At 65.8% G+C, this 48,022-nt stretch carries 43 protein-coding genes and 1 tRNA gene; 14 read left to right on the top strand and 30 right to left on the bottom strand.

The annotated features are described in order from the left end of the window. Positions 1-1,261: Stk1 family PASTA domain-containing Ser/Thr kinase (locus AC07YR_RS03365; RefSeq protein WP_494733045.1), on the top strand; the 1,261-nt coding region annotated here is incomplete at its 5' end. A gap of 95 nt (positions 1,262-1,356) precedes the next feature. Here the strand turns inward: AC07YR_RS03365 and AC07YR_RS03360 are convergent. Together AC07YR_RS03360 and AC07YR_RS03355 are read right to left on the bottom strand one after the other, a co-directional pair. After that, positions 1,357-2,751: a class II 3-deoxy-7-phosphoheptulonate synthase gene (locus AC07YR_RS03360; protein ID WP_436057264.1), complete on the bottom strand. Its 1,395-nt coding sequence runs from the start codon at positions 2,749-2,751 to the stop codon at positions 1,357-1,359. A 78-nt stretch (positions 2,752-2,829) separates the two neighbouring features. Further along, positions 2,830-3,600 (bottom strand): lysophospholipid acyltransferase family protein, encoded by a 771-nt coding sequence (locus tag AC07YR_RS03355; protein WP_494733044.1) that lies wholly within the window; start codon positions 3,598-3,600, stop codon positions 2,830-2,832. Between the two features lie 111 nt (positions 3,601-3,711). Between AC07YR_RS03355 and AC07YR_RS03350 the strand changes: the two genes are divergently transcribed. From AC07YR_RS03350 to AC07YR_RS03340, 3 genes are read left to right on the top strand one after another with little or no spacing between them, the layout of a single operon-like run. Beyond that, complete coding sequence (locus AC07YR_RS03350; protein ID WP_494733043.1) at positions 3,712-4,500, top strand: alpha/beta hydrolase; 789 nt, start codon at positions 3,712-3,714, stop codon at positions 4,498-4,500. Beyond that, entirely contained in the window at positions 4,497-5,294 is a 798-nt protein-coding gene (locus AC07YR_RS03345) for an alpha/beta hydrolase (protein WP_436057261.1), read from the top strand. The genes AC07YR_RS03350 and AC07YR_RS03345 overlap by 4 nt, the downstream gene beginning before the upstream one ends. Then, positions 5,291-5,845 (top strand): hypothetical protein, encoded by a 555-nt coding sequence (locus AC07YR_RS03340; RefSeq protein ID WP_494733042.1) that lies wholly within the window; start codon positions 5,291-5,293, stop codon positions 5,843-5,845. Before AC07YR_RS03345 ends, AC07YR_RS03340 begins: the two co-directional genes overlap by 4 nt. A gap of 30 nt (positions 5,846-5,875) precedes the next feature. Here AC07YR_RS03340 and AC07YR_RS03335 read toward each other — a convergent pair whose 3' ends face one another. Continuing rightward, entirely contained in the window at positions 5,876-6,967 is a 1,092-nt protein-coding gene (locus AC07YR_RS03335) for an ROK family glucokinase (RefSeq protein WP_436057259.1), read from the bottom strand. Between the two features lie 214 nt (positions 6,968-7,181). Between AC07YR_RS03335 and AC07YR_RS03330 the strand changes: the two genes are divergently transcribed. Beyond that, positions 7,182-9,020, top strand: a complete 1,839-nt coding sequence (locus AC07YR_RS03330) for an AMP-dependent synthetase/ligase (RefSeq protein ID WP_494733041.1) — start codon at positions 7,182-7,184, stop codon at positions 9,018-9,020. A 73-nt stretch (positions 9,021-9,093) separates the two neighbouring features. Here AC07YR_RS03330 and AC07YR_RS03325 read toward each other — a convergent pair whose 3' ends face one another. Beyond that, positions 9,094-12,489, bottom strand: coding sequence for a pyruvate carboxylase (locus AC07YR_RS03325; RefSeq protein WP_436057257.1), 3,396 nt, complete (start codon positions 12,487-12,489; stop codon positions 9,094-9,096). A gap of 307 nt (positions 12,490-12,796) precedes the next feature. On the opposite strand from AC07YR_RS03325, the gene AC07YR_RS03320 reads away from it, so the two are divergent. Then, the gene (locus tag AC07YR_RS03320; RefSeq protein ID WP_055800182.1) at positions 12,797-13,633 is read left to right on the top strand and encodes a ParA family protein; all 837 of its coding nucleotides are present in this window, start codon (positions 12,797-12,799) and stop codon (positions 13,631-13,633) included. A gap of 129 nt (positions 13,634-13,762) precedes the next feature. Here AC07YR_RS03320 and AC07YR_RS03315 read toward each other — a convergent pair whose 3' ends face one another. From AC07YR_RS03315 to gcvH, 5 genes are all read right to left on the bottom strand, one after another. Then, the gene (locus AC07YR_RS03315) at positions 13,763-14,359 is read right to left on the bottom strand and encodes a MerR family transcriptional regulator (protein WP_028271710.1); all 597 of its coding nucleotides are present in this window, start codon (positions 14,357-14,359) and stop codon (positions 13,763-13,765) included. A gap of 240 nt (positions 14,360-14,599) precedes the next feature. Further along, complete coding sequence (locus AC07YR_RS03310) at positions 14,600-15,103, bottom strand: bifunctional nuclease family protein (protein WP_043480385.1); 504 nt, start codon at positions 15,101-15,103, stop codon at positions 14,600-14,602. Continuing rightward, positions 15,103-15,819, bottom strand: coding sequence for a transcriptional regulator FtsR (gene ftsR, locus AC07YR_RS03305; RefSeq protein ID WP_055800262.1), 717 nt, complete (start codon positions 15,817-15,819; stop codon positions 15,103-15,105). The genes AC07YR_RS03310 and ftsR overlap by 1 nt, the downstream gene beginning before the upstream one ends. Positions 15,820-15,842: 23 nt before the next feature. Then, positions 15,843-16,319, bottom strand: a complete 477-nt coding sequence (locus tag AC07YR_RS03300) for an FHA domain-containing protein (protein WP_055800185.1) — start codon at positions 16,317-16,319, stop codon at positions 15,843-15,845. A gap of 135 nt (positions 16,320-16,454) precedes the next feature. Beyond that, positions 16,455-16,841 carry a glycine cleavage system protein GcvH gene (gene gcvH, locus AC07YR_RS03295; protein ID WP_494733040.1) on the bottom strand — a complete coding sequence of 129 codons (387 nt, stop codon included), beginning with the start codon at positions 16,839-16,841 and terminating at the stop codon, positions 16,455-16,457. Between the two features lie 147 nt (positions 16,842-16,988). Between gcvH and AC07YR_RS03290 the strand changes: the two genes are divergently transcribed. Continuing rightward, complete coding sequence (locus AC07YR_RS03290; protein ID WP_436057254.1) at positions 16,989-17,873, top strand: Fpg/Nei family DNA glycosylase; 885 nt, start codon at positions 16,989-16,991, stop codon at positions 17,871-17,873. A 99-nt stretch (positions 17,874-17,972) separates the two neighbouring features. Here the strand turns inward: AC07YR_RS03290 and AC07YR_RS03285 are convergent. The 10 genes from AC07YR_RS03285 to AC07YR_RS03240 form a co-directional block, all read right to left on the bottom strand. Then, positions 17,973-18,049 (bottom strand) — tRNA-Pro (locus tag AC07YR_RS03285). A 150-nt stretch (positions 18,050-18,199) separates the two neighbouring features. Then, positions 18,200-19,750, bottom strand: coding sequence for a ribosome biogenesis GTPase Der (gene der, locus AC07YR_RS03280; protein ID WP_494733039.1), 1,551 nt, complete (start codon positions 19,748-19,750; stop codon positions 18,200-18,202). 10 nt (positions 19,751-19,760) lie between these two features. Then, positions 19,761-20,444 carry a lysophospholipid acyltransferase family protein gene (locus tag AC07YR_RS03275; protein WP_436059293.1) on the bottom strand — a complete coding sequence of 228 codons (684 nt, stop codon included), beginning with the start codon at positions 20,442-20,444 and terminating at the stop codon, positions 19,761-19,763. A 64-nt stretch (positions 20,445-20,508) separates the two neighbouring features. After that, a complete protein-coding gene (gene cmk / locus AC07YR_RS03270; protein WP_028271702.1) occupies positions 20,509-21,222 on the bottom strand; it encodes a (d)CMP kinase in 714 nt (237 codons plus the stop codon). Then, entirely contained in the window at positions 21,222-22,331 is a 1,110-nt protein-coding gene (locus AC07YR_RS03265; RefSeq protein WP_436057253.1) for a prephenate dehydrogenase, read from the bottom strand. Before AC07YR_RS03265 ends, cmk begins: the two co-directional genes overlap by 1 nt. Positions 22,332-22,334: 3 nt before the next feature. After that, on the bottom strand, positions 22,335-23,534 hold the full coding sequence (locus tag AC07YR_RS03260; protein ID WP_055800197.1) for a pseudouridine synthase: 1,200 nt from the start codon (positions 23,532-23,534) through the stop codon (positions 22,335-22,337). 109 nt (positions 23,535-23,643) lie between these two features. Next, the gene (scpB, locus tag AC07YR_RS03255; RefSeq protein WP_494733038.1) at positions 23,644-24,327 is read right to left on the bottom strand and encodes an SMC-Scp complex subunit ScpB; all 684 of its coding nucleotides are present in this window, start codon (positions 24,325-24,327) and stop codon (positions 23,644-23,646) included. Further along, positions 24,324-25,175: a segregation and condensation protein A gene (locus tag AC07YR_RS03250; protein ID WP_055800205.1), complete on the bottom strand. Its 852-nt coding sequence runs from the start codon at positions 25,173-25,175 to the stop codon at positions 24,324-24,326. The genes scpB and AC07YR_RS03250 overlap by 4 nt, the downstream gene beginning before the upstream one ends. A gap of 8 nt (positions 25,176-25,183) precedes the next feature. After that, positions 25,184-26,083 carry a ParA family protein gene (locus AC07YR_RS03245; protein ID WP_043480364.1) on the bottom strand — a complete coding sequence of 300 codons (900 nt, stop codon included), beginning with the start codon at positions 26,081-26,083 and terminating at the stop codon, positions 25,184-25,186. 246 nt (positions 26,084-26,329) lie between these two features. Then, the gene (locus tag AC07YR_RS03240; RefSeq protein WP_055800208.1) at positions 26,330-27,667 is read right to left on the bottom strand and encodes a cation:dicarboxylate symporter family transporter; all 1,338 of its coding nucleotides are present in this window, start codon (positions 27,665-27,667) and stop codon (positions 26,330-26,332) included. Between the two features lie 140 nt (positions 27,668-27,807). Here AC07YR_RS03240 and AC07YR_RS03235 point away from each other — a divergent pair, with 140 nt between their 5' ends. Further along, positions 27,808-29,439, top strand: a complete 1,632-nt coding sequence (locus AC07YR_RS03235; protein ID WP_494733037.1) for a sensor histidine kinase — start codon at positions 27,808-27,810, stop codon at positions 29,437-29,439. Next, the gene (locus AC07YR_RS03230) at positions 29,436-30,146 is read left to right on the top strand and encodes a response regulator (protein ID WP_055800212.1); all 711 of its coding nucleotides are present in this window, start codon (positions 29,436-29,438) and stop codon (positions 30,144-30,146) included. Before AC07YR_RS03235 ends, AC07YR_RS03230 begins: the two co-directional genes overlap by 4 nt. Before the next feature lie 3 nt (positions 30,147-30,149). Here the strand turns inward: AC07YR_RS03230 and AC07YR_RS03225 are convergent, their stop codons facing one another. After that, positions 30,150-32,048 carry an AMP-binding protein gene (locus AC07YR_RS03225; protein WP_494733036.1) on the bottom strand — a complete coding sequence of 633 codons (1,899 nt, stop codon included), beginning with the start codon at positions 32,046-32,048 and terminating at the stop codon, positions 30,150-30,152. A 175-nt stretch (positions 32,049-32,223) separates the two neighbouring features. On the opposite strand from AC07YR_RS03225, the gene AC07YR_RS03220 reads away from it, so the two are divergent. The 4 genes from AC07YR_RS03220 to AC07YR_RS03205 all read left to right on the top strand — a co-directional run bounded on the left by AC07YR_RS03220 (position 32,224) and on the right by AC07YR_RS03205 (position 36,506). Continuing rightward, on the top strand, positions 32,224-32,865 hold the full coding sequence (locus AC07YR_RS03220; RefSeq protein ID WP_055800214.1) for a GntR family transcriptional regulator: 642 nt from the start codon (positions 32,224-32,226) through the stop codon (positions 32,863-32,865). Positions 32,866-32,875: 10 nt separating this feature from the next. Continuing rightward, positions 32,876-34,396 carry an MmgE/PrpD family protein gene (locus tag AC07YR_RS03215; RefSeq protein WP_494733035.1) on the top strand — a complete coding sequence of 507 codons (1,521 nt, stop codon included), beginning with the start codon at positions 32,876-32,878 and terminating at the stop codon, positions 34,394-34,396. Continuing rightward, a complete protein-coding gene (gene prpB / locus AC07YR_RS03210) occupies positions 34,396-35,301 on the top strand; it encodes a methylisocitrate lyase (protein ID WP_436057247.1) in 906 nt (301 codons plus the stop codon). Before AC07YR_RS03215 ends, prpB begins: the two co-directional genes overlap by 1 nt. A 65-nt stretch (positions 35,302-35,366) precedes the next feature. Next, positions 35,367-36,506, top strand: coding sequence for a bifunctional 2-methylcitrate synthase/citrate synthase (locus AC07YR_RS03205; RefSeq protein ID WP_494733034.1), 1,140 nt, complete (start codon positions 35,367-35,369; stop codon positions 36,504-36,506). 88 nt (positions 36,507-36,594) lie between these two features. Here the strand turns inward: AC07YR_RS03205 and AC07YR_RS03200 are convergent, their stop codons facing one another. The 10 genes from AC07YR_RS03200 to AC07YR_RS03155 form a co-directional block, all read right to left on the bottom strand. Beyond that, entirely contained in the window at positions 36,595-37,086 is a 492-nt protein-coding gene (locus tag AC07YR_RS03200; protein WP_055800227.1) for an 8-oxo-dGTP diphosphatase, read from the bottom strand. A gap of 31 nt (positions 37,087-37,117) precedes the next feature. Further along, the gene (gene xerD / locus AC07YR_RS03195; RefSeq protein WP_494733033.1) at positions 37,118-38,140 is read right to left on the bottom strand and encodes a site-specific tyrosine recombinase XerD; all 1,023 of its coding nucleotides are present in this window, start codon (positions 38,138-38,140) and stop codon (positions 37,118-37,120) included. Further along, on the bottom strand, positions 38,140-38,802 hold the full coding sequence (locus AC07YR_RS03190) for an NUDIX domain-containing protein (protein WP_055800232.1): 663 nt from the start codon (positions 38,800-38,802) through the stop codon (positions 38,140-38,142). Before AC07YR_RS03190 ends, xerD begins: the two co-directional genes overlap by 1 nt. A 27-nt stretch (positions 38,803-38,829) precedes the next feature. Next, positions 38,830-40,638, bottom strand: a complete 1,809-nt coding sequence (gene pyrG / locus AC07YR_RS03185) for a CTP synthase (protein WP_494733032.1) — start codon at positions 40,636-40,638, stop codon at positions 38,830-38,832. A 145-nt stretch (positions 40,639-40,783) separates the two neighbouring features. Beyond that, positions 40,784-42,523 carry a DNA repair protein RecN gene (recN, locus tag AC07YR_RS03180; protein WP_494733031.1) on the bottom strand — a complete coding sequence of 580 codons (1,740 nt, stop codon included), beginning with the start codon at positions 42,521-42,523 and terminating at the stop codon, positions 40,784-40,786. Positions 42,524-42,526: 3 nt separating this feature from the next. Then, positions 42,527-43,549, bottom strand: coding sequence for an NAD kinase (locus AC07YR_RS03175; RefSeq protein ID WP_055800244.1), 1,023 nt, complete (start codon positions 43,547-43,549; stop codon positions 42,527-42,529). A gap of 13 nt (positions 43,550-43,562) precedes the next feature. Continuing rightward, a complete protein-coding gene (locus AC07YR_RS03170) occupies positions 43,563-44,375 on the bottom strand; it encodes a TlyA family RNA methyltransferase (RefSeq protein ID WP_436057245.1) in 813 nt (270 codons plus the stop codon). Between the two features lie 2 nt (positions 44,376-44,377). Next, the gene (locus AC07YR_RS03165) at positions 44,378-44,578 is read right to left on the bottom strand and encodes a hypothetical protein (RefSeq protein WP_055800251.1); all 201 of its coding nucleotides are present in this window, start codon (positions 44,576-44,578) and stop codon (positions 44,378-44,380) included. A 22-nt stretch (positions 44,579-44,600) separates the two neighbouring features. Further along, the gene (locus AC07YR_RS03160; RefSeq protein ID WP_494733030.1) at positions 44,601-45,593 is read right to left on the bottom strand and encodes an HAD-IIA family hydrolase; all 993 of its coding nucleotides are present in this window, start codon (positions 45,591-45,593) and stop codon (positions 44,601-44,603) included. A gap of 6 nt (positions 45,594-45,599) precedes the next feature. Continuing rightward, complete coding sequence (locus AC07YR_RS03155; RefSeq protein WP_494733029.1) at positions 45,600-46,421, bottom strand: hypothetical protein; 822 nt, start codon at positions 46,419-46,421, stop codon at positions 45,600-45,602. 39 nt (positions 46,422-46,460) lie between these two features. Between AC07YR_RS03155 and AC07YR_RS03150 the strand changes: the two genes are divergently transcribed. Further along, the gene (locus AC07YR_RS03150) at positions 46,461-47,411 is read left to right on the top strand and encodes a hypothetical protein (protein WP_494733028.1); all 951 of its coding nucleotides are present in this window, start codon (positions 46,461-46,463) and stop codon (positions 47,409-47,411) included. The last annotated feature ends 611 nt before the right edge of the window (positions 47,412-48,022 follow it).

The raw sequence follows: 48,022 nt of genomic DNA, 5'->3' as shown, positions 1-48,022 counted from the left end.
CCCCGCCGTCGCCCATTCTCCGGCCGGGCTGCGCCCTCCCGCCTACCCGCCCTCCGGTCGACCCGCCGCGGTCCGGCCCACGGAGCGCCAGGACCACACGGAGGTCCTGTCCGCCGGGCAGCATCCAACGGAAATCATCACCCGCCAAAGCAATCCCACCACGGTACTGTCGGCTTCGCCCGGGCGCACGGGCCAGTTCGGCGCGCTGGCGGCCCCGCCGGACGCGGAATCCGACTTCGGGGAGGCAGACGGGGACGGACCGGACGGCGCCGCTCCCCTGAGTAAGCGGGCGCAGCGCAAGCAGGACCGCGATGCCGCCAAGGCACAGTCGAAGGCGGCGTCAACTCCGGTCCGGTCCCTTCGCGAAGGTAACCCGCGGCGTCGCGGCGTCCTCTGGATCATCATCCTGGTCATCGCTGCATTGCTCGCAACGGGCGCCGGCTGGTTCTTCGGCATGGGACCCGGCTCCCCCGGAACCATTCCGCGGGTATCGAACAAGACCGTGGCCGAGGCCCAGCAGCTGCTTGGCACTGCTGGATTCCAGTCCACCACGAAGGATGTTTTCGACGACGATATCCGGGCCGGGCTCGTCGTCGGCACCGAACCTGAGGCAGGGCGGGAAATCCGCAAGTTCCAGTTGGTGTCGCTTTTCGTGTCCAAAGGCCCCCAACTCTTTCCGCTGCCCGGAATGAGCGGCAAGTCATTGGATGAAGCTAAGACCCAACTCAACGGGGCCGAGATGGCCTTGGGCACTGTCACGGAGACCTACAGCGAGACCGAGCCGGCGGGAACGGTCCTCGCCCAGGATCCGGCGGCGGGAACCCCCGCCCGACGCGGCACACCCGTCAGCCTCACTGTCTCGAAGGGGCCGGAGCCCATTCCCGTTCCGGACGTGCGCGGGCAGGAACAGGGCGCAGCGGTCAAGGCGCTCGAAGCCGCGGGGCTAAAGGCCGTAATCTCCCCCGGAACAGTCAACGACAAGAAGGTCCCCAAGGGCGCCGTCGTGGCCCAGGACCCGTCCTCCGGCACCCTGACCCGGGGCGACACCGTCACCCTTACGGTGTCCAAGGGACCCAAACTCGTGGATGTGCCGAGCTACATCGGCAAGCAAGCCAATGATGCCCGCAAGGCGCTGGAAAAGCTCGGCTTCGAGGTCCGGGTAAACAACATCCTGGGCGGCTTCTTTGGAACGGTACGCGACCAGGATCCGGTGGACACGCAGGTGCCCGAAGGTTCACTCGTCACCCTCACCGTCGTCTGACCGGAACCCTACGCAAAAAAGCTCCGCCCGGCTGGTTCCAGCCGGGCGGAGCTTTGTGGTCAATCATCGCAGCGGATCAGCGCGTCGAACCGGGGTCAGGGGCGCTTGGAAAGGGCTCCTGCGACGAGGAAGGCCATCTCCAGGGACTGCATGTGGTTCAGGCGCGGGTCGCAGACCGATTCGTAGCGGTCCAGGAAAGCTTCCTGGTCGATCGGGTCGGCACCGCCGAGGCACTCCGCGACGTCGTCACCGGTCATCTCAACGTGCAGGCCGCCCGGAATGGTGCCCAGCGAGTGGTGGACTTCGAAGAAGCCGCGCACTTCGTCGATGACGTCGTCGAAGTTCCTCGTCTTGTAGCCGTTGGGCGACGTGACCGTGTTCCCGTGCATGGGATCGGTGACCCAGAGGACCTGCGCGCCGGACGCCGTGACCTTCTCAACGATGGCGGGCAGCTTCTCGCGGATGTTGCCAGCGCCCATCCGGGTGATGAAGGTCAGCCTGCCGGGTTCGCGGTCCGGATCCAGCTTGTCGATGAGCCGCAGGGCGTCGTCGCCGGAGGTCTTGGGCCCCAGCTTGACGCCGATCGGGTTGCGGACCCGGGACAGGAAATCGACGTGGGCGTGGTCCAGTTCGCGGGTGCGTTCGCCGATCCAGAGGAAATGGGCGGACGTGTCGTACGGAAGTCCGGTGCGGGAATCGATGCGGGTCAGTGCGCGCTCGTAGTCGAGCAGCAGCGCCTCGTGGCTCGCGAAGAATTCGACCCGTTTCAGGGCCTCGAAGTCCGCGCCGCAGGAAGCCATGAACTTGATGGCCCGGTCAATGTCGCGTGCCAGCGACTCGTAGCGGGCGTGGGCCGGGTTCTCTGTGAAGCCCTTGTTCCAGTGGTGGACCAGGCGCAGGTCAGCGAAGCCGCCCTGCGTGAATGCCCGGATGAGGTTCAGCGTGGAAGCCGACGTGTGGTAGGCCTTCAGCATCCGGCCGGCATCGTGGCCCCGGGATTCCGGCGTGAAATCGTAGCCGTTGACAATGTCGCCCCGGTACGCCGGGAGGGTGACGCCGTCGCGCGTTTCATCGTTGGAGGATCGCGGCTTGGCGAACTGTCCGGCCATCCGGCCCATTTTGATGACGGGCATGGCCGCGCCATAGGTGAGGACGACCGCCATCTGCAGGATGGTTTTGACCCTTGCGCTGATCTTGTCCGCCGTGGCGGCCTCGAATGTTTCGGCGCAGTCCCCGCCCTGGAGCAGGAACGCCTTGCCCTGCGCGGCAGCGGCCAGTCGTTCGCGGAGGATGTCCACTTCGCCCGCGAAGACGAGCGGCGGAAGGACGGAAAGTTCCTTCACGGATGCGTCAAAGACCTCTTTGTTTTGCCAGCTGGGCTGCTGGGAAACCGGCAGGTCCCGCCAGTGGTCCAGTCCCGGATAGTTGGCGGCGCCGCTCTGGGCGGTACTGGTCAGCAGGGAGGCAGGTTTTGCAGATAGCTCAGTCACACTACAAGACTAGTTCCCGGATCGGGGTTTCCGCACCGCAACCGTCATTCGACCCGATCCGCCGTCACAGAACCGGCGTCACGCTTTGTCGGGTTCCGCGGGACCGGTGCCGCCGCCGGAGCCGTTTGAGCCGTCAGTGCCGTTAGTGCCGTTAGTGCCGTCCGCAGGTTTTCCCGCCAGCCGCAGTTTGACCACTGCCGCGTATTCGTCCACATACTCCTGCCCGGACAGGCGCATGAGTTCGTACATGATTTCGTCGGTCACGGAACGCTGGATCAGGCGGTCCTCCTCCATGCCGTAATAGCGGCTGAAGTCCAGTGGTTCGCCGAAGATCATGCCGATGCGCCTGATGTTCGGCATCCGCTTACCGATCGGCTGGACCTTGTCCGTGCCGATCATGGCGACGGGAATCACGGGAACCCTGGCCTGCAGGGCAAGTTTTGCCACACCGACTTTGCCGCGGTACAGCCGTGAATCCGGGCTGCGGGTTCCCTCGGGATAAATACCCAGCAACGAACCGTGCGAGAGGACGTCCATTCCGGCGTTGAGCGAAGCTGCCGACGCCGCTCCGCCCGAACGGTCCATGGGCAGCTGGTTGGTCAGCCGGAAGAAGAGTGCAGTCAGCCTGCCCTTGAGGCCCGTACCGGTGAAGTATTCCGACTTCGCCAGGAACACCACGGGACGCGGAACCATCAGCGGCATAAAGATGGAGTCGGAAAACGACAGATGGTTGGAAGCCAGGATGGCTGCGCCTTCGGCCGGGACGTTGTCCAGCCCCTTGACCCAGGGCCGGAACAGGAGCTTCAGCACCGGTCCCAGGACGAACGTCTTCATGAACCAATAAAACACGTGGTGTACCTCTCCGGAAGGCGTCTCGCCGCCCCTTCGTCGGGCCCGGCCAGGACTTCAATGCAACCCTACTCTAGTGAGATTTGTGGTGAATGGTGACACGATGGGCACATGAGAGAAAGCAGCAAACCGACTGTGCCTGCCGCTTTCAGCTACCCCGGCCACGGAAGCAATGCCCGGATCGGCGTCGCCATTTGCCACGGCTTCACGGGAAGTCCCCTCAGCGTCATGCCGTGGGCCCTGCACCTGGCCGAGCAGGGGTTCGCCGTCTCCGTCCCGCTCCTGCCCGGCCATGGGACTGACTGGCGCGAGCTGGCCCGCTCGGGCTGGCGGGACTGGGCCGGCGCCTTCGAAGCCGCCTACCTTGAGCTCGCCGGCCGGACCGACACCTGCTACGTCGCCGGGCTGTCCATGGGCGGCGCCGTCGCCCTGCGCACGGCGTCCCGTCATCGCGTTGCCGGCGTGGCCGTGGTCAATCCCGGGCTCAGCTTCTACGACCGTAGAGTCCGGATTATCGGCATCCTGAAGTACTTCCAACGGACCACACTGCCGATTGTGGAGGCCAACCCCACCGCGGCCACCACTGAAGACGGCGACTATTCGCAGACGCCGCTGGCCGCCGTCCACCAACTGAAAAAGCTGTTTGCCGCTGCCCGCCGCGGGCTGCCCCGGGTGACGGCGCCGGTCCTGGTTTTCAAATCGGACACCGACGACGTCGTACCGCCATCGTCCCTTGAGCTGATCCGGCGGCGGCTGGGATCGGCCACGCTTCGCGTGGTCCCTCTGCCCCATAGCGGCCACGTGGCCACCCTGGACAACGACGCCCCCGTGATTTTCCAGAATTCGTCCGCTTTCTTCCATGAGCACGCGCAGCACCACGTACCCTCGGAGACACCATGAGCATCGCCGCCGACCACAGCCCCCTGAGCTCCCCCTTTACCGGAGACGGCCCCTCGATCGGCGTTGCCGTGTCCCACGGCTTCACCGGAAGCCCGCATGGTGTGCGGGCTTGGGCCCAGTCCCTGGCCGACGCCGGCTTTGCCGTGAGGATGCCGCTTCTGCCGGGGCACGGGACCAGCTGGCAGGAACTTGCCAGGACCCGCTGGCAGCAGTGGTATTCCGCCTACGACTCCGCCTACCTGGAGCTTGAGGCCGAATGCGACCACGTGTTCACGGCGGGCCTGTCCATGGGAGGGGCACTCGCCCTGAGAGTGGCGGCGCAGCGTCCGGTGGCGGGTGCCATCGTGGTCAATCCCGGCCTGGTCATTGACGATCCCCGGGCGCCGCTGGCCGGCGTCCTGAAGCTGGTCATGAAAAGCACGCCCGCCATCGCGAACGACATCCTCAAGCCGGACACGGACGAGGGCGCCTACCCGCGGACACCGGTGGCGGCTGCCCACGAACTGAACAAACTGTTCAAGGACACACGGCGGCTGCTGCCCCGCATCACTGCACCGGTTCGGGTGTTCCGTTCCACGGTGGACCACGTCGTGTCGGATTCGAGCATCGTGGCGCTGCGCCGCGGCCTCACCCATGCCACGCTTCAGCTGAGCGCCCTGGGCAACAGCTACCACGTGGCCACACTGGACAACGATGCCGAAGAGATTTTCAGCGGGACCGCGGACTTTATCCGCGCCGTGGTTCCGGGAGACGTGGACTCGTCCCCCGCTAGCCGTGAAGGACATGGCCGATGACCCGATCCGACTCCAATTCCTCTGACCAGAGCGCGAACCAGGACGACGCCGTATGGCTCGACCTGGTCGCCCGGCTCGAGGGCAGCGACACTGCGGCTGCTGACAGCACCGTTGATGCCGGGGAGGGCAACCAACCAGCCAAGCGGCCCTTCCGCGACTTCGATCCGCTGGGGCTGTCCGGCGCCGCGCCGACGGAGCCCTCGGCGTCCGAACGCCAGGCCGCCGTCAGCCAACCGCACCTGGGGGCGGACCACGCCGGTACAGCTGACACGGACGCAACCGGCGGGCCGCGGGATTACGACGCCGACGACGACGAACCGTTCGTACCGGAGGAACCGCCGAGCCTGGCCGGCACGGATCCCCTGACCATGCTCGCCTGGTTGGGTGCCGTGGGCGGTCCCGTCGCCCTGGTGCTGGCCGCCATGTTCTGGCGGTCCGCGCCGCTGATGGCCATTTTGGGAATCGTTGCCGCATTCGTCGTCTCAGTGATCTACCTGATCATGCAGCTGCCGCAGGAAAAGGATGAGCACGACGACGGCGCCCGGGTTTAGTGCCTCAGGCTTAGCCTGCCGATTTCCCGGTTAGCCGTGCATCCTGCTGCTGACCCGTGACAGGTCCGCGGCGCCGATCAGCCCGGCGTTGGGTCCCAGCGCGGCCAGTGCGATTTCCGCTGCCGGCCGGAACCCGCGCCCGGTCAGGTTCCGGGCAAAGGCCTTGCGTGCCGGCGCCACCAGCAGCTCGCCGGCATCGCAGAGGCCTCCGCCGATCACGAACTTCCCGGGGTCAAGCGCGGCAGCCAGGTTGGCGAGCCCCAGTCCCAGCCACTCCCCGACGTCTTCCAGGAGTTCCCTGGACGTAGGGTCGCCCGCCTTGGCCAGCTCCGTCACGATGACTCCGGTGATCCGGTCAACCTCTCCGTCCACGGCCTTGAGGAGTTCCTGCGCTACGGGTGAATTGGCGGCAGCCAGCTCGCGGGCTTCGCGGCCCAGGGCATTTCCGGAGGCGTACTGCTCCCAGCAACCGCGGTTTCCGCACTCGCACCGGTGGCCGCCGGGCATGATGATCTGGTGGCCGAATTCGCCGGCAACGCCGAAGCGTCCGCGTTCCACCCGGCCGTCCATCACCATGGCCCCGCCGATCCCGGTGCCGAGGGTGATGCAGACGAGCCTGTTTTGTCCCTGCCCGGCACCAAAGCGCCATTCGGCCCAGGCCGCGGCATCGGCGTCGTTGGTCAGCAGGACCGGCCGGCGCAGCAGGCGCTGGAGGTTGTCCCGCAGCGGTTCGTTGCGCCAGGCCAGGTGGGGGCTGAACAGCACTGTCCCGCCGTCGAGGTCCATCCAGCCGGCGGCGCCGATTCCCACCGACCAAATGCGGTGGCCGCGGCTTAGCTCTTCGACCAGTTCCACGATCACCTGTTCCACTGCCCGGGGGTCGTTCCCGGGCGTCGAGCGCCTGGCCTGGCTGAGTATCCTGCCGTCGGCATCAACTACGCCGGCTGCAACCTTGGTGCCGCCGATGTCCACGCCGATCGCCAGTCCCTTGCGCCCCAGCCGGAGGTGCTCACGAAATCCCTGGCTTGCGGCCAGCGCGTCCTGCCCGGAGGGCTTCCTGCGCCGCCAGGAGGCCGTCCGCCGATAGGGTCTGGGCGGGTCGCCAGGCGTTGGTGTGTGCATGGTTCCCCATTCTATTGCCCGGGCGGTGTTTTACTGCGTGGCCGGCCACTGAGTGAAACAGTTCCGGACATGCCTCCCGGCGGGCAGATTGGCGGGTTTCAGGCCCTTGACCGTAAAGTTACTCGCCAGTAGGTGAAACAGGACACACCTCCGCAACGGGCGTACTAGTGTTAGCAGTACCCCCTGCGGGTCTATGGATAACAAAGGAGCTATCGTGCGCGAATTCAGTGTTCCGCCCTTGGTGAATGTACCCCCCGAAACCAACATTACCGATCTGGTGCTGCGGCAGGCCGCCAAGGCCTCGAACCCGTCCCTGTATTCGCGGCTCGATGCCGCCGGGCAATGGCAGGACATCGCTGCCACCGATTTCGTCGCCGACGTCCGTGTCCTCGCCAAGGGCCTCATGGCCAGCGGCGTGGCGGCCGGCGACCGTGTGGGCATCATGTCCCGCACCCGGTACGAGTGGGCGCTGGTGGACTTCGCCATCTGGTTCGCGGGCGGCATCTCGGTTCCCATCTACGAAACGTCTTCCCCCAGCCAGGTTGCCTGGAACCTGGGCGACTCGGGTGCCGTCGCCGCGTTTGGCGAGTCCTCGCACCACGAGGACATCATCCGGCAGGCAGCCAACTCGGAAGGACTCTCTTCGCTGGCCCACGTGTGGCAGCTTGACGGCGCCGGGCTGGACGAACTTCGCGCCGCAGGATCTGCCGTCAGCGACGAGGACCTGGAAGCCCGCCGAAGCCTGGCGTCGCTGGCCGACGTCGCAACGATCATCTACACCTCCGGCACCACCGGCAGGCCTAAGGGCTGCGAACTGACACACGGCAACTTCGTGGAATTGTCCGAAAACGCACTGGCCACGTCGCTGTCCGGCATCGTCCACGAGCAGGCACGGACCATCATGTTCCTCCCCCTGGCCCATGTGTTCGCCCGGTTCATTTCCGTCCTGGCCGTGGCCGCCGGAGTCACCGTCGCGCACACCCCGGACATCAAGCACCTCCTGCCGGACCTGCAGAGCTACAAGCCCACGTTCATCCTGGCCGTGCCGCGGGTGTTCGAAAAGGTCTACAACTCGGCACTGACGAAGGCCGAGGACGGCGGCAAAGGCGCCATCTTCCACAAGGCATCCGACACCGCAATCGCCTACTCGAGGGCACGGCAGGCCGGTTCCATCGGCCTGGGCCTCAAGCTCCGCCACGCACTCTTCGACAAACTCGTCTACAGCAAACTGCGCGCAGCAATGGGCGGCCAGGTTGCCCACGCCGTCTCCGGCGGCGGCCCCCTGGGCGAACGCCTGGGTCACTTCTTCCAGGGCATCGGCATGCAGATCCTCGAAGGCTACGGCCTGACCGAGACCACCGCGCCCATCACGGTCAACACCCCGTCGCTGATCAGGATCGGCACCGTGGGCGCCCCCCTGCCGGGGAATGCGGTGAAGATCGCCGACGACGGCGAGATCCTCGCCAAGGGTGTCTGCGTGATGCGCGGCTACTACAAGCGCGACGACCTCGCGGCCGACACGTTCGTGGACGGCTGGTTCCGCACCGGCGACATCGGACAAATGGATGCCGACGGCTTCCTGACCATCACGGGCCGCAAGAAGGAAATCATCGTGACGGCCAGCGGAAAGAACGTCGTCCCTGCCCTGCTGGAGGACCAGATCAGGGCCGACGCCCTCGTTTCCCAGGTGCTCGTAGTGGGCGACAACATGCCGTTCATCGGCGCCCTGGTGACGCTCGACGAGGAAGCACTGCCGGGATGGCTGCACCGGCACGGGCTGCCGGCATCCACCACCCTCGCCGAAGCCGCGGAACATCCCGTGGTCAAGGCGGCCGTCCAGGACCTCATCACCCGCGCCAACCAGTCGGTGTCCCAGGCGGAAGCCATCAAGTCGTTCCGGATTGTGCCGTCCGACTTCACCGAGGCATCCGGCCACCTGACGCCATCGATGAAGGTCAAGCGGGCCCAGGTGATGAAGGACTTCGAATCGGTCATCGGGGAAATGTACGCCGCACCGCGCCCGGCCCGCGCCGAGCCGTCCGGACAGCACTAGCCCAAGACACCAAAACCCGAGACACAAAAAAGGGGCCTCCCGGCGGGAGGCCCCTTTTTTGTGTGTGCGCGGGTTACTCGACGACGAGCAGCAGGTCTCCGCCCTGGACCTGTTCCACGGCGCCGACTGCGAGGCGTCCAACGGTGCCCGCCACCGGCGTCGTGATGGAGGCCTCCATCTTCATGGCCTCGATGGTTGCCACGGTGTCGCCGGCATTCACGGCGTCGCCCACCTTGACCGTGAGCGTCACGGCTCCGGCGAACGGTGCGGCGACGTGGCCCGGCTGGCTGGCATCCGCTTTTTCAGCTGCCTTGACGTTGCTGACCACGGAACGGTCGCGGACCACCACGGGCCTGGACTGGCCGTTGAGCGTGCACATGACGGTGCGCATGCCCTTCTCGTCCGGCTCGGACACGGCTTCGAGGGAGGCGATCAGGCGGACGCCCTTCTCGAGTTCGATCTCGTGCTCCGCTCCGCGCTGGAGCCCGAAGAGGTAGTCGCGGGTGTCCAGGACGGACAGGTTGCCGTACGTCTCCACGCTCTTCAGGTAGTCCTTGGTGGGGCCTTCGAAGAGCAGACGGTTGAGGGTCTGCTGGCGGGTCTTGGAATCACTCTTCAGGGCGGCGCTGTCCTCGGCGCTGAGCTCGGCATCGCGCACCTTGATGCTGCGGCCCTGAAGCGCCTTGGTGCGGAACGGCTCCGGCCAGCCTCCGGGAGGATCGCCAAGTTCGCCGGACAGGAACCCGATGACGGAATCGGGGATGTCGTAGCTCTGCGGGTTTTCGTTGAAGTCCGCGGGATCGGCATTGAGGCCGACGAGGTGCAGGGCCAGGTCGCCCACCACCTTCGAGGATGGAGTGACCTTCACAAGGCGGCCCAGGATGCGGTCGGCCGCGGTGTACATGTCCTCGATGGCTTCGAAGCGTTCGCCGAGGCCCAGGGCCATGGCCTGCTGCCGCAGGTTGGACAGCTGTCCGCCCGGAATCTCGTGCTGGTAGACACGGCCGGTGGGACCCGGCAGGCCCGACTCGAACGGAGCGTACACGCGACGCACTGCCTCCCAGTAGGGTTCCAGCGAGCTCACCTTAGCCAGACCCAGGCCTGTGTCGCGCGGGGTATGGGCCAGTGCGGCAACCAGGGCGGAGGCTGAAGGCTGGCTGGTGGTGCCGGCAAGGGAAGCCGAAGCGACGTCCACTGCGTCCACTCCTGCGTCCACTGCCGCCAGGAGCGTGGCCAGCTGGCCGCCTGCGGTGTCGTGGGTGTGCAGGTGGACCGGAAGGTCAAAGCGTTCACGCAGGGCAGCCACGAGCTTCGCAGCAGCCGCGGGACGCAAGAGCCCTGCCATGTCCTTGATGGCCAGGATGTGGGCGCCGGCGTCGACGATCTTCTGCGCCAGCTCCAGGTAGTAGTCCAGCGTGTAGAGCTTTTCGTCGGGATCGAGCATGTCGCCGGTGTAGCAGAGGGCAACTTCAGCGACGGCGGTGCCGGTGGCCCGGACAGCACGGATGGCCGGAGCCATCTGGTTGACGTCATTGAGGGCATCGAAGATCCGGAAGATGTCGATGCCGGTTGCTGCGGCCTCGTTGACGAATGCCTCGGTGACTTCCTCGGGGTAGGGCGTGTAGCCGACGGTGTTGCGGCCGCGGAGCAGCATCTGCAGGCAGATGTTGGGCAATGCCTTGCGCAGCGCGGCAAGCCGGTCCCAGGGATCCTCGCCGAGGAACCGCAGGGCGACGTCGTACGTGGCACCGCCCCAGGCCTCCACGGAAAGCAATTCGGGAAGCAGCGCGGACACGGCGGGGCCGGCCGCCACGAGGTCGCGGGTGCGGACCCGGGTGGCCAACAGCGACTGGTGGGCGTCCCGGAAAGTGGTGTCGGTGACGGCGACGGCCTGCTGCTCGCGCAGGGCCTTGGCGAAGCCCTCGGGCCCCAGCTCGAGGAGCCGCTGGCGCGAACCTTCGGGAGCAGGGGCGTCCCCGACTGCGGGCAGCTTGGCCGCCGGGTCGGAGTGGACCTTGAGTTCGCCGTTGGGCTTGTTCACGGTGACCTCTGCCAGCCAGGTCAGCAGCTTGGTGCCGCGGTCCGCCGAGACACGGGCCTTGAGCAGCTCCGGGCGCTGGTCGATGAAGTTGGTGGCAACATCGCCGGCGATGAAGTCCGCATCGTCCAGGACGGCCTGCAGGAAGGAAATGTTGGTGGATACTCCGCGGATGCGGAATTCCGCCAAGGCGCGCCGGGCACGCGCGACGGCGGCGGGGTAGTCGCGGCCGCGGCAGGTCAGCTTGACCAGCATGGAGTCGAAGTGCGGGCTGATTTCAGCACCCGAGTAGACGGTGCCGCCGTCGAGCCGTACGCCGGCGCCGCCGGCGGAACGGTAACCGGTGATTTTTCCGACGTCGGGCCTGAATCCGTTGGCCGGATCCTCGGTGGTGATGCGGCACTGCAGTGCGGCGCCCTTTAGCTGGACGGTTTCCTGCGACAGGCCAAGGTCGGCGAGCGTCTCGCCCGAAGCGATGCGCAGCTGCGCCTGGACCAGGTCCACATCGGTGACTTCCTCGGTGACCGTGTGCTCCACCTGGATGCGCGGGTTCATCTCGATGAACACGTGCTGGCCTGCGCGTTCGCCGACGGTGTCCACAAGGAATTCCACCGTGCCGGCGTTGACGTAGTTGAGCGCCTTGGCGAACTTCACGGCGTCCCGGTAGAGCGCCTGGCGGATGCCCTCATCCAGGTTGGGGGCCGGCGCGATTTCGATGACCTTCTGGTGGCGGCGCTGGATGGAGCAATCGCGTTCGAAGAGGTGCATGACGTTACCCTCGGCGTCGGCCAGGATCTGCACCTCGATGTGGCGGGGGCGCAGAACGGCCTGCTCGAGGAACATGGTGGGGTCACCGAACGCGGCGTCAGCCTCGCGCATGGCAGCCTGCAGCGCTTCCGGGAGAGCCTCACGGGTGTCGACGCGGCGCATGCCGCGTCCTCCGCCGCCGGCCACGGCCTTGGCGAAAATGGGGAAGCCGATGACGTCTGCGGCGGCGATCAGCTCATCCAGGTCCTTGGAGGGCTGGCTCGACTTGAGGACGGGAACACCGGCGGCGCGTGCGGCTTCGAGGGCAGCCACCTTGTTTCCTGCCAGTTCAAGGACCTCGGCCGGCGGGCCGACAAAGGTGATGCCGGCCTCTTTAGCCGCCCGGGCCAGGCGCGGGTTCTCCGAAAGGAAGCCGTACCCGGGGTATATGGCGTCGGCGCCGGCCTCCTTGGCCACGCGAACCACTTCGTCCACATCGAGATAGGCCCGGACGGGGTGGCCCTCTTCGCCGATCAGGTACGCTTCATCAGCCTTCTGGCGGTGGATGGAGTTACGGTCCTCATTGGGGAACACAGCTACAGTCTTGGCACCCAGCTCGTAGCCGGCACGGAAGGCGCGGATCGCGATTTCGCCGCGGTTAGCCACCAGAATCTTGGAAAACATACTTCTCCTGCATCATCGCGGGTGTATCGGTAAGTGGTCACAGTGTGTAAGACGGGCGCGGGGAAACACAAATCATTGTGTCGACCATCACAGAATTATCCGTCATGCAGGCCGGTTTAGGCAGGCCAAACCGGCAACGGTCCTCCCCACGCACGTGGGATGCGCCGCACACCCGCCCGATGAAACGGGATTCAACACCTCGGCAACATATGATGAGTCGGGGGCGCTTACGCGCGCCCTCCGCTCCGGGGAGCCGGAGCCGGCACTACCCCAACACGGCAACCGGCGTTAGGTATTGGTTTTTCAAGTGCAAGTAGTCAGCATCAGCAGCCTCAAAGGCGGGGTCGGCAAAACTTCCGTGACCACCGGATTGGCATCTGCGGCCCTGGCCGCCGGCATCCCCACCCTTGTGGTGGACCTTGATCCGCATGCGGATGCCAGCACGGCACTGGGCGTCCAGCCGGATGACCAGCTGGACATCGGCAGGATGCTCAAGAGTCCCCGCCGCGCCCGCCTTTCGGAGAACGTGGTCACCAGCAGCTGGGTGGCCCGGGAAAACTATAACGGAGCCCGGCCCGCCGTCCTGGACGTCGCAGTGGGCTCCGCATATACGGGCATATACGACCGCCCGGACCTGGGCCGCCGCGACCTGCGCAGGCTCTCGGCAGTCCTGGCAGGCACGGACAAGTACCAGCTGATCCTGGTTGACTGCCCGCCGTCGCTGAACGGACTGACCCGGATGGCGTGGTCCGCCAGCGACAAAGTGGCTCTCGTCGCCGAACCGGGCCTCTTCTCGGTGGCCGGCACGGAGCGCACCATGCGCGCCATCCAGCTGTTCCGCCAGGAGTTCGCCCCGAACCTCTCCCCCGCAGGCATCATTGCGAACCGCGTCCGCTCGGGTTCGTCCGAGCACGCCTTCCGGCTGGCCGAGATGCAGTCGATGTTCGGTGAACTGCTGTTGACCCCGCACATTCCGGAGCAGGCAAACTGGCAGCAGATCCAGGGTGCGGCGCATTCCGTGCACCACTGGCCGGGCGATTCCGCGAAAAATGCGGCCAGCCTCTTCAACACGCTTCTCGACAACCTCCTGGCCTCCAACGGCGCGGATTCGGCTGCAGCTCTCCGGGAACGCAGCCTTCGGTAGCGGCTCACCCCGGAACGCCCGCGAAGCCGGCACGCGGGCTGACTGAACACCTAAAGAACTAAACAAAGAATGGCCGCCTTCCCGAAGGAAGGCGGCCATTCTATTTGGCTCTAATCGTCAGGTACGGCCTCAGCCGGTCTTGCGGGCTGCCCGGCGCTTGCTGAGCTCGTCATCCGGAAAGGACTGCTCGACGACGTGCTCGCTGGGAAGCGCCGCGAGGCTGCCTTCCACTTCGCGCCACACCCGGCCGACGGCGATCCCGAAGACGCCCTGGCCGCCCTGCACCAGATCAATGACCTCATCGGCAGACGTGCACTCGTAAACGCTCGCCCCGTCGCTCATGAGGGTGATCTGGGCGAGGTCCTCAACGCCGCGTTCCCGCAGATGCTCCACGGCGGAGCGGATCTGCTGCAGTGATACTCCGGTGTCCAGCAGCCGCTTGACCACTTTCAGCACCAGGATGTCGCGGAAGCCGTAGAGCCGCTGCGAGCCGGAACCGGCGGCTCCCCGCACGGCAGGCTCAACGAGGCCCGTGCGGGCCCAGTAGTCGAGCTGGCGGTAGGTGATGCCCGCGGCCTTGCAGGCGGTGGGTCCGCGGTAGCCCGCGTCTTCGTCAAGGACGGGGAGGTCCTCCGTGAAGAGGAGGCCCTGAGCACCGCTCGCAGGCAGCGCTACGCCAGCCGTTGACGCCTGCTTTAGCTCGCCCGCTTCGCCTTTCGGACTCACGTGGATCCTCCTCGTCATATGCTCCCCTAGGGAAGTCGCAGCAACAGCGAACACAGATCTGAAATTCATCCGTGTAATTCAGCCGGGGCTGCACATTCCAGTGTGACTTGCGCGGCTGTTGTATGCAATGGGAACTTGATACTTCGACGTTAGGCCCGACGCGCCCCAAGGTCAAAGAGGCTGGCCCCATTTCGGGGGCGTGTCGAAAGTTTCATCCTCAACTTTAACCTTAACGTGATCTCAGCCGTCGAAGTCTTCCGGCTCCACGTCGTCCAGGAACTCCCGGAAGCGCCGCAGTTCGCGCTCCTCATCCACGGTGGGACCCGGCTCTGTGTCTTCACCTTCATCGTGCTCGGTGATCCGGACCCCGGCCTCGTCCATCACCGAATCGGCGCACCAGATGCGGCACTTGGCACGCAGCGCCAGGGCAAGGGCGTCCGAAGCCCTGGAGCTGACGGTGGTGCCGTTTTCAAACTGCAGCTGTCCGTAGAAGATGTTGTCTTCGACGGCGACGATGTTCACGCTGACGATGGAGTGGCCCAGCGATTCGACGACGTCGATCAGGAGGTCGTGCGTCATGGGCCGCGGCGGCACCACACCCTGCTGGGCCAAGGCAATGGCGCTGGCTTCCGGGGTGCCAATCCAGATGGGCACGTGCCGTTCGCCGTGGATTTCGCGCAGCAGCACCAGCGGCTGGTTGGACGGCAGTTCGATCCTCACACCCACGATCTCGACTTCAATCATCAGATATCCATTCGCGATATACGGTCCTGCACCAGGGCGCGGTGCAGCGTCAGGCAGAGATCACTGATTTCCCGGGCTGCTTCGGCAGCACGGGCGTGGGATGCAGCGTCCTTGCGGGAGGTCAGCGGCGCGACGGCACGCTCCACCAGTCCGAACTCCCGCTCCGCGGCGGCCTGGAAGGGCCGCAAGTGGCGCGGTTCGAGGCCGTGGCTTTCCAGCTGGACGCATGCGCGGGCCACCTGCAGGGCGTGTTCATCGAACTTGCCATGGACATGGCCGATGAGGCCGAATTCGAGGAGGGAGCGCAGGAGCGACACGCTGGCGCCGGACTCGGCCCGGAGTTGATCCTCGCTCAGCCGTCGAACCTTGTTTTGGAGCTCGCTGGCGAGCTCGTCCGAGACGATACGCGGGGACACTGTGACGCCGGGCGGAAGGTTCTCCGGGCGTTCGCCGCGGTCGATTGCGTCGAGGTAGTCCTTGATGACCTTCAGCGGAAGGTACTGGTCGCGCTGGAGTGCCAGCACGAATCGGAGCCGCTCAACATCCGTGTCCGCATACTGCCGGTAGCCGGCGGGTGTGCGTTGCGGGTTGATCAGGCCTTTTTCTTCAAGGAACCTGATTTTGGACGCAGTCATTCCGGGAAAGTCGTCGCTCAGCTGCGCGAGTACTTCCCCGATGTTCAGGACCTGGGGTCCGCGCCGTTCCGGTTGTGCCAGTGCCACAGGCAACTACCCCGGGATCAGACGTTGCCTGCTGCGCGGGCAGGGCTGAGGTAGAAAGTGAGACGGAACTTGCCGATCTGGACTTCATTACCCGATTTGAGTTCCACACTGTCCACGCGGTCGTGGTTGACGTAGGTTCCATTGAGGCTGCCCGTATCAACGACTTCGAAGCTTCGCGCTGTCCGGCGGAATTCGACGTGGCGGCGGGATACTGTGACGTCGTCCAGGAAGATGTCCGCGTCCGGGTGCCTCCCGGCGGTGGTGACGTCGGAGTCCAGCAGGAATCGTGCGCCGGCGTTGGGGCCGCTGTGCGCCACCAGGAGCGCCGAACCGAACGGAAGGGCTTCAACGGCCACCCGCTCCTCCGGAGCGAGCTTGCGCGCGATGGTCGGCTCGTCACGGATTGGCGTGAGGTGGATCGAGGTGGTCTCCGAAGCCTTCACTCCGCCCGTGCCGTAATCATCACTGCTGTGGCTATTTTCGTGACCAACCATGGAGTCCTCCTCTTCCGTTGCAGATGTCCCCCTGCAAACAACGCGTGCCCTCCGGAAAAGCCTGGCAGATCCGGTACTACGGCGTGTCGTCCGGCTGTCAATCCCTCAACAGCCGGACCTCCAAGCCGGTTATCTTTAGCCTACCTGTTGTTCGTACTCCGATGCACTGAGCAGGGACTCCACAGCGTCGGCCTCTGCGAGCTTGACCTCTATCAGCCAGCCCTCGCCGTACGGATCGCTGTTAATGAGCGCCGAATCGGTGTCCAGCGCTTCGTTCCTGGCCACGACTTCACCGCTCACCGGAGCGTAAATGTCGCTGACGCTTTTGGTTGACTCAACCTCGCCCACGACGTCGTTTGCCGTCACCTTGGTGCCGACTTCGGGCATCTGCGCGTACACAACGTCGCCCAGGGCGTCCTGGGCAAAATCAGTGATGCCCACCCGCACCACGCCGTCGGCGTTGGGGGCGGTCACCCACTCGTGTTCGGCAGTGTAGAACAGGTCTTCGGGAATATTGCTCATCAGGGGCCTTTCATCGGGTCAACCAGGAATGTTGGTCAATCAGCAATGTCAACGGAGGTCTGCAGAACAAGCCGCCGCTGAAAGTATATGCATACCAACATCCACCACAGGGAGTACCGGGTCGGACCCTTGTGGCACAGTAGTGACATGCCAGAACTTCCCGAAGTGGCCGGGCTGAGCGCTTTCCTGGGCGCCCGGCTTCGTGGAGCCGTGCTGACAAAAATCCAGGTGGTGTCCTTCGCAGTCCTCAAGACGGCAGACCCGCCGTATACGGCGATGGAGGGCCGCACCATCTCCGGCGTCGAGCGCCGGGGAAAGTTCATTATCCTGGCCACGGACGGGATCTTCCTTGCGTTCCATCTGGCCAAGGCCGGCTGGCTGCGGTACACGGAATCGCCGTCGAACGCCGTGCTGGCGCGGGGTAAGGGATATATCGCCGCGAGGCTGGAGTTCGTCAGGCCGGATGCCGGCGGCGGCGAAACCCATCTCGGAATTGACCTGACCGAGGCAGGCACAAAGAAGAGCCTCGCCGTCTATGTGGTCAGGGACCCGGAAGAAATTCCCGGCATCGCCACCCTGGGCCCCGATCCGCTGGACGCCTCGTTCAGCCTCGACGTTTTCACCGAAATTCTTGCCTCGAGTACCCAGCAGATTAAGGGACTGTTACGGAATCAAGGGGTGATCGCCGGGATCGGCAACGCCTACAGCGACGAAATCCTGCACGCAGCCCGGATCTCCCCCTTCGCCATCGCGAAGTCCCTGGATCCGGAGGCCGTCCGTGTGCTCTACGACTCCATCCACAGTGTTCTGGTCGCAGCAGTCACAGAGGCCGTAGGCAAGCAGCCGAACGAACTGAAGGACGCAAAGCGGAGCACCATGCGCGTCCACGGCCGGACCGGCCAGGAGTGCCCCGTCTGCGGGGACACCGTCCGGGAAGTGTCATTTGCCGACCGGGCGCTGCAGTACTGCGCTACCTGTCAGACGGGCGGCAAGATCCTGGCGGACCGGCGCACGTCACGCTTCCTGAAATAGCGGCCGACAAAAACCTGAGACAAATACCGTGGGAGCCGGCACAAAGAAAAACCGCCCCGTTCCCGGGATACTTCCCGGATACGGAGCGGTTATTCTTGCTGGTCGGGCTGACAGGATTTGAACCTGCGACCCCTTGACCCCCAGTCAAGTGCGCTACCAAGCTGCGCTACAGCCCGTTAGTTCCGCCGTTCTCCGCCTCGGTTGTCCTCCTGGGTTACCCCGGGATTTTTACCTCAGCAGTCCGGCCGAACCACCTCCAAAAGCTTACACGATTCCGGAGGGTGCAAGTGACACTTTGCGGGTGTCACAAGCGAGGTGTGTCGTAATTAACGCTTCTTGCCGCGCTTTTCACGGACACGCATGTTGACCTCAATAGGTGTTCCCTCGAAACCGAAGGTTTCGCGGAGGCGCCTGGTGATGAACCGGCGGTATCCGGGGTCCAGGAACCCGGTGGTGAACAGCACAAATTTCGGCGGACGGCTGGAGGCCTGGGTGCCGAAGAGGATGCGGGGTTGCTTGCCGCCGCGGACCGGGTGCGGGTGCGCGGCCACCAGTTCGCCCAGGAACGCGTTCAGGCGTCCGGTGGGGATGCGCTTGTCCCAGCTTTCCAGTGCCGTGTCCAGCGCCGGAACCAGCCGGTCCTTGTGCCAGCCGGTCAGCGCGGAAATGTTGACGCGCGGCGCCCAGGCCACGTGCGCCAGGTCCTGCTCGATTTCGCGCTCCAGGTAGGTGCGGCGCTCGTCGTCCAGCAGGTCCCATTTGTTGAACGCGAGAACCAGCGCGCGGCCGGATTCGATGGCCAGCTGCAGGATGCGGACATCCTGTTCGCTGAGCACTTCGTCCACGGCGAGGAGCACGACGGCGACCTCCGCCTTTTCGAGGGCGCTCTGCGTGCGCAGCGAAGCGTAGAAGTCTGCGCCCTGTGCCATGTGCTGGCGTCGGCGGATGCCGGCGGTGTCGACGAAGCGCCAGGTGCGGCCGCCGAGTTCGATGAACTCATCGACCGGGTCGCGGGTGGTGCCGGCGGTGTTGTCCACCACAACGCGCTCGGAACCGGCCAGCTTGTTCAGCAGCGAGGACTTGCCAACGTTCGGGCGCCCGATGAGGGCGATGCGGCGCGGGCCGCCGGAGCGCTCCAGGCCTTCGATGGTGGAGTGCTCGGGCAGAGTGTCCATGACGTGGTCAAGGAGGTCGGCCACACCGCGGCCGTGCAGCGCCGAGACCGGGTACGGCTCGCCGAAGCCGAGGCCCCAGAGCGTTGCCGAGTCGGCTTCCTGGGCGAAGTCATCCACCTTGTTGGCCACCATGATGACCGGCTTCTTGGACTTCCGGAGCATCTTCACGACTGCTTCGTCCGTGGCGGTGGCGCCGACGGCGGAGTCGACGACGAACAGCACGGCGTCAGCGAGTTCCACTGCCATCTCGGCCTGTTCGGCGACGCGTGCGTGGATGCCGCGGGCATCGTGCTCCCAGCCGCCGGTGTCGACCACCGTGAAGTTCCGGCCGTTCCAGGTGGCCGAGTACATCACACGGTCACGCGTCACGCCCGGGGTGTCTTCCACCACGGCTTCGCGGCGGCCGAGGATGCGGTTCACCAGGGTGGACTTGCCCACGTTGGGCCGGCCGATGATCGCGAGGACCGGATCGAGCTTGACCGGACCGTCGAAGTCCTGGTCGTCGTAGTGGCCGCTCAGGAGGGCGGCGTCTTCCTCGTCCAGTTCGTAGTCGTCCAGGCCGGCCCGGAGGGAGGCGGCCCGAAGCTCTGCCTCGTCATCGTCCAGGGCAGCAAGATGCTCCGCCACCTGGTCCGTGCCGGTGGGCGTGTATTCGTCTTCGCCGGCGCCAAATTTGCCGGAGGCTTGAGTCGTATCGCTCATTGCACTTTCCTTAGTGGTGATCTGCCGGCGTCCCGGCTACTTCTTCATGACGTTCTTGCGGGGAATCCGCGCCAGGCAAAGGCTGCCCGCTGAGTTGTACCGTTTGCTGGACATGCCGTGCCAGGGCAGCGCGGATCTCATTTCCCGCCCTGTCCATTGAAGCACGCCCTGTCTCGCCAGGCCTGCGCCCGATATCCACGGCCTCGCCGAAGCTGACGTGCAGCCGCCTGCCGGGCCTCGGAACGGCGTCGAGATGTTCGCCGGCGATCCTGGTGCCCAGAATCGCAACGGGGACCACCGTCGCGCTGGAGTTCAGCGCAAGCCAGGCGACCCCGTTGTTAATGGCGGAGGCCTCGCCGCTCCCCCGTGTTCCTTCGGGGAGGATACCGACGCACCGGCCGGCGTCGAGCGTTCTTTTGCCCAGCTGCAGGGCGGCGCGATCGCCGGAGCGGTCAACCGGCAGCTGGCCGGAGGCCGTGAGCACCCGTCCCAGGAAGCCCTTGAACATTTCCTTCTTGACCAGGATGTGCATGGGGCGCGGTGACGCGCCGAACATCACCGGCCCGTCAAGGAAGCTGATGTGGTTCGCTGCGAAGATCACGGGACCTCCGGTTGGAACGTTCTGCCGGCCGTGGATTGTGGTCCGGTAGACGACGTGGTCCAGGAACCAGCCGACCGGCCGGCTCCAGGCCATGGTCCACGCACCCGGAAGGTCGCGACGGGCCGCCGGAAGGGGCCGGGAAATGCGGCTGCCGGCGTCAGTCACGGTTCAACACCTTGTTGACTATGCCCAGGGCCGCGTCAACGGTGCCGTCGAAGTCCAGATCCGAAGAATCCAGGGTGACCACACCGTCCGCAGCCGTGGTGAAGTTGACCACGGTCGAGTCCTTGGCGTCGCGCTGCGTGACCTGGGCGGCCAGCTGCTCTGCGCTCTGCGTTCCGCCCAGCTGGACGCCCCGGCGTCGGAGCCTGGCTTCCTCACTGGCGGTCAGCAGCATGCGGACTTCCGCGCCGGGGGCGACGACGGTGGTGATGTCGCGTCCTTCCACCACTATGCGCCGGTGGTGTACCTCGATCAGCTCACGCTGCCGGCGCACCAGTTCCTTCCGCGCACCGAGGGTGGTGGCGATGGCACTGACGGCCGAGGAGATAGCCGGTTCCCGGATTGCCTCGGTGACGTCCGTTCCACCGACCCGGACGTATTCCTCGTTCGGTGTGGTGCTGACGTCCAGCGGAAGGTCCTCGGAGGCCTGCTCGATGGCCGCTGCGTCGGTCAGGTCGATGCCCTGGTCCAGGCAGTACCAGGTCAGCGCACGGTACATGGCACCGGTGTCCAGGTAGGCAAGGCGGAGGCGCCGTGCCACTTCCCTGCTGACGCTGGATTTCCCGGACCCGGACGGACCGTCGATGGCAACGACCAGCGGCCTGCCCTGGCGAAGCATGGGCACGGTATCGATGAGTTCCTGTGTCATTACTGCAGTACCCGCCATCCACGGTCGTTGAGTGCTTCGATGAGCAGATCATGTTTGTTGGGCAAAACCGACAGTTCCACCATGCCCACATTCTGCCCGGAGGAATGATCCAGCCGCAGGTCTTCGAGGTTGACCCCGATTTCGCCGATCTCCGTCAGAAGGCGGGCAATCTGTCCCGGTTTGTCGTCCACCAGGACGGTCAGCCAGGAATAGGCCTGCGGGGGTCCGCCGTGCTTGCCCGGAATGCGGGACTGCCCGGCGTTGCCCTCGCTGATCAACTGCGCCAGGTCCAGGCGGGCGCCTGGAGCTGCCGGATCTTCGAGGGTCCCGATCAGCCGGTTCAGGTCGTCACGCACGCCGTGCAGGATGTCGACCATCGGGCCCGCATTGGCGCCCAGGATCTGCACCCACAGCGTGGGATCGCTGGCCGCGATCCGGGTGACGTCGCGCAGGCCGTTGCCGGCCAGGGACAGCGCGTGCACGGGCGTACCCTGCAGCCGGCTGGCCACCAGCGAGGACATGACCTGGGGAAGATGCGACACGAGCGCCACGGCCTGGTCATGTTCCTCGACGCCGAACTGTGTGACCACGGCGCCCAGGTCAGTCGCCAGGGCGCGGGCGGCCTGCAGCGCACCGGGCGACGTTTCCCCGGAGGGGCAGACCACCCAAGGCATGGAGGTAAAAAGCTCACCGCGGGCCGCTACGGGTCCTGACTTTTCCCGCCCGGCCATGGGATGTGTTCCCACGTAACGGGCGAGGTCCACGCCGCGTCCCCGAAGGTCGGCCAGGATTCCGGCCTTGACGCTGGCGATGTCCACCACCGTCGCGGCAGGGTAGTCGGCCAGTGAGCTTTCCACCACGTCCGCAGTGACGTCCGGGGGCACGGCCACCACAACGAGTTCCGGCTGCTCGTCGCCAAGGCGCGACAACGGAAGGCCTGCACCGATATCGACGGCGACAGCCTGGTTGGTGGGCGACGGGTCGGACAGGAACACGGACACGCCGCGCCCCCGCAGTCCGAGGCCGATGCTGGTTCCCAGCAGTCCGGTTCCGATAACCACTACCGGGCCGTTCAGGTGCCCGCGGCCGTGGGTATGAAAGGCAGACATAAGCTACAGCCCTACGGATGCCAGCAGGTGGCCGACTTCCTGCTTGCCGAGGTTGCGGATGCTCCCCTGGCGCTGGTCTCCCAGGCCGATGGGGCCCACCTTGACACGGACGAGCCGGAGTACCGGGAAGCCGACAGCATCGAAGAGGCGGCGCACGATGCGGTTCTTGCCGGAGTGCAGCACTACCTCGATCAGCACGTGGCCCGGTGTGGAGTCCACCAGCTTGAACGAGTCCACCGAGGCGAAGCCGTCCTCCAGTTCAACACCGGCCTTGAGCTGCGCGCCGATTCCCTGCGGGAACGGACCGCGGACCTGGACCAGGTACGTCTTGGGCACCTCGTAGGACGGGTGCGTCAGACGGTTGGCGAGTTCGCCGTCGTTCGTCAGCAGCAGCAGCCCCTCGGTGGCGACGTCGAGGCGTCCCACGTGGAAGAGGCGTTCGCCGTGCGTGTTGCGGACGAAGTCGCTGATGCACGGACGGCCGTCGGGATCCTCCATGGTGGACACAACGCCCTTGGGCTTGTTGAACACCATGTAGACCATGTTTTCATCCAGCTGGATGCGCAGTCCGTCAACGTGGATCACAGCAGTTTTCGGGTCGACGCGGACGCCGAGCTCGGTGACAACCTTGCCGTCCACTTCAACGCGGCCTTCGGAGATCATTTCCTCGCAGACACGCCGTGAAGCGACGCCGGCGGAGGCCATGACCTTCTGCAGGCGGATGCCGTCGGCGTCGTGCATCTCGGACTGCGGAACATCGCCGCGGGGTCCGCGCTTGCGCGAAGGCTTGCGGACGGCGCCAAGGTTCTGGCCGAACCGTTCGCCGCCGAAAGCGCGCGTACCGAAGGTTTTGGCTGATGCGGACCGCGGCTTGGGCTTGAGGGCGCCGGGCGTGCCGGGCTCCTTGCCGGCGCCGGGCTTGCGGGAACCGGGCTTCCGGGCGGCAGGTTTGCCCTGCTTCCAGTCACCGGCCGCCGGGCGGTCTGCCGGCGCGCCGGCCGGACCCTGCAGGTCCGGATCGATGAAGGCCTCTTCGCGAGGCTTGGGGCGCTTGAAGGGGCGGTCGCCGCCTCCCTTGTAGCCGGCGGCGCCGCCTGCGCGGCTGGCACCGCCCTGTACCGGATTGCGTCCGGATTTGTTTTGTCCGGCACTGTTGCGTGCCGAACTGTTACGTGGTGAACCCTGGCGTCCCGCCTGTGTCATGACCCGTCCTTCGTTATGGTGGCCGGCGATGGTTGTCTCCCGACAACACTAGCCAGCCGGGCGGATTAAGTCCGCCCTGGTGGATACTCGTGCGCAGGCGTAAATGTGCCTACATTCTTCCGGCGTCGTAGAACTCTTCGATGCCTTCAAGCCCCGGAAGATAGGGTGAAAGCTGCGGCAACTCAGCCACCGAGCCGATTCCCATGCGTTCCAGGAAATACGACGTCGTGCGGTAGAGGATGGCTCCGGATTCGGGATCGGTCCCCGAGTCTTCGATCAGTCCCCGCTGCATCAGCGTCCGCACGACAGAGTCAACATTAACTCCTCGAATTGCAGACACCCTGGCCCTTGTTACGGGCTGGCGGTAAGCGATGACGGCGAGCGTTTCCAGCGCCGCCTGCGTCAGCCTGGCTGTCTGTCCTTCCAGCACGAACCCGCCTACGACGTCGGCGAAATCCGCACGGGAATAGATGCGCCAGCCTCCGGCGATATTCCGCAATTCAAAACCCCGGGGTCTGGATTTGTGGCCAACAGTGTTGATAGCAGTGGCAACGTCCGAGTCCGGGGCATTAACAGTATAGCCGTTATACTCACGCTGAAGTTCCGCGAGCAGCTGCTCGACGGCGTCCACCGTCAAGTTGAGTCCTGCGGCCAGCTCGACGGCGGTGGCCGGCTGGTCGATGACCATCAGCACTGCCTCGATGGCGGCGTGTGCGCCGCCGGGGAGTTCGGCGACATCCACTCCCGTGTCTGCCTCCCCCTGGGCGGCCGGATCCGGCGTCGTGTCGCTCAAGGCTCCTCCTCGTATTGCTCGCTGTATTCCTCGGTCAGATTTTCGCTGGTCCAGTCGTCGGGGCCCGCCGTCCAGTGCACCGTCAGGTCCCCCAGGGGAAGGATCTGGTCGAAAGCGACCACCTTGTCGCGGAACATTTCCAAGAGCGCCAGGAAGCGCGCAACCACAACAAGTGTTGATTCGGCGTCGGCAGTGAGGGCCCGGAACGACAACGGCCTTCCCGCCTGAAGCTTGAGTCCAAGGATTTCGGCCTGTTCCTTGACGCTGACGGCGCTGCCGTGCAGGTGCGCCAGGCCGACTTCGCTCGGCGGCGTTTCCTTAGGCACCAGCGCGGCCTCCGCCAGGGCGGCAAACTGCCCGGGCGTGTGCCGCCAGACGAGTTCGGGCAACAGTGCCGCGAACTGTGCTTCCAAGGCAACCTGCCGGGGGAAGCTGCGGGCTTCCAACTCCAGGGTGGTGTTGATCAGTCCGGCCACGTGTTTGAAGGCTTTGTATTGGAGCAGACGGGCGAAGAGCAGGTCCCGCGCTTCGAGCAGTGCGACATCCTCGTCGTCCTCGACCTCGCCGGCCGGCAGGAGCCGGGCGGCTTTGAGGTCCAGGAGCGTGGCGGCAATGACCAGGAATTCGCTAGCCTCGTCAAGCGCCCACTCCTCGCCCAGCTGTTGGAGGTTCCTGATGTATTTGATGAATTCATCAGTCACCGTGGCCAGGGCCACTTCGGTGATGTCCAGCTGATGTTTGCTGATTAGGCCGAGCAGCAGGTCAAAGGGCCCGGTGAAGTTGGCGAGCCGCACTTCGAAGCCGGCTTTTTTCGGTGCCTCCGCTTGCGGGGTGACTGCCAGTGCCACGGCCTTGGCTAGGGCGCGCCGCCGCGCGAAATCAGCTCCTTGGCCAGGCGGCGGTAAGCGTCGGCACCGATGTGGTTGGCGGCGTAGCTGGTGATGGGTTCCGCGGCCACCGTGGCGTCGGCAAACTTGATGGAGCGCTTGATAACGGTCTCGAAGACTTTGTCTCCGAACGCTTCCACAAGCCTGCTGATGACCTCGCGGCTGTGCAGCGTGCGGGCGTCGTACATAGTGGCCAGCACCCCGTCCACCTGCAGCCTGGGGTTCAGCCGGTCCTGGACCTTGTCGATGGTTTCCACCAGCAGGGCCACAGCCCGGAGTGCAAAGAACTCGCAGATCAGCGGAATGATGACACCGTGGGCCGCCGTGAGGGCGTTGACGGTCAGCAGGCCCAGCGAGGGCTGGCAGTCAATCAGGACGACATCGTATTCGTCCTCAACCTTCTTCAGGGCCCGGTCCAGCACCTGTTCGCGTGCAACTTCGTTGACGAGCTGCACTTCCGCAGCGGAGAGGTCGATGTTCGCCGGCAGCAGGTCGACATTCTCGACGCCGGTGTGCTGGATGGCGTCCCGGATGTCCACCTTGCGGTCCATCAGGACGTTGTAGACCGTCAGGTCCAGTTCATGCGGATTGGTTCCGAGGCCCGCGGACAGTGCGCCCTGGGGATCGAAATCGACCAGCAGGACACGGCGGCCGTATTCGGCGAGCGCGGCGGCCAGATTAATGGTGGAGGTCGTCTTGCCGACGCCGCCCTTCTGGTTCACCATCGCGATCACACGCGCGGGGCCGTGGGACGACAGCGGCGCAGGCTCGGGAAATTCGCGGTAGGGGCGCCCGGTAGGACCCATGACGGCGTCTTCCAGATCGAGTTCGGTGCCTTCCAGAGTTGCTGAACCCTGCTCGCTGCTCACGTATCTATCCACACTTTCGATGACGTTGATGTCCTGCCGCTGAAAGTTCAGCGCCTATGGTTCTTCCCACCAAGGTTACAGCGCCGCATCCGTGATTCAACGGAACTTGACACGCGCCCTTGCCTGAGCCTTTACCTTCTGGTAAAGGTCGAAGGTTGATGCCGGCGGCACACAAAACCGCCCGTGCAGGATGATCCTGCACGGGCGGTTCCTTTGTTGCTAGGGGTGTTGGTCCGGGCCGGTGCTTCAGGCTCGGGCGGGAACGGGAGCCGGAGCTTCCTGCTCGGTGTGGTGACCGGCAATCATGGTCTGCTCGTCGAAGGGCTCTTCGCCGGACAGGACACGCTCCACCTGGCCGCCGTCGATCTCCTTGACCCAGGTGCCGATCAGGACCGTGGCAACGGCGTTGCCCGTGAAGTTGGTCAGGGCGCGGGCCTCAGACATAAAGCGGTCGATGCCGACGATCATGCCGACGCCGCCGAGCAGTTCGGGCTTGTGGGCCTGCAGGCCTGCGGCCAGGGTGGCGAGGCCGGCGCCGGTGACGCCGGCAGCGCCCTTGGAAGCGATGATCATGAAGACCAGCAGGGAGACCTGGGCGCCAAGGTCCAGCGGGGTGCCCATGGCGTTGGCCACGAAGAGGGACGCCATGGTCAGGTAGATGGCCGTGCCGTCAAGGTTGAAGGAGTAGCCCGTGGGTACGGTGACGCCGACAACCGGCTTGGAGACACCCAGGTGCTCCATCTTGGCAATGAGGCGCGGCAGGGCTGCTTCGGAAGACGACGTGGAGAAGATCAACAGGTATTCGCGGGCAAGGTACTTCATGAGCCGGAAGATGTTGACGCCGGCCACAACCTGCAGCAGGCCGCCGAGGATGATCACGATGAACAGGGCGCAGGTGATGTAGAAGGCGAGCATCAGGGTGAACATGCTGACGATTGCCTGGAAGCCGGTGGCACCGACGACGGCGGCGATGGCGCCGAAGGCACCCACGGGCGCCAGCCACATGACCATGATGAGGATGCGGAATACCAGTGCCTGGCCGTGGCCGATGGCCTTGAGGATCGGGGCGCCCTGGGGGCCCATCTTCTGCAGGGCGAAGCCCACAAGGATCGCGGCCAGCAGGGTGGGCAGCACCGGAATGTCTCCCGGGATGATTCCCAGCAGGAAGTCAACCGTGCTGTCCGTGGCGGCCTTCTTGGTGGGATCGTACGGCGTCAGCTTCAGGCCCTCACCGGGGTGGATGAGGTTGCCCACCACGAGGCCGATGGCCAGCGCGAAGGTGGACATCACGATGAAGTAGCCCAGCGCCAGGCCGCCGACCTTGCCGACGGTGGCAGCCTTCGCGATGGAGCCGATGCCCAGGACGATGGTGCAGAAGATCACCGGAGCGATCATCATCTTGATCAGCTTGATGAATCCGTCGCCCAGCGGCTTGAGTGATTTGCCGACCTCCGGGAACAGGAGCCCGATCACGGCGCCGAGGATCACGGCGGCGATAACGGCGATGTAGAGGTAGTGCGACTTGTCGAGTCCTTTGCGCTTTGCCTTGACAGGCGCGGCTGACTCTCCTCGTTGAGAAGCCATGATGTGTCTCCTTATGGATAATCTGGAAGACGTTGCGGCACAGTCTCTGGGCTCTACACGTCCGTCCGGTGTGATATCCATCATTGGGCATCGCGTGACCTGGCTCACCGTTGCGTTCATATTGGTCGTGGAAGGTTGGAATGAGGCACAAGTGGAGCATTGCGCGCCGGCTGTTCGTGGCGCATCTGCTGTTCATGCTCGCGCTGACCGCAACAGTCGGCACCGCCACCTTCATCGACGCCCGGGACCACGCATACGACGAAGCCGGACGGCGGATGTCCGGCATTGCCACGGCCATCGCGGACAATCCCCTGGTCCTGCAGGCAGCCGGGTCGGCCGACCCGTCCGCAGTGCTGCAGCCCTACGCCCTGGACGTCATGGACGATGCAGACGCGGATTTCATCACGATCATGGCCCCGGACCGGACCCGCTGGACGCACCCGCGCAGCGAGGAACTCGGCAAACCGTATATCGGATCCATAGATGCCGCCTTGAACGGGCAGGTGTTCACCGAAATCACGGCCGGGACGCTGGGGCCCTCGGTGCGGACGATTGCGCCCGTCAAGGACCAGTCGGGGAACGTCAGGGCCCTCGTGGCCGCAGGCGTGACAGTGCGGACGGTGGATGTTGCCATTTCAGGGCGCCTGCCGGCCCTGCTGGCCATCGCCTTCGCCCTCCTGGTGGGCGGCTCAGTGGCCTCCTGGCTGCTGGGCCGGTACCTGCGCAATGTCACCCGGGGCTGGGGACCCGAGCAGCTCGCCCAACTGTTCGCCTACTACGAGTCCGTGCTGCACTCCGTCCGTGAAGGAGTCATCCTGATCGACCCCAAGGGGCGGGTGGTGATGTACAACGACCAGGCCGCGGAGCTCCTGGGGCTTGCGCCACGGCCTTCCGGGGGCGACCCCGCCGACGCCGTCCTGCTCAGCGATCTCCCCCTGGCACCCAGCTTGAAAGACCTGTTCGAATCCGGCCGGACAATTCAGGATGAGATCCATCTGGCCGGTCCCCGCGTGCTGGTGATCAACCAGGGTCCGGCGGTGGGACCGGCGTCATCGGCCGGCCGGCAGCGCCCGGCGGTCTTCGGGACCGTGGCAACCATCCGCGACCGCACGGAGATCGAGTCCCTGGGCAGCGAACTGGAAACCATGCGCACGCTTTCGGACGCCCTGCGGGCCCAGACCCACGAGCACGCCAACCGCCTGCACACCATCGTGTCGCTGATGGAACTGGGCCGGTCCGACGAGGCCCTGGATTTTGCCACCAAGGACCTGGAGCTCAGCCAGCAGCTCACCGATGAGATGGTGGGTGCCATGGAAGAGCCGGTGCTGAGCGCACTCCTCATGGGCAAGGCCGCCGAGGCGCACGAACGCGGTGTTGAACTGGGCCTGCAGGCGAACAGCTCAGCGGGGACGGCCGGTGTGGCCGTCCAGGACCTGGTGACCATTCTTGGCAACCTGCTGGACAACGCCATAGACGCGGCGGCCGATGCCCCGGCACCGAAGTGGGTCGAGCTGTCAGTGGAGTCGGGAGTCCGGGGCGTTGAGATTACAGTGGAGGACTCCGGCCGCGGAATCGACCCCGATGCCGTGGATGATGTGTTCCGGCACGGTTTCAGCACTAAGGCCCCCGGCAAGTACGGCCGGGGTCTGGGCCTGGCCCTGGTCCGGCAGGCCGTCCACCGGTTGGGCGGCACGATGGCCATTACGAATCCCCGCGGGGCGCATTTCCACATATTCCTCCCTGCAGCGGGCACCACCAAGGAGACATCATGAGCGACATCCGCGTCCTCGTCGTTGAGGACGAGCCGGTAGCCGCGGCAGCGCACGGCGCCTACGTAGGTCGGCTCAACGGCTTTTCGTTGGCAGGCACGGCCCCGGACGGCCAGTCTGCGCTGCGCCTGCTGGCGGAATTCGCCGCGGCAGGCAACCCGATTGAACTCGTCCTGCTGGACATGAACCTTCCGGATCTGCACGGCCTGGACATTGCCCGGCGGATGCGGGCCTCCGGATTGCTCCCGGACATCATCGCGATCACAGCCGTGCGTGAGCTCAACATCGTGCGCAGTGCCGTGTCCATCGGCGTTGTCCAGTACCTCATCAAGCCCTTCACCTACGCCACTTTCGCGGACAAGCTGGCCAGTTACCGGCAGTTTCGCGAGCAGCTCGCCGCCGGCTCGGGCGGGACCAGGTCCGCAGCATCACAGAGCGACGTGGACCAGGCGTTTGCGAGCCTGCGGGCGCCGAGCGAACTGCCGCTGCCCAAGGGCCTGTCGACGTCAACCCTGGACGCGGTGCAGGAGTTCATGAAGCAGCAGGCGGAGGCGGTCTCGGCCACGGAGGTCATGGATGCGCTCGGGATGTCGCGGGTGACTGCCCGGCGCTACCTCGAGTACCTTGCGGACGCCGGTACCGTCTCCCGGACAGCCCGCTACGGCGCACCGGGCAGGCCGGAGAACGAGTACCGCTGGAACCGGAGCTGACTGCTAGTTCCGGGGCGTCACGGGGCGAAGCGTTCCGATCAGCTGGTCGATCACCCCGGCGTCCTCAATGGTGGACGGCACGACGTACTCCTCGCCGTCGGCAATCTGCCGCATGGTCTTGCGGAGGATCTTGCCGGAGCGGGTCTTGGGCAGCGCATCCACCACGGCCACGTGCTTGAAGTCCGCAACGGCCCCGATATCGCGGCGGACCAGCGCGATCAGGTCCTTGACCAGGACGTCCTCCGCCACCTCCACGCCCGATTTCAGCACCACGTAACCGCTGGGACGCTGGCCCTTCAGCGGGTCCGCCAGGCCGATCACGGCGCACTCTGCAACCGCGGGGTGCTGGCCGATGACCTGCTCCATGGCGCCGGTGGACAGCCGGTGGCCGGCAACGTTGATGATGTCGTCGGTGCGGCCCATCACGAACACGTAGCCGTCCCCGTCCCGGTAGCCGGAGTCACCGGTTGCATAATAGCCATCGAACGCCTGGAGGTAGGAGGAGATGTAGCGGTCGTCGTCGCCCCAGAGCGTGGTCAGCGTGCCGGGCGGAAGCGGGAGCCCGAGCACGATGTTGCCTTCGGTCCCGGGTTCGACGTCCTCCCCCAGGCCGTCCACTATGTTGAGTTTGAAGCCCGGCATCGGGACGCTCGGCGATCCTGCCTTGATCGGGAGTTCTTCCAGTCCCCGCGGGTTCGCGCAAATGGCCCAGCCCGTCTCGGTCTGCCACCAGTGGTCCACCACCGGGACGTTCAGGGACTTCGAGGCCCAGTGGAAGGTATCGGTGTCGAGCCGCTCCCCGGCGGCGAAAAGCGTCCGCAGGCTGGAGATGTCGTAGTCCCGCAGCAGCTTCGCGTCAGGGTCCGCCTTCCGGATGGCGCGCAGGGCGGTGGGTGCGGTGAACAGGACATTGACCTTGTGGTCCCGGATCACCCGCCAAAACGCACCCGCGTCAGGAGTCCCCACGGGTTTGCCCTCGTAGAGGACGGTAGTGGCGCCGGCCAGCAGCGGACCGTAGACAATGTACGAGTGCCCCACCACCCAGCCGACGTCCGAAGCGGTCCACATGACGTCCCCCGGGCTGATGTCATAGATGCTTTCCAGTGTCCAGCTGAGTGCCACCGCGTGGCCGCCGTTGTCCCGCACCACTCCCTTGGGTGTGCCGGTGGTTCCCGAGGTGTAGAGGATGTAGAGCGGGTCGGTGGCTTTGACGTCCACCGGAGCTGCCGGTTCGGCGGCGGCCATCTCCGTTTCCCAGTCCAGCCAGCCATGGTCCGAGGCTGAGGAGGCGAAGCCATCCCGTGCCGTGACGATCACCGGCAGCGTCGGAGTTCCGGCCAGGCGGAGGGCCTCCTCGACCGCAGGGAGGTATTCGATCCGGCGCGAGGGCTCAATGCCGCCGGATGCCGTGACCACCACTGCCGGAGCGGCGTCCCGGATGCGGGCTGCCAGTTCCTTGGGCGCAAAGCCGCCGAAGACCACCGAATGGACAGCGCCCAGCCGCGCGGTCGCCAGCATGGCGATGGCGGCTTCGGGGATCATCGGCATGTAGATCACAACCCTGTCCCCCTTGCCTACCCCGCGGCCCCGGAGGACGCCGGCAAAACGTGCCACAAGCTCCGTGAGTTCGGCATAGCTGAAACGCCGCTGGATCCCGAGCATCGCGGAATCGTAAATGAGCGCATCCTGGCCGCCCCGTCCGGCCTCCACATGGCGATCGAGGGCGTTGTAGGACGTGTTGAGCACGCCGTCCGGAAACCAGCTGTAGAGCGGTGCCCGGCTGGAATCCAGGGCACGGCGCGGCGGCACCGACCAGGAAATCTTCCCGGCGGCATCCAGCCAGAAGTCTTCGGGGTTCTCCAGGCTCTGTGCGTAGCTGTCCTGATACCTCTTGGTAACCATGAAATGCATCCCGTCCACGACATTGTGATGCGAGCCATGCTAGTCCGGCCAGCGAAGCGCGCACAAGGGTCTATGTATACAAACTTGAAGTAGTTTCGAAGATCAAGGGCAATTGCTGGGCAAAAACGCTGCCTATGTATACACTGAAGAGCGTCAACCAACGAAGGAGGCAAGGATGCGCGCCAGCGATAGGGCCTATGCGGCACTGCGCGACGACATCATCGAATGGCGCCTCCTGCCAGGGACGGTATTGGCGGAGGTTGAGCAGTCAGAGCGGCTCGGCATCTCACGCACCCCCCTCCGGGAGGCCCTGAGCCGGCTCACCGCGGAGGGACTGACGACGACGGCGGGCAGCCGCGGCGTCGTCGTCACCGATATTTCGCTCGAGGACATCGACGAGCTGTTCGAACTGCGCGAAACCCTCGAAGGCAAGGCGGCTGCGCTGGCCGCCGAGCGCGGGGATCCCGCAACCTTCGAGCAGCTCCGGACTGAGCTGCTCCAGGCCCCGGAGCTGATCAACGGCGGCGGGCCAGGCCTCCACGCGTACTACGAGCTCGCGGGCCGGCTCGACGCGGCCATCGACGCCGCGATTTCCAACTCCTACCTTGCCCAGGCCATGCGCAGCCTGCGCGTGCACCTGGTCCGGGTCCGCCGCCTGGCCGCGGACGACGCCCAGCGGCTCACCGCTGCCGCCGCCGAGCACGCCGCCATTGCCGAGGCGATCGCCGCCGGCAACCCCCGGCTTGCCGAGGCTGCCACCACCGTGCATCTGCACCGAAGCCTGTCCCACGTCAAAGTCACGCATACACCTCACTAGAAGGAGCACCATGGTCAAGGAACACCACGTCCGCGTTTACAAGAGCGAGGAAAACCTGCCCCGCGAGGACCAGCTCGCCTACAAGATCGCCAAAGTTGCCACCGATCCCGTCGCCGTCACCGACGACGTCACCGACATGGTCATCAACCGCGTGATCGACAACGCCTCGGTGGCCATCGCCTCCTTGAACCGCGCCCCCATCGTTGCGGCCCGCGCCCAGGCCCTGAGCCACGGACCCACCACCGGCGGCAAGGGATCCAAGGTCTTCGGCATCGACGAGCGGGTGTCCCCCGAATGGGCCGCCTGGGCCAACGGCGTCGCGGTCCGTGAACTCGACTACCACGACACCTTCCTGGCCGCGGACTACTCCCATCCGGGCGACAACATCCCGCCGATCCTTGCCGTCGCCCAGCACGTCGGCTCCAGCGGACAGGACCTGATCCGCGGCATCGCCACCGGCTACGAGATCCAGGTGAACCTGGTCAAGGCCATCTGCCTGCATAAGCACAAGATCGACCACGTGGCCCACCTCGGCCCGTCCGCCGCCGCCGGCATCGGCACCCTGCTCGGCCTCGACGTCGAAACCATCTTCCAGTCCGTCGGCCAGGCACTGCACACCACCACCGCCACCCGCCAGTCGCGTAAGGGCGAGATTTCCACCTGGAAGGCGCACGCGCCCGCGTTCGCCGGGAAGATGGCCGTCGAGGCTGCGGACCGCTCCATGCGGGGCCAGACGTCGCCGGTCCCGATCTATGAGGGCGAAGACGGCGTCATCGCCTGGATGCTGGACGGCCCTGATGCCTCCTACATGGTGCCGTTGCCGACGCCCGGCGAGGCCAAGCGCGCCATCCTGGACACCTACACCAAGGAACACTCCGCCGAGTACCAGGCCCAGGCCTGGATCGACCTTGCCCGGAAACTGAACAAGGAGCACCCGGAAACCACCGACCCGGCCAACGTGAAGTCGGTGCTGATCAAGACCAGCCACCACACCCATTACGTGATCGGCTCGGGCGCCAACGACCCGCAGAAGTACAGCCCCACGGCCAGCCGTGAAACCCTGGACCACTCCATCCCGTACATCTTCACAGTCGCTTTGCAGGATGGCGCGTGGCACCACGTGGACTCCTACGCCCCGGAGCGGGCGGCGCGCCCGGACACCGTGGAGCTGTGGCACAAGGTCACCACGGTGGAGGACCCGGAATGGACCCGCCGCTACCATTCCCTCGACATCGCGGAGAAGGCCTTCGGCGGATCGGTGGAGATAACCCTGAACGACGGCACGGTCATCAACGACGAAATCGCTGTGGCCGACGCCCACCCGCTCGGAGCGCGGCCGTTCGCCCGGGAGCAGTACGTGAACAAGTTCCGGACCCTCGCTGCCGGTGTGGTCGCCGAAGAGGAGATCGAACGCTTCCTTGCCGCCGCGTCCCGGCTCCCGGAACTGGCCGCCGGAGAGCTGGACCAGCTCAACATCAAGGCAGCCGACGGCGTGATCGACCTCGCCGCCGCTCCGAAGGGACTCTTCTGATGCTGTACTCGAAGGTCACGCCGGAGCAGAAACGGATCCGGTTCCGCGAGCTCCTGGCGTCCGGGACCATCCAGCAGTTCCCGGGCGCGTTCAATCCGCTCTCGGCGCGGCTGATCGAGGAGAAGGGCTTCGCCGGCGTCTACATTTCCGGCGCCGTGCTGGCGAACGACCTTGGCCTGCCGGACATCGGCCTGACCACGCTCACCGAAGTGGCGACGCGGGCCGGACAGATCGCCCGGATGACCGACCTGCCCAGCATCGTGGACGCGGACACCGGCTTCGGCGAACCCATGAACGTGGCCCGCAGCGTCCAGGAAATCGAAAATGCCGGGCTGGCGGGGCTGCACATCGAGGACCAGTTCAACCCCAAGAGGTGCGGCCACCTGGACGGCAAGAACGTGGTGGACCTGGACACCGCCACCAAACGCATCCGCGCCGCCGCCGACGCCCGCCGGGATCCCAACTTCCTGATCATGGCCCGGACGGACATCCGTGCCACCGACGGTCTGGAAGCGGCACAGGAGCGGGCCAAGGCCCTCGTCGAGGCCGGGGCGGACGCCATCTTCCCGGAAGCCATGAAGGACCTCAGCGAGTTCCAGGCCATCCGCGACGCCGTGGACGTGCCCATCCTCGCCAACATGACCGAGTTCGGCCAGAGCGAGCTGTTCACCGTGCAGCAGCTGCAGGAGGTCGGGGTGAACATGGTCATCTACCCGGTCACCCTGCTCCGTAGTGCCATGGGGGCAGCTGAGCGTACTCTGGAATCGATCAAGTCCGACGGCACCCAGGAGGCACAGGTAGAGAGCATGCTGACCCGTGCGCGGCTGTATGACCTGGTGGACTACGAGGCCTACAACCGCTTTGACACCGGGGTCTTCAACTTCAGGATTCCCGGCACCAACTGACCCCCTATTCATCCGGACTTCCGGCTCCGGCCGGCACACAGCATAAGGAACGAAGGAGTTTCAGCATGGCTGAAAACGAGATCAAAAAGGGCCTCGCCGGCGTCGTGGTGGACTACACCGCGGTGTCCAAGGTCAACCCCGACACCAACTCGCTGCTGTACCGCGGCTACCCGGTCCAGGAACTTGCCGCCAAGTGCAGCTTCGAGGAAGTGGCCTACCTGCTCTGGAACGGTGAACTGCCCACGCCGGAGCAGCTGGCCGAGTTCACGGCCAAGGAAAAGGCCGGCCGCGCACTGGATCCGGTGGTCAAGCAGGTGATCGACGCGCTGCCCATCACGTCCCACCCGATGGACGTCTGCCGGACGGCAGCATCAGTCATGGGCGCACGGCACCCGCTCGCCGAGGATTCCTCCCGGGAAGCCAATCTGGCCAAGGCTATGGATCTGTTCGCCGCGATGCCTGCCGTGGTGGCTTACGATCAGCGCCGCCGCCATGGCCTGGAGCTGGTGGAGCCCCGTGACGACCTGGGATACGACGCCAACTTCCTCTGGATGACGTTCGGCGAGGAGGCTGTCCCCGAAGTGGTCGATGCGTTCAATGTCTCCATGATTTTGTACGCCGAGCACTCCTTCAACGCGTCCACCTTCACGGCCCGCGTGATCACGTCCACCCTGTCGGACCTGCATTCGGCAGTGACCGGCGCCATCGGCGCCCTCAAGGGAACACTCCATGGTGGTGCCAACGAAGCCGTGATGCACACCTTCGACGAAATCGGCATCAGGCCGGAGGAATCCCTGGAAGAAGCCGCCGCCCGGGCCAAGGCCTGGATGGAGGACGCCCTGGCCCAGAAGAAGAAGGTCATGGGCTTCGGCCACCGTGTCTACAAGCACGGCGACTCGCGCGTCCCCACCATGAAGGCCGCGCTGGACAAGATGATTGCCCACTACGGCAGGCCGGAGCTCCTGGGTCTCTATAACGGGCTGGAGACCGCAATGGACGAGGCCAAGGGAATCAAGCCGAACCTCGACTACCCCACCGGCCCCACCTACCACCTCATGGGCTTCGACACTGATACGTTCACTCCCCTGTTCGTTGCCAGCCGCATCACCGGCTGGACCGCGCACATCATGGAGCAGCTGGATTCGAACTCGCTGATCCGTCCGTTGAGCGAGTACAACGGCGTGGAAGAGCGGCACCTTTCGTAGGCCCTCAGGTCCTCATGCCCGGGTTTGGGAGCGCACGACGGCGGCCGGTCACCTTTCACAGGTGACCGGCCGCCGTCGTGGGTCCTGCTTACAAATTCCGCAGGACGCTCACTGACGACGCCACGGTTTCATTGTCGGCGTTGAGGGTGACCACTATGTCCACCGTCCCGCCTCCCAGCACCGGCGGCAGCCAGTGGTCCGCGTCCTGCCACATGCGGTCCACCGGCAACGACAGCGCATCAAACCATTCGGGCTCGATCTCCGGACTTTCCGCCGGTTCGCCGTGCCACCGGCGGGTGGTAAACAAGGTGGTGTGCATGTTCCATTCCGGGCGGTGGGGGAAGACAAACTCCACGACGCCGGCAGGGCGCAGGTCCCGCTCGAGCACTACTACGCCGGACTCTTCCTGCACTTCCCGGCATGCCGCCTCGGCGTGGCTCTCCCCCGGTTCCACATGACCGCCCAGCCCCACGATCTTGCCAATGCCAAAGCCGGTCTTTTTGAGGCCGAGGAGGACATCCGTTCCCCCGTCGGGCCGGTCCCGGAGCAGGAAGCAGAGTGTTACGGGGGTCGACGTCATGGACCCAGACTAGCTGTGTTGACTTGAGAGTTCAGCCCAGCGCCCGCGGGTGGGCGGCGGCGTAGATCTCCCGCAAGGTATCGGCCGTAACCAGCGTGTAGACCTGCGTGGTGGTGACCGAGGCGTGGCCCAGGAGTTCCTGGACCACCCGGACGTCCGCGCCACCTTCCAGGAGGTGGGTGGCAAAGGAATGGCGCAGGGTGTGCGGCGAGACGTCCTTGGTGATGTTGGCTTTGTCCGCCGCTGCCTTGAGGATGGTCCAGGCGCTCTGCCTGCTGATCCGGCCGCCGCGGGCGTTCAGGAAAAGCGCCGGCGTGCCCTTGCCTTTCGCGGCAAGCAAAGGCCGCCCCCGCACCAGGTACGCGTCAAGGGCGCGTGCACCGTACGACCCCAAAGGCACCAGACGTTCCTTGGACCCCTTGCCGAACAGCCGGACAATCGCCGGGCCGTCCAGCTCCGGTTGCAGCGAGATGTCGTCCACATCCAGGCCCACCGCCTCGCTGATGCGGGCGCCGGTGGAGTAAAGGAATTCCAGCAGGGCCCGGTCCCTCAGGCCTGTAGCCGTGTCCGTGCCGGCCGCTTCCAGGATCCTGGTGACCTCATCGACGCTGATCGCCTTGGGCAGGCGCTTGCCCGGCATTGGCGGGTGGACGTCGCTGGCGGGATCCGCCGTCGTGATTCCCTCCAGGGCCCAGAACTTATGGAGCCCGCGGACCGCCACGACCGTCCGCGCCGCAGACCTGACACCGAGGGCCGTCCCGCCGTCGGAACCGTCGGACAATGCCTGCACGAAGCCGGTGACGTGCCGGCGGGTGACCTCGCCTGGGCGGTCCGGACCGCACGCCGCGAGGTAGTTGGCGTAACGGGACAGGTCGCGGCGGTAGGCGGACAGCGTGTTCGCTGCCAGCCCCCGCTCCACGCCCATGTGCTGGAGGTAGTCGCCCACTGCCCGGTCTATGGCGTTGCGCGGCCGAACAGCCGTTTCCGCGCCGGACGCCGATTGTGCCTGTTTAGCACCGGCACGTTCCGGCGCGGGAGTGACGGTGCTGCCCATCAACGCTGGCTGGGATGGGCGGGCCAGGGTGCGTTCCCCGGACGCAGATGCTCGAAGCCTTCTGCGCGGGCCGCCGCTGCGGCAAGAATTCCGACGACGGCGGACGGGTTGTGCAGCCGGCCCTCCAGGACTGCCGCCACTGCGTCCTCCAGCGGCGTCCAGTGCAGTTCGATCTCCGCTTCCTCATCGGTGCGGACATGGAGCTCATGATCGGGCACATCGCTGAGGTCCCGGGCAAGGTAGATGCGGATCGCCTCGCTGGATGATCCGGGCGAGTTGAAGAAGTCTGCCAGCACATTCCAGGTCCCGGCTACCAGGTCCGCTTCCTCGGCAAGCTCCCGCGCGGCGCCTACGACGAAGTCCTCACCCTCAATGTCCAGCAGGCCGGCCGGGATTTCCCACAGGTCCATGCCCACGGGATGCCGGTACTGCTTCATCAGCAGCACCTCACCGGCCTCGTTCATAGGCAGGACTGCCACCGCGCCCGGATGGTCGATGTAATCGCGGACCAGTTCGTCGCCGTTTTCGCTGAGCTGGAAGCTGTCGCTGACAACGTCCCAGATGCGGCCTTCGTACACCTTCCGTGACGACAAAAGACGGCGCGGGCTCGGCGCATCCGAAACCTGCCGTGCAGCATTGGGGGTTTCAGGCATACCGGGCATCGCGCCGTCCTTTGATTTAGTTGGTGACTACTTGGCCGAGACCTTGCGGGCGGAGCCGCCGGCCTCAGCCGGTGCTTCCGCACCGGTTACTTCCGCACTCTTCGTTTCCGCGCCGTTAGCGGCGGGAAGCAGGTCCCCGCCCTTCTGGTGATCCAGCGCAGCCTTGACCAGGCCAGCGAACAAAGGATGCGGCCGGGTGGGGCGTGAGCTGAGCTCGGGGTGCGCCTGCGTGGCCACGTAGTACGGGTGGACGTCGCGGGGAAGCTCCACGTACTCCACCAGCTTGCCGTCCGGGGACGTGCCGGAGAACACGAGCCCCTTCGACGCAATCTGGTCGCGGTACTTGTTGTTGACCTCGTAGCGGTGGCGGTGCCGTTCGCTGACCTTGGTGGTGCCGTAGGTCTCGGCGATAACGGAGCCTTCGTCCAGCCTGGCTTCGTAGAGGCCAAGGCGCATGGTGCCGCCAAGGTCGCCCTTGCCGTCGACGATGTCCAGCTGCTCTTCCATGGTGGCGATAACCGGGTACTTGGAGTCCGGCTCGAATTCGCTGGACGATGCGCCCTCGAGGCCCACCACGTTCCGGGCGTACTCGATGACCATGCACTGGAGACCCAGGCACAGGCCCAGGACCGGCAGCTTGGTTTCGCGGGCGTACTTCAGGGCGCCCAGTTTGCCTTCGAGGCCGCGGATGCCGAAGCCCCCGGGCACGCAGATGGCGTCCACGCCGTCCAAGGAGTTGACGGCGCCTTCGTGCGTTTCGCATTCGTCCGAGGGGACCCAGCGGATCTTCACCTTGGTGTCGTTGGCGAAACCGCCGGCGCGCAGGGCCTCAGTGACGGAGAGGTAGGCGTCCGGCAGGTCGATGTACTTGCCCACCAGGGCGATTTCCACCTCGTGCTTGGGATTGTGGACCGCTTCGAGCAGCTTGTCCCAGCTGGTCCAGTCAACATCCTTGAACGGCAGGTCCAGTGCACGGACGATGTAGGAGTCCAGGCCCTGGGAGTGCAGGGTCTTGGGAATGTCGTAGATGCTCGGGGCGTCCGGGCAGCCGATCACGGCATCGATGTCGACGTCGCACATGCGGCCGATCTTATCGCGCATGGCCTGCGGGACTTCGCGATCCGAACGGATCACGATCGCCTCGGGCTGGATGCCGATGGAGCGCAGCGCGGCAACGGAGTGCTGCGTCGGCTTGGTCTTCAGTTCCTGGGACGGTCCGATGTACGGGACCAGGGACACGTGCAGGAAGAAGACATTGCCGCGGCCGATGTCCTGGCGGACCTGGCGGGCGGACTCGAGGAAGGGCTGCGACTCGATGTCGCCTACGGTTCCGCCGATCTCCGTGATGATGACGTCCGGAGCGTTCTTACCTTCGGCAGGAAGCCGCATCCGGCGCTTGATCTCATCGGTGATGTGCGGGATGACCTGGACGGTGTCGCCGAGGTACTCGCCGCGGCGTTCCTTGGCGATAACCGTGGAGTAGACCTGGCCGGTCGTGACGTTGGCGGACCCCTCAAGGTTTTCATCGAGGAAGCGCTCGTAGTGGCCGACGTCCAGGTCAGTCTCGGCGCCGTCGTCAGTCACGAAGACTTCGCCGTGCTGGAAGGGGTTCATCGTGCCCGGATCCACATTCAGGTAGGGATCGAGCTTCTGCATTGTTACAGACAAACCGCGTGCCCGCAGCAGGTGGCCGAGGCTCGAAGCCGTCAGTCCCTTGCCTAGCGAGGACGCCACACCGCCGGTGACGAAGATGTGTTTGGTCGTCTTGGACGAGCCCGGGAACCGGGAATTTACACGGGAATTTGATCGCTGCACCACGGAATTCGAGCCTATCATCAATTGAGCCTTCCACGGGTCGAAAATCGGATTCCCCAAATGCTTCAGTCTCCCCCGCTGTCCCCTCCTGATCAAGCCTGGTCAGGTGACGGCGGCTTCCGGGTGCCGGACCGGTCCGGCGGATGTGACCAGTCTCGCAGTATTCTCAGACCCGCTGCGGCAGCAGCTTGGCGTCGTCCAGAAGCTCCTGGGCGTGGGCCTGGGCCGTCTCGGAATCCTCCTGGCCGGCAAGCATCCGGGCCAACTCCTTGACCCTTTCGGGGCCATCGAGCAGCCGCACGTCGCTCGAGGTGAACCCGGTGGCGGTGCCGCCGTCGGCCCCTCTGACCGATGTTTTGGTGACGGTGATGTGCTGGTCCGCGAACGCGGCGACCTGGGGCAGGTGCGTGACCACCAGGACCTGCACATGCTGTGCCAGCATGGCCAGCCGGCGGCCGATCTCGACGGCGGCCCGCCCGCCCACGCCGGCATCCACTTCGTCGAACACAAAAGTGGGCACCGGATCCACGGCAGCCAGCACCACCTCAATGGCCAGCATCACGCGGGAAAGCTCGCCTCCGGAGGCGCCCTTGCCCAGCGGCCGCGCCGGCGCACCGGAGTGGGGCTGGAGCAGGAACGAGATCTCGTCCGCGCCGTACGGCATCAGCTGGGCGGCGGGCTCGATGGTGATCACCAGGGTCGCGTCGGCCATGGCCAGGGCCTTCAGTTCGGCGCTGACCCGTGCCGACAGGTCCTTGGCTGCCTTGCCGCGGATCTTGCTGATGGCCGCAGCCTCTTTTTTCAGCTCAGCCTCGGTCCGGGCGACCTCCGCGTCCAGCGCCTCGATCCGGGTGGAGTCGTCCTGCAGTTCGTCGAAGCGGACACGCGCGTTCTCCGCCCAGACCAGGACCTCGTCGATGCTGGGGGCATACTTGCGGACCAGCTTGGCCAGGGCGGCCCGCCGGTCCTCGATTTCCGCGAGCCGCTCCGGCCCCTCTGAATCCAGCCCGGCCTGGTAGCTCGCCAGTTCCGTGGCAATGTCGTTCAGCAGGAAACCGACCTCCGCCAGGCGCGCGGCTGCCGCTCCGAGTTCGGCGTCGTGCTCGGCCACGTGTTCCAGGGTCCGTTTCGCCGCGTCCACCAGGGTGGTGGCGTCGCCCTCGTCGCCGTAGTCCTCCGCGATGAGCGCCTGGTGCGCGGTATTAGCCGCAATCCTGAGTTCTTCCACGTTGGCCAGTTTCACGGCCTCAGCCTTGAGAGACTCGTCCTCCCCCGGCTGCGGATCCACGTCATCGATCTCTGCCAGGGCTATCTGCAGCGATTCCGCTTCGCGGAGCCTGTCCCGTGCGGCACCGCGCAGTGTGTCCAGCTCCGTCTGGCTGGCCTTCCAGTGGCTGTACAGCGACTGGTATGTCCCCAGCGGGCCCGCCAGGGCGTCGCCGGCAAATTTGTCCAGGGCACCGCGCTGGGCAACTGCCCCCTTTAGCCTGATCTGGTCCGACTGGCCATGGACCACCACCAGGCTTTCACCGATCTCCGCGAGGACCCCCACGGGGGCGGCGCGCCCGCCAAGGTACGCACGGCTGCGTCCGTCCGCCCCCAGGCGACGGGCAAGGATCAGTTCGGCGCCGCCGTCGAACTCTTCAACGTCGGCGCCGGCTTCCCGTGCGCGGTGCACGGCGGCATGGCCGGCGTCCAGCTTCAGGACGGCCTCCGCCGAGGCGCTCTTCGCGCCGCTGCGGACCGCGCCCGCATCCGAGCGGGCACCCAGGAGGAGCCCGACGGCGGTGACCACCATGGTCTTGCCGGCGCCGGTCTCGCCGGTCACCACGCTGAGGCCAGGGCCAAGCGGGAGGGTTGCGTCGGTGATGACGCCGAGGTCGCGGATTCTCAGTTCTTCAAGCATGATTCACTTCGCAGTCGTCGGATCAGTCTCGGACGTCCCGGTGTGCCGGGGACCCGCGGGCGGCGCCATGGGCCTGGGGGTACGGATGATGGGCACGGGCCCGGTGTGGATGGACTCGGACTGGGGCATGGGCCCGCGCCAGCCGTGAATGGGAAGCTGGAACTTCCGGACCAGCCTCGCCGAGAACGGTGTCTGGTGCGTCCGCGCGAGCCGCACCGGCGTGGCCGAGCGGGTTACTTCCACGCGTGCGCCCGGCGGCAGGTCCACGGAACGGCGGCCGTCACACCAGAGCACACCCTGGGCATCGGTCCGGTTCAGGACCTCCACAGCCAGCCTGGACCGGGGTGAGACCACCAGCGGCTTGGCGAAGAGCGCGTGGGCGCTGATGGGAACGATCACCAGGGCTTCCACTTCGGGCCACACCACCGGACCGCCGGCGGAGAAGGCATAGGCCGTTGAGCCGGTGGGCGTTGCCATCACCACGCCGTCACAGCCGAACGAAGTCAGAGGACGCTCATCCACCTCCGTGACCACCTCAAGCATCCGTTCCCGGTTGCCCTTCTCGATCGCGGCCTCGTTCAGCGCCCACGTGTGCCAGATCTTCTGTCCGCGGACCCAGACCTGGACGTCGATGGTCATCCGCTCTTCCACCGTGTAGTCGCGGCTGGCGATCCATTCCACGGTCTGGGCAAGGTCGGCCCGCTCGCTCTCGGCGAGGAAGCCCACATGGCCCAGGTTGACGCCGAGCAGCGGCACGTCCACTTCCCGGACCAGCTCGGCGGCACGGAGGATGGTGCCGTCACCGCCCAGGACCATGACAAGCTCGACGTCGGCGAGCTGGATGTGGTCGTGGAGGATCTCGACGGGATCATCGAGCCGGCCGAAAAAACCTTCCATGTCTTCGAGTTCGGATTTTTGCATCACGGGAACAATGCCTGAGGCGTGCAGCTGGATGCACGCCTCCCAGGCAGCCTTCAGTGATTCCTCGCGGCCGGTGTGGGCAAGGACCAGTACACGCCTGCTCATCGGGTTCCGCTTTCTAGTGGTTCGGCCAGATTGTTCCGAGCAACGCAGCAAGGGCTGCGTCCCGCTCTTCGATCTTAGGCAAGTCTGAGGTGATCCTGCGCTTTATCCACAGGAAGTATTCGACGTTTCCGTCCTGGCCGGGCAGCGGGCTTGCCGCAAGGCCTCGCAGCTCGAGCCCGGCGTCCAGCGCTGCATTGGCGACTTTTTCCACCGCCATCCGGCGTTCACGCTCGGAATTCACTACGCCCGTGCGGCCCAGCCGGTCCTTGCCGATCTCGAACTGCGGCTTGACCATCAGGACCAGGTCGCCGCCGGGATGCGTGCATGCCGCCAGCGGCACCAGGACGAGCGTCAGCGAGATGAACGACAGGTCAGCGACTGTCAGCGCCGCAGGACCGCCGATAGCGTCAGGCGTCATGTAGCGCACGTTGAGGCCTTCGTGCACGGACACGCGGGGGTCGTTCCTGAGCTGGGCAACCAGCTGGCCGTGTCCGACGTCGACCGCCACCACGTGGTCCGCGCCGCGCCTCAGCAGGACCTCAGTGAAGCCGCCGGTGGAGGCTCCGGCGTCCAGGCAGCGCTTTCCTTCCGCTGTGACGTCCGGGAATGCGTCCAGGGCCCCGGCCAGTTTGTGGCCGGCACGGCTGACATACGTGTCCTGCCCGTCATCGGCAACGTCCAGGGGCGTGAGGTCGTCCACCTGGACGGAGGCTTTGGCGAGAACACTGCCACCTGAGCTGACTTTGCCTTCGGCAATCAGGCGCGCGGCATGGGTACGGGACCTCGCCAGCCCGCGGGCGACGAGCATTTGATCAAGCCTTGCCATCCTCAGGCGTCACCCTCAGCCGAAGGGTCGTCGTCGTTCAGCGCATCCAGCAGTGCGTCGTGGAGTGCGGAGTAGGCCTCGGCATGCCCGGCAACAGGCAGGCCCTGAATGTCGGCCAGGCGGTCAAGGACCTCGTCGACCGCAGAGTCTCCGACCGGGCTCACGCCACTGCCGGCGTCCGGAATGTTGTTCAGCTCGGTCATGTTCCCAGTCTAGTGAGTCGTCTTAGTGCGTCAGCCATTCGATGGCCGGTGCCAGCGGAGCGTCTTCCTGCGGATTTGCCGTCCACCACGCCGAGCAGGCCGCACGCCACGAGTCCAGGTCACCGGGAAGCCCGCTGATGTGGACTGATTCTCCCCGCACCACGGCGGAGGCTGCACCGCAACGGAACGTGCCGCCGTCGTGCTCTTCCACAACGGGGTACGGGCGGTACAGATCGCTGAGGTCATTGATGAGGTAGTCCGGCCGCTCGGCCGTGCGGGCGGCGAGGATCGATTCCCGGGTATCGACGCCGGTGAGCACCGCCACCGTGGCGAAGCCGGCGTTGTTTCCGCCGAGGATGTCGGTGTCCAGCCGGTCGCCGACGACGAGCGGACGGTCGGAGGTGAGCCGCTTGGCGGCGGTGCGGAACAGGGGCGCCTCGGGCTTTCCGGCCACCAGGGGCCGCTGTCCGGTGGCCGCCGCAACGGCAGCCACCAGGGTTCCGTTGCCGGGAGCGATGCCCCGGGCCTGCGGGATGGACATGTCCGTGTTGGTGGCAACCCAGAGGGCGCCGCCGGCGATAACGTATGAGGCCTCAGCGAGGTCCTTCCAGCCGATCTCGGGATTGAATCCCTGGACCACGGCTACCGGATTGTCCTTTGCACTGTGGACCGGGGTCAGTCCCACGAGCTCCACCTCATGCGCCAGTGCCGGGCTCCCTGTCACCAGGACACGCGCGCCCGCCGGCAGGAGTCCGGCCAGCAGCTCGCCGGCCGCCTGCGAGGAACTGACCACCTGCTCGTCTTCGGCGGGAGCGCCAAGCTCGCGCAAGTGGGCTGCCACCTGCGCGGGTGTCCGGGATGCGTTGTTGGTGACGTAGCCAAGTCCGACGTCGATTCCTGCCAGTTGCCGCAGGGCCTCGACGGCGCCCGGGATGGCGTGGGGACCGGCGTAGACGACACCGTCAAGGTCCGACAGAAGGGCGTCGAACCTGGAGATCAATGATGCACCGCTCATGCGCAGTTATTCCCTTTCGCGGTCCGAGTTTGCGGTATCGGCATCCCCGGCAAGGTAGGCGTCCTCGGAGGTGCCATGCTCGGAGGTGCCGTCTTCGCTGGTACCGTCTTCGAGTTCGTCCGCCTCGACGGAGTCCTGGTCGGACTCGGTGTCGTCGGATTCGAAGTAATCGCCTTCGGCGTCATCGGAGCCTTCGTCCAAGGCAGCTGCGTCTGATGCGGCAGCGTCCGAGGCAGCAGCCTCGACGACGGCCGACTGGCTCTCGTCGCGGACGCCGGGCGCTGCGGCCGGAGCGCTGTCAGCCTGCTGCTGGGCAAGCAGGCGGCGCCGAGCTTCCTCTTCCCGGGCTTCTTCTTCCTCGTCCCAGCCGAGGTCGATGATGTCAGGTTCCTCATCCTCGCCAAGGCCGAGGGCGTTCTCGGCGACAACGGCCTGGCGCTGCCACTTTGCGGATTCCTCCGTGCGGCCCACTGCCGCGAGAGCATCAGCGTAAGCACGGAACAGCCGGGGGCTGTAGGAGAAGGCGCGGTTGATATCCAACTGGGCGATTTCCAGTTCGGCAACGGCCGCATCCAGCTGGCCGAGGTCGGTGCGGGCGCCGGCAGCCACGATGGCCAGTTCAACCTTGCCGGGCGCGTCGAGGTCGTTGGCTTCCTCCGAGCGCGCCACGTCAAGGGCGCGGTCCGGACGTCCCAGGCCGCGTTCGCAGTCGGCCATCACGGGCAGGTGCACGTTGGATCCACTGATCCGGCGGTAGGTGCGGAACTCACGCAGTGCTTCGCCGTAGTGGCCTGCAGCGTAGGCGGTCAGGCCAACTGCCTCGCGCACTGCGGACAGGCGTCCACCGCGGCGGCTGGCAGCCAGAGCATGCTGGAAGGCAAGTTCCGGTTCTTCGTCAATGAGGCGGCCCGCCATCACCAGGTGGCGTGCGACCCACTCAGCGCTCTTGGGTTCGAGGGTCTTGATCTCGTGCTTCGTGGCGCGGTCCAGCTCCTGGCCCGTGACATCTTCATCGATCTGGGGAGAACGCTCACGGTCCGGGCGGTTGGCGCTGCGCAGGTCGCGGGCGTTGGGTACGCGTGCGGGACGGTCCTCGGGGCGGTCGCGTCCGAAGTCTCGGGGGCCCGATTCGCCGCGGTCAAAGCTTCTGGAAGCACGTTCCTGGCGGTCGCCGAATGGCTTGCGGTTGTCGCCACCACCAAAGCTGCGACGTTCGCCCTCACCCTCACGGCGCGGACGGTCACCGAAGGGCTTCCGGTCACGATCGCCGCCACCAAAGCTGCGACGCTCCCCGCCGCCTTCACGGGACGGACGGTCACCGAAGGGCTTACGATCACGATCGCCACCGCCAAACGGCTTCCGGTCACGATCGCCACCGGCGCCAAACGGCTTACGATCACGATCGCCACCACCGGCGCCAAAGCTGCGGCGCTCCCCGCCGCCTTCACGGGACGGACGGTCACCAAACGGCTTACGATCACGATCGCCACCACCGGCGCCGAACGGCTTCCGGTCACGATCGCCACCACCGGCGCCAAAGCTGCGGCGCTCTCCCCCACTTTCGCGGGACGGACGGTCACCAAACGGCTTACGATCGCGATCGCCACCGGCGCCAAACGGCTTCCGGTCACGGTCGCCACCAGCGGCGCCAAAGCTGCGGCGCTCCCCGCCGCCTTCACGGGACGGACGGTCACCGAAGGGCTTACGGTCACGATCGCCACCACCGGCGCCAAAGCTGCGACGCTCTCCCCCACTTTCGCGGGACGGACGCTCACCGCGGTCATCCCTGGCGCGGAATCCGCGGGGATCGCCGCCTGAGTTGTTCGATGGGCGGAAGGGGCCACCGCCGGAGGGCCGGCCGCCTCCAGAACTGCCGCGGTCTTTTCCGCTTCGATTTCCGCCGTTGTGCTCAGCCATGTTGGATTCCTCCTGTTATGAGCCGACCACTGGCGCAATCGCAGCCGCTCTTATCCGTGTTTCGTTATCCTACGCAACCCGAAATAAAGCGCTTCGAAGTCCGTACATCTCATGCAATTCTAGGCGAGTCACCGCTCACGAACTAACTGCCGCAGCCCCATGAGCCGCTCCCGTGGCAAGCCTCACAAGGACGTCGAACCCAACTCAGCGTTTGGGCACGGCCGGGCTTCCAGTCCGCTTCGTTCCGGGGCAATCCCTGAGCAGCGGACGTTCCTCCCCTACGGACGCTCTCTCACTTCCTGCGGGTTTTTCCCCGTCGCTCTCGCACTTTGGGGAAGGTTCGACGGCGGTGGCTGGCGTGGGTGCCTGGCCGGTTTTGCCGGGTGGTGGGAGAGGGTCCGGCGAAAGGCGCCAGGATCTGAGAGTGCGTTGCCCGGGGGTGGTTCCGGGTGGTGCCGGGTCGGGGGTGTGGTGTTAGGGGTGGTTTAAATGCGGGAGAGCCCCAACCGTGT

The sequence above is a fragment of the Arthrobacter sp. GW460-12-1-14-TSB2 genome (genome assembly GCF_059423525.1).
This window is presented reverse-complemented; position numbering and strand designations above follow the sequence as displayed.

Excerpts from the sequence above, each read along its gene's own strand:
- AC07YR_RS03290 (WP_436057254.1), top strand. The coding sequence starts at position 16,989 with ATGCCAGAACTTCCCGAAGTGGCCGGGCTGAGCGCTTTCCTGGGCGCC.
- AC07YR_RS03350 (WP_494733043.1), top strand. The coding sequence starts at position 3,712 with ATGAGAGAAAGCAGCAAACCGACTGTGCCTGCCGCTTTCAGCTACCCC.
- AC07YR_RS03160 (WP_494733030.1), bottom strand. The coding sequence starts at position 45,593 with ATGAGCGGTGCATCATTGATCTCCAGGTTCGACGCCCTTCTGTCGGAC.
- AC07YR_RS03175 (WP_055800244.1), bottom strand. The coding sequence starts at position 43,549 with ATGAGCAGGCGTGTACTGGTCCTTGCCCACACCGGCCGCGAGGAATCA.
- AC07YR_RS03235 (WP_494733037.1), top strand. The coding sequence starts at position 27,808 with ATGAGGCACAAGTGGAGCATTGCGCGCCGGCTGTTCGTGGCGCATCTG.
- AC07YR_RS03225 (WP_494733036.1), bottom strand. The coding sequence starts at position 32,048 with ATGGTTACCAAGAGGTATCAGGACAGCTACGCACAGAGCCTGGAGAAC.
- AC07YR_RS03310 (WP_043480385.1), bottom strand. The coding sequence starts at position 15,103 with ATGATTGAAGTCGAGATCGTGGGTGTGAGGATCGAACTGCCGTCCAAC.
- AC07YR_RS03165 (WP_055800251.1), bottom strand. The coding sequence starts at position 44,578 with ATGACCGAGCTGAACAACATTCCGGACGCCGGCAGTGGCGTGAGCCCG.
- AC07YR_RS03340 (WP_494733042.1), top strand. The coding sequence starts at position 5,291 with ATGACCCGATCCGACTCCAATTCCTCTGACCAGAGCGCGAACCAGGAC.
- AC07YR_RS03240 (WP_055800208.1), bottom strand. The coding sequence starts at position 27,667 with ATGGCTTCTCAACGAGGAGAGTCAGCCGCGCCTGTCAAGGCAAAGCGC.
- gcvH (WP_494733040.1), bottom strand. The coding sequence starts at position 16,841 with ATGAGCAATATTCCCGAAGACCTGTTCTACACTGCCGAACACGAGTGG.
- AC07YR_RS03200 (WP_055800227.1), bottom strand. The coding sequence starts at position 37,086 with ATGACGTCGACCCCCGTAACACTCTGCTTCCTGCTCCGGGACCGGCCC.
- AC07YR_RS03335 (WP_436057259.1), bottom strand. The coding sequence starts at position 6,967 with ATGCACACACCAACGCCTGGCGACCCGCCCAGACCCTATCGGCGGACG.
- AC07YR_RS03220 (WP_055800214.1), top strand. The coding sequence starts at position 32,224 with ATGCGCGCCAGCGATAGGGCCTATGCGGCACTGCGCGACGACATCATC.
- AC07YR_RS03170 (WP_436057245.1), bottom strand. The coding sequence starts at position 44,375 with ATGGCAAGGCTTGATCAAATGCTCGTCGCCCGCGGGCTGGCGAGGTCC.
- AC07YR_RS03150 (WP_494733028.1), top strand. The coding sequence starts at position 46,461 with ATGCTGGAAGGCAAGTTCCGGTTCTTCGTCAATGAGGCGGCCCGCCAT.
- AC07YR_RS03345 (WP_436057261.1), top strand. The coding sequence starts at position 4,497 with ATGAGCATCGCCGCCGACCACAGCCCCCTGAGCTCCCCCTTTACCGGA.
- AC07YR_RS03300 (WP_055800185.1), bottom strand. The coding sequence starts at position 16,319 with ATGGTTGGTCACGAAAATAGCCACAGCAGTGATGATTACGGCACGGGC.
- cmk (WP_028271702.1), bottom strand. The coding sequence starts at position 21,222 with ATGACACAGGAACTCATCGATACCGTGCCCATGCTTCGCCAGGGCAGG.
- prpB (WP_436057247.1), top strand. The coding sequence starts at position 34,396 with ATGCTGTACTCGAAGGTCACGCCGGAGCAGAAACGGATCCGGTTCCGC.
- recN (WP_494733031.1), bottom strand. The coding sequence starts at position 42,523 with ATGCTTGAAGAACTGAGAATCCGCGACCTCGGCGTCATCACCGACGCA.
- der (WP_494733039.1), bottom strand. The coding sequence starts at position 19,750 with ATGAGCGATACGACTCAAGCCTCCGGCAAATTTGGCGCCGGCGAAGAC.
- AC07YR_RS03260 (WP_055800197.1), bottom strand. The coding sequence starts at position 23,534 with ATGACACAGGCGGGACGCCAGGGTTCACCACGTAACAGTTCGGCACGC.
- AC07YR_RS03215 (WP_494733035.1), top strand. The coding sequence starts at position 32,876 with ATGGTCAAGGAACACCACGTCCGCGTTTACAAGAGCGAGGAAAACCTG.
- AC07YR_RS03325 (WP_436057257.1), bottom strand. The coding sequence starts at position 12,489 with ATGTTTTCCAAGATTCTGGTGGCTAACCGCGGCGAAATCGCGATCCGC.
- AC07YR_RS03230 (WP_055800212.1), top strand. The coding sequence starts at position 29,436 with ATGAGCGACATCCGCGTCCTCGTCGTTGAGGACGAGCCGGTAGCCGCG.
- xerD (WP_494733033.1), bottom strand. The coding sequence starts at position 38,140 with ATGGGCAGCACCGTCACTCCCGCGCCGGAACGTGCCGGTGCTAAACAG.
- AC07YR_RS03275 (WP_436059293.1), bottom strand. The coding sequence starts at position 20,444 with ATGGCCTGGAGCCGGCCGGTCGGCTGGTTCCTGGACCACGTCGTCTAC.
- AC07YR_RS03190 (WP_055800232.1), bottom strand. The coding sequence starts at position 38,802 with ATGCCCGGTATGCCTGAAACCCCCAATGCTGCACGGCAGGTTTCGGAT.
- AC07YR_RS03205 (WP_494733034.1), top strand. The coding sequence starts at position 35,367 with ATGGCTGAAAACGAGATCAAAAAGGGCCTCGCCGGCGTCGTGGTGGAC.
- pyrG (WP_494733032.1), bottom strand. The coding sequence starts at position 40,638 with ATGATAGGCTCGAATTCCGTGGTGCAGCGATCAAATTCCCGTGTAAAT.
- AC07YR_RS03265 (WP_436057253.1), bottom strand. The coding sequence starts at position 22,331 with ATGTCTGCCTTTCATACCCACGGCCGCGGGCACCTGAACGGCCCGGTA.